Annotated in this window: 55 protein-coding genes, 1 tRNA gene and 1 pseudogene (2 of these 57 cut by a window edge); 31 read left to right on the forward strand and 26 right to left on the reverse strand. The window is 69.8% G+C overall.

The genetic code is table 11. The annotated features are described in order from the left end of the window. The 9 genes from DEJ51_RS15905 to DEJ51_RS15945 all read right to left on the reverse strand — a co-directional run. On the reverse strand, positions 1-1,270 hold the 5' portion of the coding sequence (locus DEJ51_RS15905; RefSeq protein ID WP_150258152.1) for a long-chain fatty acid--CoA ligase. Its footprint begins 380 nt before the window's first position; 1,270 of the gene's 1,650 nt are visible here — the first part of the coding sequence; its start codon is at positions 1,268-1,270; its stop codon lies off the left edge, out of view. Between the two features lie 162 nt (positions 1,271-1,432). After that, positions 1,433-1,966 (reverse strand): SigE family RNA polymerase sigma factor, encoded by a 534-nt coding sequence (locus DEJ51_RS15910; RefSeq protein ID WP_150258153.1) that lies wholly within the window; start codon positions 1,964-1,966, stop codon positions 1,433-1,435. 134 nt (positions 1,967-2,100) lie between these two features. Next, entirely contained in the window at positions 2,101-3,267 is a 1,167-nt protein-coding gene (locus DEJ51_RS15915; protein WP_150258154.1) for a lipid-transfer protein, read from the reverse strand. Further along, complete coding sequence (locus DEJ51_RS15920; protein ID WP_150258155.1) at positions 3,264-3,662, reverse strand: MaoC family dehydratase; 399 nt, start codon at positions 3,660-3,662, stop codon at positions 3,264-3,266. Before DEJ51_RS15920 ends, DEJ51_RS15915 begins: the two co-directional genes overlap by 4 nt. Beyond that, a complete protein-coding gene (locus DEJ51_RS15925; RefSeq protein ID WP_150258156.1) occupies positions 3,659-4,717 on the reverse strand; it encodes an acyl-CoA dehydrogenase family protein in 1,059 nt (352 codons plus the stop codon). Before DEJ51_RS15925 ends, DEJ51_RS15920 begins: the two co-directional genes overlap by 4 nt. Further along, positions 4,717-5,691: a bifunctional MaoC family dehydratase N-terminal/OB-fold nucleic acid binding domain-containing protein gene (locus DEJ51_RS15930; RefSeq protein ID WP_150258157.1), complete on the reverse strand. Its 975-nt coding sequence runs from the start codon at positions 5,689-5,691 to the stop codon at positions 4,717-4,719. The genes DEJ51_RS15925 and DEJ51_RS15930 overlap by 1 nt, the downstream gene beginning before the upstream one ends. Further along, a complete protein-coding gene (locus tag DEJ51_RS15935) occupies positions 5,688-6,839 on the reverse strand; it encodes an acyl-CoA dehydrogenase family protein (protein WP_150258158.1) in 1,152 nt (383 codons plus the stop codon). The genes DEJ51_RS15930 and DEJ51_RS15935 overlap by 4 nt, the downstream gene beginning before the upstream one ends. A gap of 164 nt (positions 6,840-7,003) precedes the next feature. Further along, positions 7,004-7,315, reverse strand: a complete 312-nt coding sequence (locus tag DEJ51_RS15940; protein ID WP_150258159.1) for a hypothetical protein — start codon at positions 7,313-7,315, stop codon at positions 7,004-7,006. A gap of 600 nt (positions 7,316-7,915) precedes the next feature. Then, entirely contained in the window at positions 7,916-8,380 is a 465-nt protein-coding gene (locus DEJ51_RS15945; RefSeq protein ID WP_190620411.1) for a DUF6344 domain-containing protein, read from the reverse strand. A gap of 767 nt (positions 8,381-9,147) precedes the next feature. Between DEJ51_RS15945 and DEJ51_RS15950 the strand changes: the two genes are divergently transcribed. The 3 genes from DEJ51_RS15950 (at position 9,148) to DEJ51_RS15960 (ending at position 11,042) form a co-directional block, all read left to right on the forward strand. After that, the gene (locus DEJ51_RS15950; RefSeq protein WP_150258160.1) at positions 9,148-9,678 is read left to right on the forward strand and encodes a Pycsar system effector family protein; all 531 of its coding nucleotides are present in this window, start codon (positions 9,148-9,150) and stop codon (positions 9,676-9,678) included. A gap of 14 nt (positions 9,679-9,692) precedes the next feature. Then, a complete protein-coding gene (locus DEJ51_RS15955; protein WP_150258161.1) occupies positions 9,693-10,421 on the forward strand; it encodes an adenylate/guanylate cyclase domain-containing protein in 729 nt (242 codons plus the stop codon). Positions 10,422-10,508: 87 nt separating this feature from the next. Continuing rightward, positions 10,509-11,042, forward strand: a complete 534-nt coding sequence (locus DEJ51_RS15960) for an NUDIX hydrolase (protein ID WP_150258162.1) — start codon at positions 10,509-10,511, stop codon at positions 11,040-11,042. Here DEJ51_RS15960 and DEJ51_RS15965 read toward each other — a convergent pair. Continuing rightward, complete coding sequence (locus DEJ51_RS15965; protein WP_150258163.1) at positions 11,012-12,370, reverse strand: helix-turn-helix domain-containing protein; 1,359 nt, start codon at positions 12,368-12,370, stop codon at positions 11,012-11,014. The genes DEJ51_RS15960 and DEJ51_RS15965 overlap by 31 nt on opposite strands. A gap of 672 nt (positions 12,371-13,042) precedes the next feature. Between DEJ51_RS15965 and DEJ51_RS35545 the strand changes: the two genes are divergently transcribed. From DEJ51_RS35545 to DEJ51_RS15985, 4 genes are read left to right on the forward strand one after another with little or no spacing between them, the layout of a single operon-like run. Continuing rightward, positions 13,043-13,174 carry a hypothetical protein gene (locus DEJ51_RS35545; protein ID WP_008740613.1) on the forward strand — a complete coding sequence of 44 codons (132 nt, stop codon included), beginning with the start codon at positions 13,043-13,045 and terminating at the stop codon, positions 13,172-13,174. 19 nt (positions 13,175-13,193) lie between these two features. Continuing rightward, a complete protein-coding gene (locus DEJ51_RS15975; protein WP_150258164.1) occupies positions 13,194-14,378 on the forward strand; it encodes a cupin domain-containing protein in 1,185 nt (394 codons plus the stop codon). After that, positions 14,375-15,268: an aldo/keto reductase gene (locus DEJ51_RS15980; protein WP_150258165.1), complete on the forward strand. Its 894-nt coding sequence runs from the start codon at positions 14,375-14,377 to the stop codon at positions 15,266-15,268. Before DEJ51_RS15975 ends, DEJ51_RS15980 begins: the two co-directional genes overlap by 4 nt. Then, positions 15,249-16,106 (forward strand): hypothetical protein, encoded by an 858-nt coding sequence (locus DEJ51_RS15985; RefSeq protein WP_150258166.1) that lies wholly within the window; start codon positions 15,249-15,251, stop codon positions 16,104-16,106. Before DEJ51_RS15980 ends, DEJ51_RS15985 begins: the two co-directional genes overlap by 20 nt. A 1,768-nt stretch (positions 16,107-17,874) precedes the next feature. Here DEJ51_RS15985 and DEJ51_RS15990 read toward each other — a convergent pair. Then, a complete protein-coding gene (locus DEJ51_RS15990; RefSeq protein ID WP_150258167.1) occupies positions 17,875-18,315 on the reverse strand; it encodes a GntR family transcriptional regulator in 441 nt (146 codons plus the stop codon). 157 nt (positions 18,316-18,472) lie between these two features. On the opposite strand from DEJ51_RS15990, the gene DEJ51_RS15995 reads away from it, so the two are divergent. The 8 genes from DEJ51_RS15995 (at position 18,473) to DEJ51_RS16030 (ending at position 25,515) form a co-directional block, all read left to right on the forward strand. Then, positions 18,473-18,886, forward strand: a complete 414-nt coding sequence (locus tag DEJ51_RS15995; protein WP_150258168.1) for a hypothetical protein — start codon at positions 18,473-18,475, stop codon at positions 18,884-18,886. Further along, positions 18,886-19,131, forward strand: coding sequence for a hypothetical protein (locus tag DEJ51_RS16000; protein ID WP_150258169.1), 246 nt, complete (start codon positions 18,886-18,888; stop codon positions 19,129-19,131). The genes DEJ51_RS15995 and DEJ51_RS16000 overlap by 1 nt, the downstream gene beginning before the upstream one ends. Continuing rightward, positions 19,128-20,534, forward strand: a complete 1,407-nt coding sequence (locus DEJ51_RS16005) for an FtsK/SpoIIIE domain-containing protein (protein WP_150258170.1) — start codon at positions 19,128-19,130, stop codon at positions 20,532-20,534. Before DEJ51_RS16000 ends, DEJ51_RS16005 begins: the two co-directional genes overlap by 4 nt. A gap of 54 nt (positions 20,535-20,588) precedes the next feature. Then, complete coding sequence (locus DEJ51_RS16010; RefSeq protein WP_150258171.1) at positions 20,589-21,323, forward strand: DUF2637 domain-containing protein; 735 nt, start codon at positions 20,589-20,591, stop codon at positions 21,321-21,323. A gap of 128 nt (positions 21,324-21,451) precedes the next feature. Continuing rightward, positions 21,452-22,921, forward strand: a complete 1,470-nt coding sequence (locus DEJ51_RS16015) for a replication initiator (protein WP_150258172.1) — start codon at positions 21,452-21,454, stop codon at positions 22,919-22,921. A gap of 20 nt (positions 22,922-22,941) precedes the next feature. Further along, positions 22,942-23,115 carry a helix-turn-helix transcriptional regulator gene (locus DEJ51_RS16020; protein WP_150261958.1) on the forward strand — a complete coding sequence of 58 codons (174 nt, stop codon included), beginning with the start codon at positions 22,942-22,944 and terminating at the stop codon, positions 23,113-23,115. Continuing rightward, complete coding sequence (locus DEJ51_RS16025; RefSeq protein WP_150258173.1) at positions 23,109-24,503, forward strand: tyrosine-type recombinase/integrase; 1,395 nt, start codon at positions 23,109-23,111, stop codon at positions 24,501-24,503. Before DEJ51_RS16020 ends, DEJ51_RS16025 begins: the two co-directional genes overlap by 7 nt. Positions 24,504-24,582: 79 nt before the next feature. Next, positions 24,583-25,515: a Shedu anti-phage system protein SduA domain-containing protein gene (locus tag DEJ51_RS16030; RefSeq protein ID WP_150258174.1), complete on the forward strand. Its 933-nt coding sequence runs from the start codon at positions 24,583-24,585 to the stop codon at positions 25,513-25,515. Between the two features lie 113 nt (positions 25,516-25,628). On the opposite strand, the gene DEJ51_RS16035 is transcribed toward DEJ51_RS16030, so the two are convergent. The 7 genes from DEJ51_RS16035 to DEJ51_RS16065 all read right to left on the reverse strand — a co-directional run bounded on the left by DEJ51_RS16035 (position 25,629) and on the right by DEJ51_RS16065 (position 32,085). Beyond that, positions 25,629-26,354, reverse strand: coding sequence for a hypothetical protein (locus DEJ51_RS16035; RefSeq protein ID WP_150258175.1), 726 nt, complete (start codon positions 26,352-26,354; stop codon positions 25,629-25,631). Between the two features lie 235 nt (positions 26,355-26,589). Continuing rightward, positions 26,590-26,677 (reverse strand) — tRNA-Ser (locus tag DEJ51_RS16040). Positions 26,678-26,729: 52 nt separating this feature from the next. Further along, entirely contained in the window at positions 26,730-27,677 is a 948-nt protein-coding gene (locus tag DEJ51_RS16045) for a trypsin-like serine peptidase (protein ID WP_150258176.1), read from the reverse strand. 238 nt (positions 27,678-27,915) lie between these two features. Beyond that, positions 27,916-28,962, reverse strand: coding sequence for a YeiH family protein (locus DEJ51_RS16050; protein WP_150258177.1), 1,047 nt, complete (start codon positions 28,960-28,962; stop codon positions 27,916-27,918). Continuing rightward, positions 28,962-29,510 carry a cysteine dioxygenase family protein gene (locus DEJ51_RS16055; RefSeq protein WP_150258178.1) on the reverse strand — a complete coding sequence of 183 codons (549 nt, stop codon included), beginning with the start codon at positions 29,508-29,510 and terminating at the stop codon, positions 28,962-28,964. Before DEJ51_RS16055 ends, DEJ51_RS16050 begins: the two co-directional genes overlap by 1 nt. A 79-nt stretch (positions 29,511-29,589) precedes the next feature. Then, positions 29,590-30,495, reverse strand: coding sequence for a LysR family transcriptional regulator (locus DEJ51_RS16060; protein WP_150258179.1), 906 nt, complete (start codon positions 30,493-30,495; stop codon positions 29,590-29,592). A gap of 99 nt (positions 30,496-30,594) precedes the next feature. Further along, positions 30,595-32,085 (reverse strand): S1C family serine protease, encoded by a 1,491-nt coding sequence (locus tag DEJ51_RS16065; protein ID WP_150258180.1) that lies wholly within the window; start codon positions 32,083-32,085, stop codon positions 30,595-30,597. 239 nt (positions 32,086-32,324) lie between these two features. Here DEJ51_RS16065 and DEJ51_RS16070 point away from each other — a divergent pair, with 239 nt between their 5' ends. From DEJ51_RS16070 to DEJ51_RS16080, 3 genes and pseudogenes are all read left to right on the forward strand, one after another. Next, the gene (locus DEJ51_RS16070) at positions 32,325-33,113 is read left to right on the forward strand and encodes a glycerophosphodiester phosphodiesterase (RefSeq protein ID WP_190620929.1); all 789 of its coding nucleotides are present in this window, start codon (positions 32,325-32,327) and stop codon (positions 33,111-33,113) included. A 59-nt stretch (positions 33,114-33,172) separates the two neighbouring features. After that, a pseudogene (locus DEJ51_RS16075) lies at positions 33,173-33,810 on the forward strand (ATP-binding protein). A 181-nt stretch (positions 33,811-33,991) separates the two neighbouring features. After that, complete coding sequence (locus tag DEJ51_RS16080; RefSeq protein ID WP_150258183.1) at positions 33,992-34,966, forward strand: DUF5926 family protein; 975 nt, start codon at positions 33,992-33,994, stop codon at positions 34,964-34,966. 180 nt (positions 34,967-35,146) lie between these two features. Here the strand turns inward: DEJ51_RS16080 and DEJ51_RS16085 are convergent, their stop codons facing one another. Further along, on the reverse strand, positions 35,147-35,710 hold the full coding sequence (locus tag DEJ51_RS16085; RefSeq protein WP_190620413.1) for a hypothetical protein: 564 nt from the start codon (positions 35,708-35,710) through the stop codon (positions 35,147-35,149). A 108-nt stretch (positions 35,711-35,818) separates the two neighbouring features. Next, the gene (locus DEJ51_RS16090) at positions 35,819-36,601 is read right to left on the reverse strand and encodes a bifunctional DNA primase/polymerase (RefSeq protein ID WP_150258185.1); all 783 of its coding nucleotides are present in this window, start codon (positions 36,599-36,601) and stop codon (positions 35,819-35,821) included. A gap of 399 nt (positions 36,602-37,000) precedes the next feature. Between DEJ51_RS16090 and DEJ51_RS16095 the strand changes: the two genes are divergently transcribed. Further along, complete coding sequence (locus DEJ51_RS16095) at positions 37,001-38,557, forward strand: PP2C family protein-serine/threonine phosphatase (protein ID WP_150258186.1); 1,557 nt, start codon at positions 37,001-37,003, stop codon at positions 38,555-38,557. Between the two features lie 143 nt (positions 38,558-38,700). Continuing rightward, complete coding sequence (locus tag DEJ51_RS16100; protein WP_150258187.1) at positions 38,701-40,167, forward strand: aminopeptidase P family protein; 1,467 nt, start codon at positions 38,701-38,703, stop codon at positions 40,165-40,167. Between the two features lie 125 nt (positions 40,168-40,292). Here DEJ51_RS16100 and DEJ51_RS16105 read toward each other — a convergent pair whose 3' ends face one another. Next, positions 40,293-40,736: an ATP-binding protein gene (locus tag DEJ51_RS16105; RefSeq protein ID WP_109779343.1), complete on the reverse strand. Its 444-nt coding sequence runs from the start codon at positions 40,734-40,736 to the stop codon at positions 40,293-40,295. 200 nt (positions 40,737-40,936) lie between these two features. Here DEJ51_RS16105 and DEJ51_RS16110 point away from each other — a divergent pair, with 200 nt between their 5' ends. The 9 genes from DEJ51_RS16110 to DEJ51_RS16150 all read left to right on the forward strand — a co-directional run bounded on the left by DEJ51_RS16110 (position 40,937) and on the right by DEJ51_RS16150 (position 50,798). Further along, entirely contained in the window at positions 40,937-41,776 is an 840-nt protein-coding gene (locus DEJ51_RS16110) for a hypothetical protein (protein ID WP_150258188.1), read from the forward strand. Positions 41,777-41,883: 107 nt separating this feature from the next. Next, positions 41,884-42,609 carry a YcnI family protein gene (locus DEJ51_RS16115; RefSeq protein ID WP_150258189.1) on the forward strand — a complete coding sequence of 242 codons (726 nt, stop codon included), beginning with the start codon at positions 41,884-41,886 and terminating at the stop codon, positions 42,607-42,609. A gap of 69 nt (positions 42,610-42,678) precedes the next feature. Next, positions 42,679-43,335, forward strand: a complete 657-nt coding sequence (locus DEJ51_RS16120) for an SCO family protein (protein ID WP_150258190.1) — start codon at positions 42,679-42,681, stop codon at positions 43,333-43,335. Then, on the forward strand, positions 43,332-43,811 hold the full coding sequence (locus DEJ51_RS16125) for a copper chaperone PCu(A)C (protein ID WP_150258191.1): 480 nt from the start codon (positions 43,332-43,334) through the stop codon (positions 43,809-43,811). Before DEJ51_RS16120 ends, DEJ51_RS16125 begins: the two co-directional genes overlap by 4 nt. Positions 43,812-43,833: 22 nt before the next feature. Continuing rightward, positions 43,834-45,924: a copper resistance CopC/CopD family protein gene (locus tag DEJ51_RS16130; RefSeq protein ID WP_150258192.1), complete on the forward strand. Its 2,091-nt coding sequence runs from the start codon at positions 43,834-43,836 to the stop codon at positions 45,922-45,924. Then, positions 45,849-47,207 carry an iron uptake transporter deferrochelatase/peroxidase subunit gene (efeB, locus tag DEJ51_RS16135; protein WP_150258193.1) on the forward strand — a complete coding sequence of 453 codons (1,359 nt, stop codon included), beginning with the start codon at positions 45,849-45,851 and terminating at the stop codon, positions 47,205-47,207. The genes DEJ51_RS16130 and efeB overlap by 76 nt, the downstream gene beginning before the upstream one ends. A gap of 42 nt (positions 47,208-47,249) precedes the next feature. Continuing rightward, complete coding sequence (gene pheA / locus DEJ51_RS16140) at positions 47,250-48,185, forward strand: prephenate dehydratase (protein ID WP_030713748.1); 936 nt, start codon at positions 47,250-47,252, stop codon at positions 48,183-48,185. A gap of 526 nt (positions 48,186-48,711) precedes the next feature. Beyond that, complete coding sequence (gene serS / locus DEJ51_RS16145) at positions 48,712-49,989, forward strand: serine--tRNA ligase (protein ID WP_150258194.1); 1,278 nt, start codon at positions 48,712-48,714, stop codon at positions 49,987-49,989. Beyond that, on the forward strand, positions 49,986-50,798 hold the full coding sequence (locus tag DEJ51_RS16150; protein ID WP_150258195.1) for an HAD family hydrolase: 813 nt from the start codon (positions 49,986-49,988) through the stop codon (positions 50,796-50,798). The genes serS and DEJ51_RS16150 overlap by 4 nt, the downstream gene beginning before the upstream one ends. A 139-nt stretch (positions 50,799-50,937) precedes the next feature. Here DEJ51_RS16150 and DEJ51_RS16155 read toward each other — a convergent pair whose 3' ends face one another. Next, entirely contained in the window at positions 50,938-51,480 is a 543-nt protein-coding gene (locus DEJ51_RS16155) for a hypothetical protein (protein ID WP_150258196.1), read from the reverse strand. A 164-nt stretch (positions 51,481-51,644) separates the two neighbouring features. On the opposite strand from DEJ51_RS16155, the gene DEJ51_RS16160 reads away from it, so the two are divergent. Further along, entirely contained in the window at positions 51,645-52,640 is a 996-nt protein-coding gene (locus DEJ51_RS16160) for a sensor histidine kinase (RefSeq protein WP_150258197.1), read from the forward strand. Between the two features lie 10 nt (positions 52,641-52,650). Next, entirely contained in the window at positions 52,651-53,307 is a 657-nt protein-coding gene (locus DEJ51_RS16165) for a response regulator (protein ID WP_150258198.1), read from the forward strand. Positions 53,308-53,314: 7 nt separating this feature from the next. Here DEJ51_RS16165 and DEJ51_RS16170 read toward each other — a convergent pair whose 3' ends face one another. The 4 genes from DEJ51_RS16170 to DEJ51_RS16185 form a co-directional block, all read right to left on the reverse strand. Next, positions 53,315-53,950 carry a rhomboid-like protein gene (locus DEJ51_RS16170; protein WP_150258199.1) on the reverse strand — a complete coding sequence of 212 codons (636 nt, stop codon included), beginning with the start codon at positions 53,948-53,950 and terminating at the stop codon, positions 53,315-53,317. Between the two features lie 82 nt (positions 53,951-54,032). Next, positions 54,033-54,752 (reverse strand): ABC transporter permease, encoded by a 720-nt coding sequence (locus DEJ51_RS16175; RefSeq protein WP_150258200.1) that lies wholly within the window; start codon positions 54,750-54,752, stop codon positions 54,033-54,035. Between the two features lie 15 nt (positions 54,753-54,767). Next, positions 54,768-55,679, reverse strand: a complete 912-nt coding sequence (locus DEJ51_RS16180) for an ABC transporter ATP-binding protein (protein ID WP_150258201.1) — start codon at positions 55,677-55,679, stop codon at positions 54,768-54,770. Continuing rightward, positions 55,676-56,494: the 3' portion of an ABC transporter permease gene (locus tag DEJ51_RS16185; RefSeq protein ID WP_150258202.1), read on the reverse strand. Its footprint extends 69 nt past the window's final position; 819 of the gene's 888 nt are visible here — the last part of the coding sequence; its start codon lies beyond the right edge, outside the window; the stop codon is at positions 55,676-55,678. Before DEJ51_RS16185 ends, DEJ51_RS16180 begins: the two co-directional genes overlap by 4 nt.

A 56,494-nucleotide genomic window follows, 5' to 3' on the forward strand; every position in this document is an offset into this window, starting at 1 on the left:
CGACATCGCCGGTCTTGAGCCAGCCGTCGGCGCTGAACTTGTCCTCGGGCCGGAAGGGTTCGCCGGACGCGCCGCCGTAGTACGCGCTGGCGATCCAGTTGCCGCGGACCTCCAGCTCGCCCGCCGACTGTCCGTCCCAAGGCAGGAGGTCGCCTGACGGGCCGATCAGGCGGGCCTCGACGCCCGCCGGGAAACGGCCCTGGGTGATCCGGTAGGGCCACTGCTCCTCGGCGCTCAGGCCGGACGGCGGGTGCGCCATCGTGCCCAGTGGCGAGGTCTCGGTCATGCCCCAGGCGTGACAGACGCGCACCCCGAGTTTGTCGTACGCCTCCATCAGGGAGGGGGGACAGGCAGAGCCGCCGATGGTGACCTGCTTCATCGAGCTGAGGTCGCGTGGGTGGGCGGTGACCTCGGCCAGGAGTCCCTGCCAGATGGTGGGGACTGCTGCGGCGTGCGTGGGCTTCTCCCGCTCGATCATCTCGGCGAGCGGGGCGGGCTGCAGGAAACGGTCCGGCATCAGCATGTTGATCCCGGTCATGAAGGTCGCGTGCGGCAGCCCCCAGGCGTTGACGTGGAACTGCGGGACCACGACGAGGGTCGTGTCCCTGTCGGTCAGCCCCATCGACTCGGCCATGTTGACCTGCATCGAGTGCAGGTAGAGCGAGCGGTGGGAGTAGACGACGCCCTTGGGGTCCCCGGTGGTGCCGGAGGTGTAGCACATCGCGGCTGCCTGGCGCTCGTCGAGCTCGGGCCACTCGTAGCTGTCGGAGGCGCCCGCGAGCAGCTCCTCGTATTCGTGCACCCGCACGTTCAGGCCTTCGAGCGCGGAGCGGTCGCCGATGCCGCTGACCACCACGTGCTCGATGGTCGGCAGGTGCGGCAGCAGCGGTACGAGCAGGGGCAGCAGCGTGCCGTTGACCAGCACCACCCGGTCGGCGGCGTGGTTGACGATGAAGATCAGCTGCTCGGGAGGGAGCCGCAGGTTGAGGGTGTGCAGGACCGCGCCCATGGAGGGGATCGCGAAGTACGCCTCGACGTGCTCGGCGTTGTTCCACATGAGGGTGGCGACACGCTCGTCCTGCTGCACTCCGAGCTCGTCGCGCAGGGCGCCGGCGAGACGGGTGGCGCGGTTGCCGATCTCGGCGAAGCTGCGGCGGTGCGGCTCGGCCTCCCCGGTCCAGGTCGTGACCTGGGACTTCCCGTGGATCGTCATCCCGTGTCGGAGTATGCGGGTGACGAGGAGCGGTACGTCCTGCATGGTGCTGAGCAAAGCGTCCTCCCGGTGAGCGCTGCGGCGCTGCGGCGGCTACGGATGCTGCCGATTCTGCGCACGTACCGGTCGGCATGTCACTACCCGGGAGTAGAAACCAGGGCGTGTTTCACGTGAAACATCCCCGGACGTCCTCACGTTTCACGTGAAACACCGGCCGTCTCACCGGACCGGCAGGAGCTCCGGGTCCTCGCGGAGCTTGCCGAGCGCACGGGAGACCGCGCTCTTGACCGTGCCGACCGAGACCCCGAGCAGCTCCGCCGTCTGCGCCTCGCTCAGATCCTCGTAGTACCGCAGGACGACCATGGCCCGCTGCCGGTCGGGCAGCCGGGTCACCGCGCGCCACATCGCGTCCCGCAGGGCCTGCGCCTCGGCGGGGTCGCAGGCCGGTACCGCCTCGGTCTCCGGAAGCTCGTCGCATACGAACTCGTCGACCTTGCGCTTGCGCCACTGGGAGGTACGGGTGTTGACGAGGGTCCGACGGACATAGCCGTCCAGGGCGCGGTGGTCCTCGATCCGGTCCCAGGCCACGTACGTCTTCGCGAGGGCCGTCTGGAGCAGGTCCTCCGCGTCGCACGAGTTGGCGGTGAGGGAGCGCGCGGTGCGCATCAGGACCGTGCCGCGGGTCCGTACGTACGCCGAGAACGACGGGTACGGCGTCGGATTCGAGGCGAGCGTGCACACAGGCGTGGTCATGTCTCCACGCTAGGAGCGCCCACTCCCCGTGGGATCGGCCGCAGGTGCCGAAGGTGGATCCACCTCAGGTTGTAGAAACGGGTCTTCCTCTACCCCCTGAAGGTGGAGGGGGCGGGGGCGGGGAGTCCCGGATCTCAGCCGTCGGCGCCGAGGATCAGACCAGAGGTCGGAACCCCGGTACCGGCCGTGACGAGAGCATGCGCCGCCCCCGCGACCTGGTTGACGGAGGTACCGCGCAGCTGGCGGACGGCCTCGGCGATGCCGTTCATCCCGTGCAGGTACGCCTCCCCGAGCTGGCCGCCGTGGGTGTTGAGCGGCAGCGCGTCCGCGGCCACGAAATCCGCGGCCTCGCCCGGCCCGCAGAAACCGAACTCCTCCAGTTGCATCAGCACGAAGGGGGTGAAGTGGTCGTAGAGGATGCCGACGTCGATGTCCGAGGGCCGCAGTCCACTGGTCCGCCACAGCTGGCGGGCGACGACGTCCATCTCCGGCAGCCCGGTGAGGTCGTCACGGTAGAAGGAGGTCATGCCCTCCTGGCGTCGCCCGGCGCCCTGCGCCGCCGCGGTGATCACGGCGGGTGTGTGTCTCAGGCTCCGGGCGCGCTCGGTCGTGGTGACGACGACGGCCTGCCCGCCGTCCGTCTCCTGGCAGCAGTCCAGCAGCCGCAGCGGCTCCACGATCCAGCGCGAGGCGGCGTGGTCGGCGAGGGTGATGGGCTTGCCGTGGAAGTAGGCGGCGGGGTTGTTCGCGGCGTGCCGGCGGTCGGTGACCGCCACGTGGCCGAACGCCTCGGGGGTGAGGTTGTAGGTGTGCAGGTAGCGCTGGGCGGTCATGGCCACCCAGGAGGCGGGGGTCAGCAGCCCCCAGGGAAGCGACCAGCCGAGCGCCGCCCCCTCCGCCGAGGGCTCCCGCTGCTGGACCCCGGATCCGAAGCGGCGCCCGGAGCGCTCGTTGAAGGCCCGGTAGCAGACGACGACCTCCGCGACCCCGGTGGCCACGGCGAGGGCCGCCTGCTGGACGGTGGCGCAGGCCGCGCCCCCGCCGTAGTGGATACGGGAGAAGAAGGACAGGTCACCGATGCCCGCCGCCTGGGCGACGGTGATCTCTGGACTGGTGTCCATGGTGAAGGTGACCATGCCGTCGACATCGGCGGGGGTGAGTCCGGCGTCGTCGAGGGCGGCGTGCACGGCCTCGACGGCGAGCTTGAGCTCGCTGCGGCCGGAGTCCTTGGAGAACTCGGTCGCTCCGATGCCTGCGATGGCGGCACGGCCGCCGAGCTCGTCGCGGGTGCGGACGCTCATGCCGGCACCTCCGCGGTGACCGTTCCGGTGACGTGGTGGCCGATGCCGTTGGCGCCGACGACCCGGATCTCGATGGTGGTCGCGGCGGCGACGGCCCCGGAGACCGCGGTGACGGTGCCGGTGAGGGTCATCGTGTCGCCCGGATGGTTGGGGGCGCCGAGGCGGATGGCCACCTTGCGCAGGACGGCCCGCGGGCCGAGGTGGTCGGTGACGTACCGGCCGACCAGGCCGTTCGTCGTCAGGATGTTCATGAAGATGTCCGGGGAGCCCTTCTCCTGCGCGAGGGCCGCGTCATGGTGCACGTCCTGGTAGTCGCGGGAGGCGATGGCCCCCGCGACGATCAGCGTGCGGGTCACCGGTATCTCCAGCGGTGGCAGCGTGTCGCCGACGTTCATGCCTGTTCTCCCTCGGCCGTCGAAGCGAATGCGGGTGAGGCGGCGATGGTGGCCCCCAGCTCGGCCAACAGCTCGCTGCCGCAGCCCAGATAGGCGTCCAGTTGGCGTCCCCACAGGAAGTGCCGGTGGACGGGGTGGTCCAGGTCGGCGCCCATGCCGCCGTGCAGGTGCTGGCCCGCGTGCACGACCCGCTTGCCTGCCTCCGAAGCCCACCAGGCGGCCGTCAGCGCGTGCTCGTGGGCCGGAAGGCCCTGGTCGATGCGCCAGGCCGCCTCGTACGTGGTGACCCGGATCGCCTCGGTGTCCATGTACGCGTCGGCAGCGCGCAGCATGACCCCCTGGTTGGTGGAGAGCGGCCGGCCGAACTGCTCCCGGGTGGAGGTGTACTCCACCGCGCGGGCGAGAGAGCCCGCGCAGACGCCTGCCTGGAGTCCGGCGAAGGCGGTGCGGGCGGCGGCGAGTGTGTCCTCGTAGGCACCGTCGGAGCCAAGGCGTTCTCCCTCGGCCGCGGTCAGCGTCAGCCGACCCGCCGCCCAGGGGGCGGTGGTCTCCACCGGGGAGGCCAGCACACCGGGCGCGTCGGTCCGTACGAGCCACAGCGCCCGGTCCGCGTCCGGGACCAGTACGTGCGTGGCGTCGCGCAGCCACGGCACGGCGGGTGCGGTCCCGGTGAGGCGGCCGCCCTCGGCGGTCATCCGGCCGCGCGCCGGGAACGCGCCGGTGGCGACCGCCTCGCCCGTGCCGAGGGCGGGCAGCAGGCGGGCGCGCTGCTCGGGGCTGCCGTGCGCGGCGACGGGCAGGACTCCGTACACGCAGGTGGCGGCGTAGGGGACCTGGGCGGTGGCGCGGCCCTGTTCCTCCAGCAGCAGGACCAGCCCGAGCAGGCCGACCTCCTCGACCGCGGTGGTGAGTCCGGCCGTGGTCAGGGCCTTCCACAGCTCGGCGTCGCTGCCGGCGCCGGCTTCGGCGAGGCGTTCGTGGGTGGCGAGATCGGAGAAGATGCGGGCGGCGAGACCGGCCGCGGCGGCCTGCTCCTCGGTGGGGTGGAAGTCCATCAGCCCTCGCTCCCGCAGAAGACGGGGAGTTCGAGGCCGGCGTCGACGCGCAGGAACTCCAGCTGGACGGGGAGGCCGATGCGCACCTTGTCGTAGGGCACCCCGGTGATGTTGCTGATCATCCGGACTCCTTCGGCGAGCTCGACGAGTGCGACCGCGTAGGGCGGGTCGAAGGCCGGGAAGGGCGGGTGGTGCATGACGACGTAGCTGAACACCGTGCCGGCGCCGGAGGCCTCGACCGTGTCCCAGTCAGGGCTCGCGCAGGCGTTGCAGCCGGGGAGCCACGGGAAGCGGAGGGCGGCGCAGGAGGTGCAGCGCTGGATGAGCAGCTTGTGGTCGCGCACCCCGTCCCAGAATCCCTGGTTGTCGCGGTTGACCACCGGACGGGGGCGCTGGGAGGGGGGCCGCTGCGCGGACGGCCGCTTCGCCGGCTTGGCAGGGGGCGCGTACTTGAGGATGCGGAAGCGGTGGGTGCCGGCGAGCTCTCCGTCCGCCCGGACGTCCATGCGGGTGGTCACGAAGTGGCCGGTGCCCAGTCTGGTCGTCTTGCGGGGCGACACGGTCTCGATGACGGCGTCGAAGGTGATCGCGGCTCCGGGGCGCAGGGGGCGTTGGTACTCCTGCTCGCAGTCGGTGGCGACCACGGAGGTGAAGCCGGCGCCGTCGAGGAGCGTGAGGAGCTCGTCGTAGGCGGAGGAGCGGTCCGTGTGGCCGGAGAGACCGCCCATGGTCCAGGCCTGGAGCATGGTGGGCGGCGCGACGGCGTCCGGGCCGGTGTAGGCGGGGTTGGTGTCGCCCATCGCCTCGCACCAGTGGCGGATCATCGACTCGTTGACGAGGTCCTTGCCCCGGCCCGCGGTGGCGGCGGGCTGCCCCTCGAAGGCCGCCAGCAGCGTGTGGAACCGGGCTGCCTCCTCGGCTCCGGCACCCCCCGCGTTCACGTCGTCCACGTGCGCGTCCGCATCCGCCGTCATCGCTTCCTCCCCTTCATGCCGAGCCGCATCATGGCGACGATCTCCCTCTGGACCTCGCTGACCCCGCCGCCGAAGGTGTTGATCTGGGCGGCCCGGTTCATCCGTTCGAGCTCGCCGCACGCGAAGGCCCCCGGCCCGCGGATCAGGGCCTCCTCGCCCACCACCTCCTGGCACATCCGGTACACCTCGACGGCGGACTCGGTGCCGAGGAACTTCACGCCGCTCGCGTCACCGGGGGCTAGGGAGCCGCTGCCCACGTCTTGGACGAGACGCCAGTTGAGGAGGCGTACGGCGGCCAGGCGTGCGTGTGCCTCGGCGAGGCGGGACTGCACCCAGGGGAGATCGGCGGGCCGGTCGCCGGTGACCGGGTCGGGGGTGCGGGCGTGGTCGAGCGCGTAGGTGTAGAAGTCCTCGGCCTGCATCCCTATGGCGGCGAGGGCGACCCGCTCGTGGTTGAGCTGGTTGGTGATCAGACCCCAGCCGCCGTGCTCGGGACCGACGAGGTGGCCGGTGGGCACCCGGACGGAGTCGTAGTACGTCGCCGTGGTGGTGAGCCCGCCGACGGTGTCGATCGGGGTCCAGGAAAAGCCCGGGGTGTCGGTGGGCACCAGGATGATCGAGATGCCCTTGTGCTTGGGGGCTTCGGGGTCCGTACGGCAGGCGAGCCAGATCCAGTCCGCGTTCTGGGCATTGGAGGTGAAGATCTTCTGCCCGTCGATCAACCAGTCGGATCCTTCGCGGACCGCGCGGGTGCGCAGGGCGGCGAGGTCGGTGCCGGCCTCGGGCTCGGAGTAGCCGATGGCGAAGACGATGTCGCCCGTGAGGATCCGGGGGAGGAAGAAGTCCTTCTGCTCCTCCGTCCCGTACTTCATCAGGGTCGGGCCGACGGTGTTGAGCGTGACCATGGAGACCGGTGCACCGGCCCGGTAGGCCTCGTCGAAGAAGACGAACTGCTCGTCGGCGCCGCGACCCTGGCCTCCGTATGCGACGGGCCAGCCGAGGCCGAGGAGTCCGTCGGCGCCGATGCGGCGCAGGAGTTCGCGCTGGTGGGCCGGATCGTCGGGGAGGCCGTCCGGCAGCAGGTCCTTGAAGTAGGCGCGCAGTTCGGCACGGAGGCGCAACTGGCCTTGGGTCGGGGCGAGGTGCACGGCGCTGGCCTCCCGGCATCACATCATCGAGGAAACCTGACTGTCCGTCAGATATACCTGTGGTGTCAAGGTCGGGGGACACGCGCGAGGGCGCCCGCGCTACCGGACCCCAGCCGGTCCGGTCGCACGGGCGCCCTCAGGAATCGGGGCGGCTCAGGCCGCGATTACCACCAAGGGACGAAATTGACCGCGACGGTCGAGTTGGACTGGTTGATCGCGGTGAAGGCGGAGCCGTTCACCTGAGCGGTGCTGTTCTGGTTGGACGCACCGGAGCCGGTGGCCACCTGCTGCGACGTGGACGAGTTGCCGTTGTTGTCGCCGCCCACGCCGCTGCCGATGACGCTGGCGACGCTCGCATTCGATCCGTCGTTCGCGAAGGAGCCGTTGTCTGCCGACGCCACCCCGCCGAAGAGAGCGGCGGCGAGGGGGAGCGCGGCGACGGCGGCGATGACGCGGGCGGTACGGATGCTTGCCATGTCTTGATCCTCCAGAAAACCGAAGTGGGACTCTTTCCAAGGCAGTTGGCCGACCGCCTCGGACGTTCGTTCCATGTGGTGACGACGTCGCGAGACCAGAGTTGCCCACCGAATCCCCGGCGAACCACCCCGGAGTCCCCGATTCCCCCGCAAGTATGACCAACATCGGATAAACCTGATTCACGCCCCCGAAGCCCCAGATCAGCGCCCTGGAAGCAGCTGAACCCCACGCCACACAAGGGATGAAGCGTTCCGTCAGACTGCCTGTCCCGGACATGCCGAAGAGGCCGCACCGTCCGGGAACCCCACCGTCTCCCGGGCCTGCGGCCCTGCAATGCCAAGCTTCACGCCCCCTGCGCGCCCCGGCGCGAGCCGGGGTGATCCATCCGTGCCCCGCCCTGGGGCACCCACGTAGCGCGATCCACGGTCACGACCGACCGGGCTCCAGCGCCTTCTACCGGGCCTGCTGTTGCTGCTCTCGTGCGTGCTGCGGTGTCTGCTCTCGTTCTTGCTCCTGCCCGGCGGCTACGTGCACACCTGCGGGCCGGGTCCTGCGACTGCCCTGCGCTCTCATGGACTGCCTGTACGGGACCTGCGGAGCTACGCGGCGAGCGCGAGCGCGTCCCGGACACCACCGGCGGCGACCGCGGGTCCTGCGGCTTCGGCGCCGGGCGCCGCGGCGGCGGCAGGTACTGCGGCGGGCGCTGCGGACGAGGTCCGGGCGTGGGAGGCGGTCGTGGCACCAGCACCGGCACCAGCACCGGCACCCATGGCCGCGGCGGTGGTGGAACGTCGTACCGAAGGGGTCTTGCCGTGCGCCTCGGCGTGGATGCGCTGCTTGATGGTCGGCGGCAGCGAACCTCCCCGCATCATCGCCCGCCAGGTCCGCCGGGCCGCGACGGCCGGCCGGCGCACGGCGGTGGCCGCGGCGCCTTCGGCGGCGGGGGCAGGGGCGGGGGCGGCCGCCGCAGCGGGCTTCACCGTGATACCGAAGCCGGAGAGGATGGCCACCAGGGCGGCGAGGACGGAAGTCCAGATCGACGTGAGGATGCTGCGCTGGGTCATGACGAGGTGCCTCGATTCACGATGTTCGGACGGGCGGATCTGAATACATTCGTCATGATGTGGCCGCAACCGCACCAGCCCCACGACCCGCGCCGATCTTCCGACAAACACCACCCGGACAGCCCAAGGACGTCACTCAGGCCTCCGTCCGCCTGCCCGGAACCCGTCGGAAAACCTGCCCCGGAACCCGCCCTGACCTGGGCATTCACGCCAGCACGCAGCCAACGGACCGGCAAGCCGGGAATCCCGGCACCGGCCTTGCCCCGCCGGAGTAGGCACGTACCGGAGGCCTGCTGCGGGAAAGGGGGGGGCGAACTCACGGCGCGGAGAGCAGAACGGCCCCTGACCAGAGATCGTGGTCAGGGGCCGTTCAACTGCGGTGGGTGTGGGATTTGAACCCACGGTGACTCGCGCCACGACGGTTTTCAAGACCGTTCACCTCGGCTACGCGGCCAAGTCCGCCCTCCCCCGCCCCACCTGCGGCGGAGCCGTTAACGCCTTCTGATCGCGATCCTGACGCGGGAGCCATGGTCCACGTAGGGTCCACTGGCTGCTGCCTGCCCGCTCCCAAGAGAATCTTCTGATCCGAAGGCTCGGGCACAGCCCCACGGGAGGCTCCACCAGCCTCGTGTCTCGTTCGCTCACGCCAGCGGTCACGCGCCTCTGCGCGCTGTCGCTGCCGTCGATCGTCAGACCAACCAGGCATTCTTCATGCAGACTTCGGCGACTCAGGACGCATTGTCAGTAGCGCGGTGGATGATGGCCCTGTGACGGAAACACCCCCTACTCCCGACCCTGCCCAACCCCCCAATGCAGACCACGCCTGGAAGGCGCTGGGCCTGGTCATAGATTGGATCAAGCACGCCGAAGCCAAAGCAGCTGCCACCCTTGCTGCCACGGGCGTCACCGGTGGCGTGCTCTACAACCTCGTGAAGGATGTATCCAGTCCTTCCACATGGTTGATCTTGAGCTCCATGCTGTGCGCGCTCGCAGTCGTGGGTGCCGGCGCGTGCGCCAGCTTGGTGCTGTGGCCTCGCCTCAACATGAAGGAAGAGCCGACAAGCCTGTTGTACTTCCACCACATCGCTCGCGGGCACACAGCCAGCGATAGTTATGCCGCTTCGCTAATCGCCCTAACTCAGGACGCCGAGTCCCTCGTTGCGGAGATCGCCAAGCAGGGTTGGGCCAACGCAAAGGTCGCCCGCAAGAAGTACATGTGGGGCGGCATAGCCGTCTACATTCTCCTATTCGCCCTTACCACTCTCTCCATCACCGCCGCCCTCCGAGTCATCGACTAAACCTGGAGGAACCCTTGGACAGTAACTACAAGGCATACAACCACGTCGACAGCGCCCGAAGAATCAAAGAATACCTAACCGGAACGACGCAAACGTTTGAAGAAGTCGACTCGCTGCCCGACAGGGATAAGCTCACCTTCTCAAACGGGTTCTACGCTTACTGTTCGGCGATCTTCGTGGACATCCGAGAGTCGTCGAAGCTGCCCAGTCATTACAAGCGCCCACGACTCGCCCGTATCTACCGAGCGTACCTTTCCGAACTAGTTGCCATCTTCAACGGCGACCCGAACGCTCGCGAGATCAACATCGCCGGTGATGCAGCGTGGGCAGTCATCAACACCCCGTACACGCGCGACATCAACTCAGTCTTCGCCCTCGGAGCCAAAGCAAACTCCATGGCGAAAGTGCTTAACTATGAAATGAAAAAGGCTTCCTACGGGCACCCGATTGAGATCGGAATCGGAATGTCTTATGGACGAGCCTTGATGATTAAGGCCGGATATAACGGAAGCAAGATTAACGACGTCGTCTACATGGGAGACGTGGTCAACGAAGCCGCAAAACTCGCAAACTACGGGAACAGTAGTTGGAATGTTCCCGCATTGGTTACGTCCGAGACCTTCTACGGCAACCTCAACGAACACAACCAGGGGCTGCTGAAACACGACTACTCACGCAGTTGCTACACGGGGGAGGTAATCAGCACCGAGATGCAGGAGTGGTTCGACGAGAACTGTAAATAGGACGCCTTGGAGGCGGCTCAGACTGAACGTACGTCCCCCGCTGGCTCGGTCTGAGACCCTAGAGGCCGATCGAGAGGGGCCGCAGCGATGCAGTGGAAGATCCACGGGGAACGTCCGATCTACGAGAACAAGTGGGTGAACCTGTGGCTCACCGACGTGGAGACGCCGGACGGGAACCGCTGGGAACACCACGTCGTCAAGCTCCGCCACCTGGCCGTGGCCGCCGTGGTCAACGACCGGCAAGAGGTCCTGATGATGTGGCGCCACCGCTTCATCACGGACGCGTGGGCCTGGGAGCTGCCCATGGGCCTGGTCGAAGCCGACGAAACGCCCGGCGAGGCTGCCGCCCGTGAAGTCCTAGAAGAGACCGGCTGGCGTCCGGGCCCCATGAAGCCACTCGTCTACGCCGAACCGGCGAACGGCATCACCGACTCCCAGCACCACCTGTTCCGGGCAGACGGCGCCACCTACGACGGGCCTCCGACCGAGAAGAACGAGTCGGACCGGATCGAGTGGATCCCGCTGGCGAATATCCGGGGCATGATCGACCGCCGCGAGATCGTCAGCAGTGGCTCCCTCGTCGGCCTCCTCTACGTCCTGATGGACGAAGGGGTCCGCTGACTCGGCGGGGGAAGCACCGCTCGTAGCCGGGCCTCGAAGGCAACCGCGGCCGGCACCTCGCGATACGGCGCAAGCTGCTCGTAGAACTCGCGAAGGTGTCCGGCCACCCGCTCAGACGACACCGCTGCGGCGGGTACCAGCGCCTCTATCGCCGTGTGGCACGCCTGGTCAAGCTTCCCGCGCTGGAGCTGCGTACGGGCCAACCAGAAGGCATGGAAGGCCCGGCCTCGCTGGTTCGCAGGGTCCTCCCTCTCCAGAGCGTCCGCGATCAACGGTTCAGCGATTGCGGCTTCACCGAGACGGCCATGCGCGATGCCGGTGTCCACGATGAGCTTCGGCTCATCGAAGTAGGTCACCCATGCCGGGTCCGGGTCGTCCACCTTGATCCGGCCGAACTGACTGTGGGCCTCGGAGATCGCAGTATGGGTCGCTGACCGGTCGCCCAAGGTCGCGTGGGCGAACGCCTCGCGCATGGCCAGCATCGCCCGGACTCTCGGCGTCGTGCCGACGGCCGCTCGGGCCTGGTCCTGGGCTGCGGACACCAGTGCCAGCGCGTCCGCCGGCTTGTCCTGGTAGGTCGCTTGCAGGCTCATGCAGGCCAGCACGTTGGCCATGAAGGGGTGGTCGTCAATCTCCCTGGCCAGTTGCAGAGCTTCCGAGAAGTAGGCGCGGGCCTGGTGGTACTGCCGGGCGTCGAAGTACGTCCACCCGGTCAGCCGCGCCAGCTCCGCCGCGATGCCGTACAGGCCGTTCTGTATCGGTGTCGGCCGCTGGTCCTTCAGCAGCCCCTCGACGTACCGCAGCTGGCCGACTACGGCCGGCCTCAGGGTCTCGCCCCCGTGCTCGTCGTCCCGGCGCCAGTAGTCCTCGATCGAGGACCGTAAGGCGTGCAGCGTGGACGGGCTCGGATTCGTCCCTGCGGCCAGGGCCAGGATGCTGTCCACCTCCACGCCCGGTAGCGCGCTGAGCGGCTTCGGCCCTGCGGTGTCGCTGACGGCCTCGGACGGTTCCCGCTGGGCCACGATCAAGGCGGGTGGCGTCTCCCACCCGCGTCGGGCAAGCCCGAGCATGTGGCCGGGGATGCGCAGGCCATCGGCAATCCGCTCGATCACGTCCATGTGGACTAGCTGCCGCCGGCCCGCGATGACTTCACCGACGCGGCTCGGGGTCAGCTCGCATTGCCGGGCGATCATTGACGGATAGATGCCTGCCCGCGTCTTGACCAGCCGGAACACCCGTGTGAAGTCGCGGACCCGGCAGGCATCGATCATCTGGGGATCGGTGAGCAGGCTGGGCGGGAGTTCCTTCGTGCGACGTGGCTCGGGCATGGGTCACGCTCCGGAGGAAGACTACGGATCGCGGCAGGGTCTCAACCGAACGTGATGTTACCCAAGTTGGGTAATCCGCTGGACCTTTCTGGCCACTGCCCCCGCTGGCGAAGCTTCTGCACATGGCGAAGCGACAGAGGACGACCGCCTTGGAGACACACGGTGGCACTCCTGACTCACAGCGAACGGCCCTCCGGGCGGCCTCGGACCTGGGCACCGAACCCCGCGTCTTGATGAGCCTGCGGGTGTCACGGGATTCGGGCCGGACGTGGTCGCCGAGCACGCGGGTGCTGCAAGGCGACCCGTTCGACATCCTCTCGAACCCCAGCAGCTACCCGCCGTGCGAGTGCCCGCGCTGCGGCGGCCAGCCGGTATCCGCCCGTGCCCTGCGCCCGGTGGCGGTCAAGCCGGGGGCCGCGTAGTGGACGCCTTACCTCAAGCCCGACTGAGAATGCGCGACCCCTGGGGCTGGCGCCAACAGCTCGCCGTCCTCCTGTACGTCGCCGTCGTCAGCGTCCTGGTGGTCGCCCTGGCCCTCGCCGGGGATCCCGGCCGCTGACCCACAGATCTCCGCCCTGCACTTCCTGAGCACGTCCCGGGGCGGATGCACCACCCGCAAGATCCCTCGCCGGAACCCCGGTGGGGCCCATCAAGGCCAGGAAGGAGTACGGGATGAACGAGAACGCTCCCACCGAGCAGAACAGCGGTCTGCTGATCGGTGTCCGCCGCATCGCCGCGGCCCGCTCGCGTGCCGAGGAAGCCTCGGACAACACGGGCGGCAAGTCGGACATGAACGACACCTGATCGACCGAGGAGACCCACGGTGATTGATTCCGCATCGTGGGCGGAGCGTCTGGGCGGGGATACGTTCCTCGCCCAGACGTGCTTCCGTGCCCACAAAGTGATCCGCTCCAACGGCACCACCTTTCCCGCGCCGCTGACCTGGGACGACCTCAACGAGATCGTGGCCGCTCACCGGCTCGAACCGCCCCGGATGCGGCTCTCCCGCGCCGGGGAAGCCGTCCCCGCCACGGCGTACTCCATCCTCCGTACGAACCGTCGCGGGGTGTCCTGGTACCAGCCCCAGCCTGCCGAGTTCCACGCCCGGCTCGCTGAGGGCTCGTCCCTGGTCATCGACGCGATCGACCAGATCCACCCGCCCGTCCGAGAAGCCGCGGCCGGCCTCGAACGGTTCTTCCGCACCCCCGTGCAGGTCAACGCGTACGCCTCGTGGACCGCCGAGGAGGGCTTCGGCACGCACTGGGATGACCACGACGTGGTGGTGCTCCAGCTCGAAGGCTCCAAGCGGTGGAAGATCTACGGCCCCACCCGGCAGGCGCCCGCCTGGCGCGACGTGGAAGCCCCCGAGGCGCCGACGGGTGAGCCGATCGCGGACATCGTCCTGACGCCCGGCGACGTGCTCTATCTGCCGCGCGGTTGGTGGCACGCCGTCAGCGCCGACCAGGGCACCGCGTCCCTCCACCTCACCTTCGGGCTCGCCACGCAGACCGGCGCCGAGTTCCTGGGTTGGCTGTGCGACGATCTCCGGGCGAGCGTGACTGTCCGGGCGGACGTACCGCGTTTCGGCACTCCGGAGGAGCGGGCGGACTACCTGGCTGCCGTACGGAAGGACGTACTGGCCGCCCTGGACGACCCTGCGGTTCTGGACCGCTGGGAAAGGTCTCTGGACGCGACGCACCCCGGGCGCCCCCGCCTGTCACTGCCACACCTCACCGCCGTGCCTGCCGAACCGGGCATCACGGTGCAGGCCACGGTGCCCCGTGCCCGGATCGACCAGGACGACCAGGCCGTGACCTTCGCCGGGGCGGGGAACGAGTGGACCTTCGCCCTCCCCGTCGCCCCGGTCCTCCGCCTCCTCGTTGGTGGACCGCCGACCACCCTCGCGGACCTGGCCGCCGAGTCCGATCTCACCCTCGCCCAGGTGGCGGAGGTCGTCTCCGCGCTCGTTGCCGGTCAGGCCGTCGCCGTGGTCGGGGGCTCCTCGTGACCGCTTCTCTGGGACTGGGAACGTACCGGGTGCGCGCCGTTGAACAGGCGGCTCGCACCGCGTGCGCTGACGGGCTCGTGTGGATCGACACCGCCCCCAACTACGGCAGCGCCCACCAAGCGCTCGGCCCCGTCATCGCTGACCACCCGCGCGCCATGGTGGCGACGAAGACAGGCTTCTTCGGCCCGGATGAAGGCGCGGCTGCTCTTCGAGCCGGACAGCTCACCGCCGCCCAAGTACGGTCCGGACACAGCCTCGACCCCGGCTTCGTCCGCTGGCAGACGGAAAGGTCCCTGGCCGCTCTCGGCCGGATCGACCTCGTGTTCGTTCACAACCCGGAGCGCGCCGGCCTCTGTCCCTCGGAGCTTCATCCGGCACTTCGTGACGTGTTCGCGGTGCTGGAGGAGTTCGCTGCCGAAGGCAGGATCGGCGGGTACGGCGTGGCCACCTGGTCGGGGTTCCTCCACGACGCCTTCTCCGTGTCCGAACTCCTGGGCCTGGCCATCGAAGCCGCTGGTTCGGGTGAACATCACCTCCGGGCCATCCAACAGCCGGTGAGCCTCGTCATGGCAAGGCCGATCGCCCTCGCCCTCGATGGCCGGGGCCCTCTCGTCCTGGCCCGTGCGGCTGGCCTGATCACCTTCGGCTCCTCGCCTCTGCACGGTGGCGAACTGCCCGGCCTCGTCACGCCCGAACTCGCCGAGTTCATCCGCCCGGGGGCCTCGCCGGGCACCGCCTGTCTCCTCGCTGCGGCCTCCTGCCCGAGCCTGGACGTGGTACTGCTTTCTGCTGGCACCGCCCCCCATTGGGCCGCTGCCAAGGCCACCGTTGCCGCCCCGCTCGATCCGGGCCACCTCAGGAAGGTCACCGATGTACTCGCCCAAGGATGAGACCACCAGGGCACGCATGGAGGACGCCCTGGCCCACGCCGCTGCCCACCTCTCCACCATGACGGCGGGGGCGCCGGCCTGGGGCTGGCTCGGCCGCACCATCGGCAGTCGCACCGGGGGCGGCCACTGGCTCCGCGTCCACTGCGGCGAGGCAGCCAAGACCCCCGCCACCCGGAACGAGGGGATCGCCCTCGCCGAGGAACGGGTGTCCGACAAGGTGTCCCGCCCTCACCTCCACGACCTGTACCGCTGGGACGGCGGCGAGTACGTCTTCGAAGCGGAGCTGATCGACTACATCGCCCAGCCCGTCATCTCGCCGGAGACGCCCGACCTCACCGAGGATCCGGGCCTGCCGGACTCCTGGTGGACGACCCTGCGGGAGAGCCTGGACGCCCTCAGCACCGCCGAACCGCCCCGCGAGACCATCCGCCAGTCCTGGGCCGACCGCGTCTTCCCCGAGTTCCTGGGCATCCCTGCCCCGCCCATCACCGAACGCGTCACTGGGCACGCCGACCTTCAGTGGGCCAACCTCACCCACGACCCGCTCGTCATCCTGGACTGGGAGCGCTGGGGCGCCGTACCCGTCGGCTACGACCCCGCGATGCTCTACGTGAACAGCCTCCGCGTCCCCGCCGTCGCCGACCGCATCCGTACCGAGTTCGCCCACGTCCTCGACACCCCCGCCGGCCGGATCGGCGAACAGATCGCCCTCGCCGAGATGCTCCAGGCCGTGGGCCGTGGTTGGTACGTCGAGCTGGCCCCGCTCCTGCGCCGACGCGCGGAGGACCTGACGGGGGTCCGTCCTCCGGCTCCGTCCCCCGCCCATCCAACCGCCTGATCGGCGCCTCCTGCACGAGCCCCAGCGCACCCCTCCGCGCTGGGGCTCGCGTGCGTCAACTCCCGCCCTGTCTTTGGCGTTTGACAATGACTGCTGCACCTGGCATCGCGGTCGGCCGGAGCGGCTTTGGCCGGTGTCCTGTTCGGGTTGGGGTCGGGCATGTTCAGGGGGCCGTACGCTGGCCCGGCAACTCGGGCAGGCTTTGATCCTGCCCGGAATTTGAACGAGTGGCCCCCTGGACTTGCCCGACGCGGGCCCCGGCCCGAACAGGTGGGTAAAGCCGTGGAGGCCGGCCGCCCCGGCCACATCTGGGTGAAGAGCAATCCGCGGTGACCCGCGCGGGCCTGGCGTACATCCCGCTGCTGTCGGCCGCGTTCTCCGTGAGGCGGCTGGCGGGGTTCTTCACGGGTTCTGACTGCCCGCTCCTCGGGCTCTTGCGGCGCGAGTGGGCGGGGGCCGTCGCGGGCGGTGGCGGAGACATGGAGCCAGCGGCGGCCTGGGGCCGCCGCGCCGCGCGGCCCGCGCCAGCGGGCCGCCTTGATCCAGTAAAGAAACTTTGGACAGCTCACCCCTTCGGCCGCTTCGGCCGGCAGGGAATGGGCTGTTTCGCCCTTCAATGCCGGATCTATTCGCAGAATAGTCACTTCCTCGGTTCTAGGCCGGTCTGTTCGCGGAATCGCGTTCCCTTATCCACAGGCTTGCCGTGGTTGCCTGCTCTTCGCATGGAGTTGTCCACAGGCGGGAGGGGTGCGACATGGCCGTTCGGAAGGGGTGTCCGCTTTCGGTGATTGCATGCGGGCCGCGCCGGAAAGTCCGGGGCATGCAGCAGCGGAAAGCGGAGACTGTGATGCGGGTCACCTCGGGTGGGGGTAACACGGAGGCGGCTGTCGGCACCTCTATGGGCGATCCGGAAATCCGGCTGACGTTTAGCACGACATCCCCGGTTAGCCAAACCGGGGATTCTCCGGATCCTTGCGACTGTCGCCCGGAACGCCTGGAGGTGAAGGAGAGCGTGATGCAGGTCCATGAGGTCCCGTGGCGGGGCGTTCCGACACCTACGCGGGTGGCCTGGGAGCGGCGAAATATAGCCGCCGATGCCCGGTTTCGGAAACCGGGGATTCTCCGGAGTCTTGTCGATGCCACCCGGAACGCCCAGGGTCGCGAGGGAAGTGAATGTGACGCATGACACAGGGGTCGAGTGATACACCGTCGGCCGTTTCGACACCTGTAGCAGGTGACAGGCCGGGGCTCGCCTCGGCGGCATCTATCAGGGGAACCGTGAATTCCGAATTCCCGGTTTCTCCGGACGCTTACGACAGGACGGGTGAACGAGTGGAGGCGGCAGCGGTGGTCACAGAGGGGGATCTGCCCAGTTCGGGGGCCTTGGCGGCTGCCCGTGGGGCGGGCCGTGGTCCCGGGTCTGCGGGGCGTGGGGCGGGAAAGTCGGGGCCGCCTTCCCGTGGTGCGGGAGATCCCGGATCTGGGGCTCGACGTATGCGCGGGGGTCCGTCAGGGTGCGTCGTGGCCACCGGTTCGAGGCGATCTGCCAGCGGAGTGGCCACGGCCGGTGTGGATCGGTCTCGGGCGTCGCCTGGGGGCCAGGGTGGCGGATTTGGCGGCGGGGTACGGGAGAACGGCACGACGATGGGCGGGGACCTGATGGGTGAGTCGGAGATAGCGGCTCTGGATGCGGAGGTAACGAACCTCGCGGTGGAAGTTGCTGAGCTGGCGGCGCTCATGCAGCAGGTGGCGCGAGAGGCCCGATCCTTTATCCGTCGGTCGGGTTCTCCGACGCCCGCAGCATTTCGAGAACTCCCGTCAGGGTCTCGCGGATAGCCGCGACGTCGGCCCGAAGGTCCGCGACTTCCTGAGAGAGCTGGACGTATCGGGCGTCAGTGGTGGGGCTGGGGGACGTATCGGAGGACGATGCGTCCCCTGCCTGCTGTCCGGCTTCCGATGCGTCGAGTTCGGGGGCGGGCCGGCGGACGAAGCTGCCCCGCCCCTGGACGCTGTAGATCAGCCCCTCGTTCTTGAGCAGCCGAAAGGCGTTCTGAATGGTGGCGCTGGCCAGTCCGAACTTCTCTTGCAGGTCGCGAGAGGACGGGACCTTGTCTCCGGGGGCCAGCTCGCCCGTGTCGACCTGACGGCGGAGGTACTCGGCGACCTGGACGTACGGGGGCCGGCTGTCGTCTTCGAGGGGCAGTGTCATGCCCGCAGGATACGTCCGCGAGCCCTGCCCCACCTACGGAACGCATGGGTAGCAGAGAACGTCCAACACCCAGGTGTTGCAGTACACCCGGGTGTTGTGGTTTCCTTTGATTGTGGCCGCACAAGTGGTCGCACCAAACGAAAGGGTGTATTTCGCCATGGCTCGTATCCCGGTCCTCGTCAAGCAGACCGACAGCTTCGTCACCGGCACGGGTGGCACCGTGAAGATCAAGAACCCGGAGACGGGGGAGATCGCGACCGACCGCGACACGGGGGAGACCCTCTACACGGTCACGGTCATGCAGATGGCGGACGGCCGCGCCGAGATCCTCAAGATCACCGTGCCGGAGTCCGGTCTCCCGGTGGGTCTGACGCCGGGCGTCATGGTCCGTCCGGTGGAGCTGATCGCCACCCCCTGGGCCCGCATCTTCAACGGCAGCCTCTCCGACGGCATCGCCTACCGGGTCACGCGTCTGGAACTGGCCGCCCCGGCCATGGCCGCGCCCCCTGCTCCGGCCGCGACGGTCTCCGAGTCGGCCGATTCGGCCGCTGCGGTCAAGAAGGCCGCGTAATGGGTGCCACTGCCGGGCGGGGTTCCATCACTCCGCCCGGCGGCGGCAAGGGGGCCTCGTCTCTGCGCGATGCCGTGCTGGCCGTCTTCGCCGCCCACGGCATCGAGCTGGACCCGATCGCCCGGATGCACGTCTCCGACGCGGTCTTTCAGGCCCGGATGTCGGTCTACGGATACGGCATCTGCGCGCAAGTCAGCCGGTCCATCGAGGACATGAAGAAGAAGGGGATGGGGAGGGCTCGATGAACGTGGAACAGGTCTTCGACTGGGCGCCTGTGGTGCTGGTGGTCTGCACCGGACTGCTGGCGGTGTGGGCCGTGGTCAAGACGGTCCGCTATGTGCGGGCGGACAAGGAGACGCGCCGGAGCATCCGCCAGGCCGTGAAGATCCGGATGACATGGGCGCGGCTGGCGAAGATGGCCGGGCTGTCGGTCACCGACCGCACCCCGCCCTGGCTGTCCTTCCTCAACACGAGCAAGGGCGCCCCGGACCCCAAGCCGCGCGAACTCGTCCCGATGATCAAGACCCGGCCGGACCGGTACGGGGTGATCGTGCACGTCAAGCTGCTGCCGAAGGTCGGGATCAAGGAACTCCAGGACAAGGCCCGGTTCCTGGCCGATGCCTGGGGCTGCGTCCGGGTCGCCGTCGAGGCGGGCAAGCCCGGCCACGCGGTCCTGCGGGCGATCCGCACCGACCCGCTGACCGGTCACACCGAGTACGTGCCGACCGGGAAGCCGCCCACTGACCTGACGGTGTGGCCGGTCGGCCGGGATGAGTACGGCGCCCTGGTCCACGTCGAGCTCAAGAACAAGTCGGGGGCGGTGGTCGCGGGCGGTGTCGGCGGCGGCAAGTCCAACCAGCTCACCGCGCTGATCACCTACTTCGGGCCGTCCCCGGCCGTGCAGTTCGCGGTGATCGACGGCAAGGTGTCCAACGCCGCCCACGGTGACTACGCGGACGTACTGCCCCGGGTGTTCGCGCACGCCGGAAACGACCTGCGCGAGGCCAACGCGGTGCTGCGGCGACTGGTCAAGCTGCTGCACGACCGCGCCACGATGGCTAGGTCGGTACTGGGCACATCGAACATGTGGAACGTCGGCCCCAGTGAACAGTGGCCGCTGGTGTTCGCCATCATCGACGAGTCCCACACCTTCTTCCACGACCACAAGGGCAGCGACAAGGAGACCCGCGAACTCGCTGCCCTCGCGGCGGAGAACGTCCGCCTGACGGGGCTGCTCGTCAAGGGCGGCCGGTCGGTCGGGATCTTCACGGTGCCGGCCACCCAGAAGGCAACCGGCGACGCCATCCCCACCTCGATCCGGGACGTGTGCAGCGCCGCCCTCTCCTTCTACCAGCGCACCACCGAAGCATCCGTCGCCGCGCTCGGGGATGACATCCGCAACTGGCCGGACATGGACCCGATCAACCTCCAGGGCTCCCAGTACGTAGGCGTCGCGTCCATGGCCGCCGAAGGACGGCCCGGCTTCGTCCGCGTCCGCACCCCCTACCTCGACCCGGCCAACGCCGCAACCGTCGCCGACGCCACCGCCCACCTCACCCAGGACCCCACCACGCTCCTGGCCAACCTCACCGTGCCCAGCCTGCGCAAGCCCAAGCCGCCGCAGGACGACACCGCTGCCGCAGCCTGACCCCCTGCCCTCGTGCCCACACCCAACTCCCGTGGAAGGGAGGTGAAATCCCTCATGTCAGAAGACCGGATGACACAGCGCACCGTGACCGTGGTCATGGCGATCATCGCCGCTCTCGCCTTCGTGTTCTCCTTCGGCAACGTCTGGAGCTTGGCCCTGCGCCTGGGCGTCCCGGCCCCGGTGGCTCCGCTGATCGCCCCGATGGTGGACCTGTCCGTCGTCGGCCTCCTCGTCGCCCTGCGCTACCTGTCCCTGCGAGGCGTCCCGGCCGGTGACCTCAAAGCGGCCACGCGCCTCATGCACGCCTCCGGCTTCTTCACACTCGCCCTCAACATCGCCGAACCCATCATCGCGGGGCACTACGGCCGCGCCTGCGTGGACGCCGTCGCACCCCTGCTCCTCCTCGGCTGGGGCGCTGTCGGCCCCGCCCTCCTCAGGCACTTCCACGCCGTCACCATCCCCGCCCCCGCTACGGCCCCGGTGATCGTCCCCGAGTCGCTCACGGAACCCGCCCCGGCCGTACCCGAACCGGCACCTGTCGCGGCCCCGGCCCCGGTGGCTCCTGTCGCCCCGGCCCCGGTTCCGGTCCTCCCCGCCCCGGCTCCGGCTCCGGCTCCGGTGACGGTTCCGGCGGTCAAGGTGCCTCCGGCTCTGCTGGACGCGGCCCGCAACATTGCCGCATCCCACCTGGCCGCACACGGTGAACCCATCACCCCAGTTCAGCTCCGGACCCGGCTCGGCATCGCCCTGCCGCTCGCCACCGCCGCGCACGCCGCGCTGACGGCCTGACCTCCCGCCGGCCTTCCGGCTCTCCTCCTGGCCCCCTGGGCCTGGCCCGTCATGCCCTCGGGCAGCACCCCACCCCTACCTCGGTGCTGCCCGGGGCCCTTCCACCAGCGGAAAGGATCTTCCTGCCGATGCCCCGCAACCTCGACCTGCGGCACGTGATCAGCCCCGCTGTCCGGGACCTGATCGAACTGGCCAACCTCGACGGCTTCGACCGCACCCGCGAACAGGTCACCCGCCTGCGCGGCTGCACCCGCCCCGTCAACCTCGTCGGCCACACCCACACCCGCAACGCCGCCACCGGAGAAACGATTCGCTCGTACTCCACCACCGACGAACCCACCGGACGGCTCCTGACCACCTGCGGCAACCGCCGCGCCTCCCGCTGCCCCGCCTGCTCTCGCACCTACGCCGCCGACACCTTCCACCTCGTCCGCGCCGGACTCTGCGGCGGCAAGGACGTCCCCGAGACCGTCCGCACCCACCCCCGCGTCTTCCTCACCCTCACCGCCCCCTCCTTCGGCCCCGTCCACAACCGCCCCACCAACAAGGACGGCAAGCCCCGCGCCTGCCGCTGCGGCGACCACCACCCCGAGGGCGCCCCCGAACTCGGCACACCCCTGGCCCCCAAGACGTACAACTACACCGGCGCCGTGCTGTGGAACGCCCACGCCGGAGCCCTCTGGGCACGCTTCACCCTCAACCTCCGCCGCGCCCTGGCCGCCCACTTCGGCATCACGCAGAAGGACATGAAGCAGGTCCTGCGCGTGTCCTTCGCCAAGGTCGCCGAGTACCAAAAGCGCGGCCTGGTCCACTTCCACGCCGTCGTCCGCATCGACGGATCCGACGGCCACACCAGCGCCCCGCCGGCCTGGGCGACCGTGGACGACCTCACCCACGCCATCCATACCGCCGTCCCCCGCACCGCCCTCACCGTCTCCTCCGACACCGTCGGAGACCACGAGATCCGCTGGGGCTCCATGCTCGACGTACGGGAGATCACCGCGCTGGGAGACGGCGAACTCACCGACGCGGCCGTGGCCGGGTACGTCGCCAAGTACGCCACCAAGAGCGCCGAGGACTCCGGCACCGTGGACCGCTCCTTGGTCTGCCGGACCTGTTCCGGTCGGGGGACTGTCGGGGGCCGCGTCAAGGACCTCTGCCCCGACTGCGAAGGCACCCGCCAGGCCGAACCCCTCCGGGAACTGCCCGTGCACCGGCACGTCCGGCAGATGATCCGCACCGCCTGGGACCTCGGCGGCCTGCCCGAATTCGCAGACCTCAAGCTCTGCAAGTGGGCCCACATGCTCGGATTCCGCGGCCACTTCTCCACCAAGTCCCGCGCCTACTCCACCACCCTCGGAGCCCTCCGCGACGTACGCCGCGCCTGGCGCCTCGCCCAGGCAGACGCCGCCCGCGCCCGCGCCGGCCACCCCGCGCCCGGCCCGCACACCGTGCTCGTCACCGAGTCCTCCTGGGCCTACCTCGCCTCTGGCTACCGCCCCGGCGAAGAACTCCTCGCCGCCCAGACCCGCCACGACATCAACCAGATCCGCGCCGACAAGGAACGGGCCAAGACCGAAGGGGAGGTTTGGCAGTGACCGCCGCACCGACCACCCGCATGCTGACCATGGTCGAAGCACTGGCCGAGCTGCGCATGTCGCGGGCCGCCTTCTACCGGCTCCGCGCTCGCGGGAACGCGCCCCGCTGCCTCAAGCTCCCCAACGGGCAGATCCGCATCCGCCGGGCCGACCTCGACGCGTGGTTCGAGGGCTGCGAGGTGCCCGCGTGCTGACGTACGACGTGCAGATCTGGGGCATCCGCAAGCGCCCCGACCGCGCTGCGGCCTACCAACTCCGCTGGCGGGTCGGCGTTCAGCCGTTCTCGAAGAGCTACAAGATCAAGGCTCAGGCGGACGGCCGGCGCTCCGAGCTGCTGGCCGCGCTCCGCAAGCGCGAACAGTTCGACACCGAAACCGGCCTTCCGGCCTCGGAGGTGCAGGCGGCCCAGTCCCCCACCTGGTTCGCACACGCCCGGGAGTACGTGGCGATGAAGTGGCCGAACGCCTCGGCCAAGCACCGCGCGAGCATCGCGGACGCCCTCGCCACGGTCACCCCGCGCCTGGTGAAGGACAACCGCGGCGCCCCTGCTCCCCGGGTTCTGCGGACCGCCCTCTACTCCTGGGCCTTCCGCCTCGTCCTCGATCAGGACGGCGAACTCGTGGCCCGGATCGACGCCGAGGAAGCACCCGAAGCCATCGTGGCGGCCCTCGACTGGATCGGCCGTAAGTCCGTGGATGTCTCGGCCCTGAACACGCCGACGGTCGTGCGGTCCGCCCTGGACGCACTCGCCCGCAAGATGGACGGGACCGCTGCGGCGGACAACACGGTGAACCGCAAGGTGCCCGTGTTCAGCAACTGCCTGCGCTACGCCGTCGAGCTGGACCGCCTGCCCTCCCTGCCCCTGACCAAGGTGGACTGGACGCCGCCCGAGACGGACGACGAGATCGACTTCCGGTACGTCCCCGGCCCGGCCCTGGCCCGCAAGCTGATCGACGCCGTGGGCGAGCAGAACGACCGTGGTCGGCACCTCATGGCGTTCTTCGGGTGCCTCTACTACGCGGCCACCCGCCCCGGCGAAGCCGTGGGCCTCCGCGAGTCGGACTTCACCCTGCCCGAGGAAGGCTGGGGCCAAGTCATCCTGTCGTCCAGCTCCCCGCGCGTCGGCTCGGGCTGGACCGACTCCGGGGAGTCCTACGACTCCCGTGGCCTCAAGAAGCGCGCCCGAAAGGCCACCCGCGAGGTACCGATCCCGCCGGTCCTGGTCCGCCTGATCCGCGACCACATCGCGGAGTTCGGCACCGCCGAGGACGGCCGCCTCTTCCGCGCCGCTCGCGGCGGCGGCCTCCTGAGCAAGGAGTACGGCGACATCTGGAAGGCTGCTCGCCGGGCCGTCCTCACCAAGCAGGAAGTGAAGACCCCCCTGGCTGAGGTCCCCTATGGACTCCGCGCCGCGTGCGTCTCCCTCTGGCTGGAGTCCGGCGTCTCCCCGGCCGAGGTCGCCCGCCGCGCCGGCCACAGCATCGCCGTGCTGTTCCGCTTCTACGCCAAGGCCATCCGTCGCAACCAGCACCACGCAAACCAGCAGATCGAGCGGGCCCTAGCCACCGACAACGACCAGTAGGCAACGGCCGATTGGGCCCCAAGGACTCCGGATCCACCAAGGGCCAACAAACCGTGCGCCTCGTCAGTATTCTGATCACGTGGAAAGCGCAAGTTCAGCCGGGAGACAGTTTCGCACAATAGGGCCGGACACCGACCCCTCACGACCCACGCCTCTCCCATGGGAGCAATATTCGGACAAGGTACTGGCACAGTGGTACACACTTCTCAGCGAAGACCCCGAGGAAGACGCCATCCAGACCTTTCTGGAATTGCATCCGTCTATGATCCCAGGAGGAAGCGGGGACGTCGGCCCTGGAGGTCATCACGGATCCGACATGGGCGCAGTTTTCCGCCGCCCGAAGCTGGAGGGAGCTGGTCGCTCATTCGAACCGGACTTCATGTGGATTACACGGTCATCCGGACTCGTCACACCCATCCTAATTGAGATAGAGAAGCCCTCAAAGCGCTGGTTTAAACAGAACGGTCGACCAACCAGCGAGTTTACCGAGGCTCGGGACCAACTCAACGACTGGCGCTCTTGGTTCGCACGCGAAGGGAACCAAGCACTATTTCGCGATAAGTTCCTTTTCCTCGGGGATCGCTACCTCGATCGACCGCTGGAGCCACAGTACGTGTTGGTCTACGGGCGCGAGTCAGAGTTCAAGGTGGGCGGAGGTCACGGGAACCCAAACGCCTTGAGGTACAAACGGGATCAACAGCGAGGCAGCAACGAAACGTTCATGACGTTCGACGCCCTGCGCCCCCGCTACGACCATTCCAGGTCAATGACCCTGACCATGACGTCGCAGGGGCCTGAACTTTTTGCCTTCTCACCTATCTACGGGACGAGTGCTTTCGTCGGCGCGGGGGCCTTGCTACTGGGAGACCCTGACCCCGCTCTGGCACGGTCCACCATGATGAGCGAAGCGCGGCGCACATACCTTTCAAAGCGCTGGCGCTACTGGCAGGATCACACGAGAAAGTCGACCGATCCTAACGAGCGCTATGTGCGCAGCATAGGCGTCGAATAAAGGAGCGTAGAATCACTGCCCCTTTTAAATAAAGAGACGTTCTACAGTGAAAGTCGCCTACCATCCCTCACGGACGGTAGGCGACTTTCGTTTCCAAAAGGTGTCTCTTCCCCTCAGGCAAGAACGCCGGCCGGATATTTATCTATCGATCGAGCTTCACGATTCCAAACCCACACGTCACTCTCGCGCCACATCTCCGGAAGTTCCGTCACGGGGATAGCGGCGGGATCGTTGGGGTACGCCTGTTCACCGGTGTACCCGTTTCGGAATCCCGTCGTGATGGGCGTAGGGCGCCAGTTCGGGTCTCCAATGAGAATCGCGTGTGCCCTGGTCATCGAGAAGCAGTTGTACTGCTTGATCTTTCCGTCGATGTCCTCACACAACGGCGCTCGCCACTCGCGCTCGTGCATCCACTGGGAGTTCTCACGTATGGGTACGGCCCAGTGCCCAAGACCAGCACCAACGAACCGCTTGTACACGTCATCCGTTACATAGGCGACGGCTCCACCGTCGTGGCTGAGTACGCCAGCCCGGGTGACAACTACGCCCCAGGGGCCGAACCCTCGATCGGCGATTAGATGGGCAAGATGATCTTGCGGGCTCTCAGAGAAACAGACGCACGCCTGCTGCGCGCCAAACGGCGGATAGCCATAGAGCTGGCCTGAGCCGAGGATGGAGTCCAGCCGCTCCTGGGCCGTCATCTGACGGAACTTCTCAGGCACCTTAGGCGTGAAGCTTGCGTTCTCACCGCGGCTGGTGAAGTGGACCAGCGTGTCGCTCTGCGCCGGGCCCGCGCCCTGAAGCACAAACCCCTTGTCATCCTTCTTGGCTCCGCCCACTCCACGCTCCCCCGCTGATGCTTGCTCGTTGAGCCTTCATACCGGGTCGGCGCGTGGGTCACGAGGTCTTTCTGCTGCCTGACCGCTTTGTCGCAGGCTGCTTGCTTGGTCCACGCCTGGTCCACACATCATGATCCAAAGCGGTACACGGGTGGGTCAGGGTGAGACGGGACCACACGACGAAGGGGTGCCCCTGGTAGGGACACCCCTTCTGATCAGCACATCGTCTGACCTGTGGCGGTGGGTGTGGGATTTGAACCCACGGTGACTTGCGCCACGACGGTTTTCAAGACCGTTCCCTTAGGCCGCTCGGGCAACCCACCTGGCCGGTACAGAGTACCGGCCAGGTGGGGGTGACGGGAGCGGCTGGAGAGGTCAGGACGTCTGGGCCTTGTCGTAGGCCGCCTTCGCCTCGTTGCCGAAGTACGGGCCGTACATGCGGTTCGGCAGGAAGACGTAGCCGAAGCTGTTCACCGAGACCTGGGTGCCCAGGCCCGTGGCCTCGTTGAAGTCCTGGAACCAGGGGCCGCCGCTGGAGCCGCCGGTCATGTTGCAGCCGAGGCCGTGGTCCTTGGTCAGCAGGAAGTCCTTGCCGCTGTTGCCGCTGCAGTAGACCAGCTTGGTGCCGTCGTACGGGGCCGCCGCCGGGAAGCCGAAGGAGTACATCTTCTTGTTGTAGCCGCCGTTGAAGGCGATGCCCTGGGCCCCGACAGCCTGGCTGAGGGTCTGCCCGTTCAGCGGGGCGACGACGGCGAGGCCGACGTCCATGTTCATGTCCTCGCTCGCGGCCCACTGGTCGGTGGCGAAGGTCTTGGTGGCCGACCACTGGCCATAGGGAGCGGAGCCGTTGTTGTAGGCGGGGACGAAGACCCAGTTCGTGTGCCAGGCTCCCTGGTACTTCACGCAGTGACCGGCCGTGATGACCGTGCTGCCGTTGGCGCTGGTGACCGAGTCGCCGGAACAGGATGCGGTCCGGTCGCCCATCGTGAAGAAGACCCGCCCCGAGGTCTTCACCACGGCGCCGCCGCCCGTCCAGGCCCCGCCCGCCTGCGGGAACGCCGTGGGGGAAGCCGCCGCCGTCGGGGCGATGGTCGTGGGGGTCGCCGATGTGGCGACCGGGGTGCGGGCCGCCCCGGGAACCGCCGTCACGTCGAGCGGCGCAGCGCTGCGCATCCGCTCGGCGGTCCAGAAGCCTTGGGTGTGCTGTTGCCGGAACGACGCGGGGGCATCCGCGGCGGTCGAGGGGGTGGCCGCCGTCAGGGCTCCGGCGACCAGGGCGCCGGCCGCGAGCAGGACGGACAAGGCCGTGCGATGACGATTCACGCATGACTCCTTCTGCCGTGCCCGGGCCGGGTGGCGAAGCCGGGCAGGGTGGGGGTGAAGTGCGGTCGGTGCGGATCGGCTGTGCGCGGTTCGTGGTGCGTCGTGCGTCGTGCGTCGTGCGTCGTGCGTCGTGCGGAATACCGGGCAGGGTGACACGGGTGCGTCGCAATGTCAGCGGGCAGTCAGAACGGTCGGTCGGTTCCGGCCAGGAAATGGCCAACTCGCCTCCGTTGCGCGGTCATACGGTGAGCATCACGCCCGCGTACGCAACTCCTGCCACGACGATCCACGCCCCCAGTCCCAGTGCCGCGGCCCGCCCGCCGGTCCGGGCCAGCGTCGGCAGGTGCACCGCGCTCCCCAGGCCGAACAGGGCCGCGGCCAGCAGGGCCTCCTGCGCGGTGTGCGCCCACTCCAGTGCTACGTCGGGCAGTACTCCGGTGGCGCGCAGCGCCGCCGCGGCCAGGAACCCGAGGACGAACAGCGGCACCGGTGCCGGCCTGCGGCCCGAGGCGGTGCGCACCCCGCGGCGCCGGGCCCGTACGGAGAAGGCCACGGCGGCCACCAGCGGGGCGAGCAGCGCCACGCGCATCAGCTTGACCAGGACCGCCTCGCCCAGGGCGGCGGGGCCCGCGGTCTGCGCGGTGGCCACGACCTGGCCGACGTCATGGACCCCGGCACCGACCCACCGCCCGAAAGCGGGGTCGGAGAGCCCCAGCGGCCCCTGGAGGAGCGGGAGCACTCCTATGGCGAGCGTCCCGCAGAGCGTGACGAGTGCCACCGAGGCGGCCACGTCCTCCTCGTCGCTGCCGGACACCTCGCTCACCGCGCCGATCGCCGAGGCACCGCAGATCGAGTACCCGGTGGCGATCAGCAGCGGCTGGTCACCCGGGAGTCCCAGCCGTCGGCCCAGCCAGAGGGTGCCGAAGAAGGTGGCCACGACCACGCCGACCACCATGGCCACGGTGGCCCAGCCCAGCCGGAGCACCTGGTCCAGCCCCAGGCCGAGGCCCAGCAGGACGATGCCCATCCGCATGAGCCGACGGCCTGCGAGGGAGAGTCCGGGGCGCGCGGTCGCGCGTACGAACGTCCGCAGGACCGGAACGTGCGCCACGGCGATGCCCAGCACCACCGATGCGGTCAGCATCGGCACGGCGGGAACGAGGCGGTGGACGCACCAGGCCGTCAGCGCACCACCCGCAGCCATCGCCAACCCGGGCCACGGAGTGGGTGTTTCACGTGAAACATGCCCGATGGCCGTGCCCTGAGGGCGGTGGAGGAGGGCCATCAGTCGACGGGGAGCGTGTAGACGCGGCGGATGCTGGTGCCCAGCCGGGAGACGTCGGCGCCGTACACGTGCACCGATATCGCCTTGTTCGTACAGGAGTTGCGCACCTTGTGGATGTCGCCGGGCGGGGCGAACCCGCAGACGTCGCCCTGGGCGTTGACCACGTCCTCGGTGGCCACCAGCCGGGCGGGACCGGCTCCCGGCGCGAGCCGGAAGCGGCGTTCGCTCTCCTCACCCTGATGCACCCCGGCCACGCACCAGGACACGTGGTCGTGGATGCAGGTCTCCTGCCCGGGCAGCCACACCAGTGCCACCACCGAGAAGCTGCCGTCGGACTCGGCGTGCAGGATGTGCTGCCGGTATCGCTCCGGGTCGCCTACCTGCTGCGCCGGAGTCAGCAGGTCGGGCGCGCCCAGGTGCGGGGCGAGCCGTTCGCCCACCAGGTACGCGGTGAGGTCGGGAGCCAGCCCCCGCTCCACGACCGTGCGGATCTCACTGACGAGGGCGGCCATCCTCGTGGTGGTACGGGCCGGCGTGGTGGTGGTCATATCGGCAGCGTGCTGCCGACGTTCCATCACGTCCAACGACAGTTGTGACCTGAAATCCCAAGCACAGCTTATGGGTTGGTCAGCAGCCGACCCGGTTGGCCGCCACCTGTCTGAGCGCGTCGAGCACCACGGACGTCGCCGGGATCCGCAGATGGTCCCGGTAGACGTACGCGGCGATGTGGCGGCGGGCGGCAGGCTGGAGGGGCCGCCCGCAGACACGGCTCAGCGAGAGGGAGGGGAGCACCAGCGCGGGCATCATGGCCACGCCCAGCCCCTGTGCGACCAGACTCTGTACGACGAGGTTGTCGTCGGTGGCGAACCGTATGTCCGGCACGAAACCCAGCTCGGCGCACTCGTGCAGCAGGTTCGCCCGGCAGCGCGGGCAGCCCGCGATCCACCGTTCCTCGGCGAGGTCGGCGAGGTGCACGGCGCGACGGCGGGCCAGCGGGTGCCCGGTCGGGAGCAGCACCGTCAGCTGGTCCTCCAGCAGCCTGACCTCGGCGACCTCCTCCGGGATCTCCTCGTGCAGGCCGGGATAGGTGAAGGCCAGCGTGATGTCGCACTCTCCGCGCTCCAGCCGGCGCAGCGACTCGGGGGGCTCGCCTTCCAGCAGCTCCACCTGTATGCCCGGATGGTCCTTGGCGAGGCTGCTCAGGGCCTCGGGGACGAGGGTGACATTGGCGCTGGGGAAGCCGCACAGCCTGACCCGGCCCGTGCGCAGCCGGGCGTAGGCCCTCAGCTGGGCCTCGGCGGCGGAGAGGTTGCCGAGGATGGTCTCGGCGTGCCGGGACAGGGACGCACCGGCCTCGGTGAGCTGCATCTTGCGGCCGACGCGGGTGAACAGCGGGGTGCCGACGGCGCGTTCGAGCGCCTTCATCTGCTGGGTGATGGCGGGCTGGGTGTACCCCAGCACGCGGGCGGCGGCCGAGTACGAGCCGGAGGCCACCACCGTGTGAAAGGTCCGTATGTGCCGAGAATCGAACACGAGCGAAGCATAAGCGGACGTTGGAGGGGCCGTAGGCGGAATTCCGCCTACGGCCCCTCCTCATCGGGCCGCCGCCGCGACCGGTGGTGTTCGGGTTCGCTACTTGTCGCCGACCCGCGAGCCGAGCGTGATATCGACCGTGGTCGGCTTGCCGCCGCGCAGGTAGGTCAGCTTCACGGTGTCGCCGGGCTTGTACGTCCAGATCATGCTGATCAGGGTCGGGCCGCTGTCGACCGGCTTGCCACCGAACTCGGTGATGACGTCGCCGGGCTTGAGGCCCGCCTTGCCGGCGGGGCCGTTCGGGTCGACGAGCTCGTTGGGTGCCCCGCCCTGCTCGGAGATCTTGGCGCCCTCGGACTTGGCCTGGAGGTCGACCGAGACCAGGATCACCGGATAGACCGGCTTGCCCGTCTTGATCAGCGATTCGGCGACGTTCTTGGCCTGGTTGATCGGAATGGCGAAGCCGAGGCCGATGGAGCCGGCCTGGCCGCCGCCGAAGCCGCCGTTGCCCGCCGACTGGATCGCGGAGTTGATGCCGATGACCGCGCCGCGTCCGTCGAGCAGCGGGCCGCCCGAGTTGCCCGGGTTGATCGAGGCGTCCGTCTGGAGAGCGCTCATGTACGAGTTCTTGCTGCCGGAGCCGTCCCCGGATGCGACCGGGCGGTTCTTGGCGCTCACGATGCCGGTGGTGACCGTGTTGGACAGGCCGAACGGGGCGCCGATCGCGATGGTCGAGTCGCCGACGGCGACCTTGTCGGAGTCACCGAGGGGCAGCGGCTTGAGACCGGCCGGCGGGGTCTTCAGCTTGAGGACGGCGACGTCGTAGCCCTGGGCACGGCCCACGACCTCGGCGTCGTACCGCTTGCCGTCGGAGAAGATCGCGAAGAGCTTGCCGCCGTTCGCGGCAGAGGCGACGACGTGGTTGTTGGTGAGGATGTGGCCCTGCTGGTCGTAGACGAACCCGGTGCCGGTGCCGCCCTCGCCATCGCCGGCCGAGGCCTCGATGGTGACCACGCTGGGCAGGGCGCCCGCGGCCAGACCCGCGATGGAGCCGGCTTCGCGCTTCAGGTCCTTGGGGGTGTTCGCGGCGCTGATCGTGGTGGAGCCGCTGCCGTCGTTGCCGCGCTGGGCGGCCCAGTAGCCGACACCACCGCCGATGCCGCCGGCGAGGAGGGCCGCCACGAGCACGCCCGCGATCAGGCCTCCCCTGCCCTTCGGCTTGGGGGCGGGGAAACCGTCGGTGGCCGGGGGAGCGCCCCAGGCGCCGCCGCCGTGACCGCCCGCTCCGTACGCCGGCACCGTGGGCGGCGGGGGCGGCCAGCCCTCGGCTCCGTGCGCGGCCTGCGCGGGGGCCTGGCCGTACGCCGGAGGCACCTGCGGCGCCTGGCCGTAGGCCGGGGGCTCCTGTGCGGGCGGGATCTGCTGGGTGGGCTCGGTACCGGGTGCCGGGGTCGGCGGCAGCTGCTGGGTCACCGGCTCGCCGACAGCGGGCGCGGGGGCCGCATCCTGCGTCGCGGAGGCCGGAGCAGGGGGTACGGACGGGGCCGCGGGGGGTGTCGGGGCCGCGGTGCCCTCGTTCTCGGTGCTCACAGCGCTCTCTCCTCGTCACACACGGCTTCAGAATTCTCTGGCGATATCGGTCCGACTGAACGTTCGACGTGCCGCGCAAGTTCCTGGGCAAAGCCTTTCCCATGCCCCGTCAGAGCACTGTAAGCCGGACCTGTGCATCTCTCCCCATTCTTTATATCCGACATTTCGGATGCCCTCGCGGGGGTCGGCCCCGACGCCCGCGGCCCTGTCGGTGGCACCATGACCCGGTGACCCACGCAATGCCGCGCACCATCCAGGTCGTCGCCCACCGCGGCGCCTCGGAGGATGCCCCCGAGCACACCCTGGCCGCCTACCGCAAGGCCATCGAGGACGGCGCCGACGGCCTCGAATGCGATGTCCGGCTGACCGCGGACGGTCATCTGGTCCTGGTCCACGACCGCCGGGTGAACCGTACGTCGAACGGCCGCGGCGCCGTCTCCGCGCTGGAGCTGGCCGATCTCGCCGCCCTCGACTTCGGCTCCTGGAAGGACCGCGAGGAATCTCCCGACTGGGACGCGGACCCGGAGCGCACCTCCGTCCTCACCCTGGAGCGCCTGCTGGAGCTGGTCTCCGACGCCGGACGGCCGGTACAGCTCGCGATCGAGACGAAGCATCCGACGCGTTGGGCCGGACAGGTGGAGGAGCGCCTCCTCGTCCTCCTCAAGCGCTTCGGTCTGGACGCCCCGCCCGCCGAGGGTCCGCACCCCGTGCGGATCATGAGCTTCTCCGCGCGCTCCCTGCACCGGATCCGGGCATCCGCGCCGACGATCCCGACCGTGTACCTGATGCAGTTCATCTCGCCGCGGATGCGGGACGGGCGACTGCCGGCCGGCGTGACGATCGCCGGCCCCGGGATGCGGATCGTGCGGAACCACCCCGCCTTCATCCACAAGCTCCAGGGCGCGGGTCACTCCGTGCACGTATGGACAGTGAACGAACCGGAAGACGTTCAGCTCTGCGCTGATCTGGGCGTGGAAGCAATCATCACGAACAGACCGCGCCAAGTTCTGTCCCAACTCGGCCGCTGAAGTCCCTTTTTGCACACTCGCCACCCTCAACTCGTTCGTTACGGGGTGTGCTCCGGCGCATCCGCTCCGCATTCGGTCGCCGTGAATGCGTCAGAGGGGTCCGCTTCGGGCTCCTTCGGCGGTTTCCGGTCCAGGCCATTGGGGCATCCAGACCATGCGTGGGGCTAAGGAGGTTCCGGGGGTGGCGTTGGTGGTGGCACAAGAAGTGCCCACGTCGTCGTGCATGGACGTACGCCATGGTCCTGCTGGCGTGGGCGAGGCGAGACACCGGATGCGCGAGCAACTGCGCATCGGTGGAGTGCCCGAATCGGTCGTGGACGACGCCGTACTGATTCTTTCCGAACTGCTCAGCAACGCCTGCCGGCATGGCAGGCCGCTCGGCTCTCGGGAGGTCGGGGACGGGGAGATACGCGCCGCCTGGCGCGTCGACAGAGCGGGACGACTGACGGTCGAGGTCACGGACGGAGGCGGGCCCACCCGCCCGGTTCCTGCCACGCCCTCGGTCACCGCACGGGGCGGCCGGGGGCTGAACATCATCAGCGCCCTGGCCCAGGACTGGGGTGTCCGGGACGGAGCGGCGGGTGAGGTCACCGTGTGGGTGATCGTTGCCTGTGGGCCCCGGCACGAGGATTTCGCTACGCGCGTTGCGCCCCCGGCGATCGACTTCAGTACGGCCTTCGACGACCTCGATCCCTGATCCGGGATCCCTGCGGCACAGGACCACAACAGCACAGCAGTACCGGTCATCCGCACAGGCGGCCGTCCGGGAGCGCACGCCGACCGTGCTCCCGGCCGCACCCAACCGGTTCCGGCGGTACGAACGGCTAGGCTCGCGCCCAGACACGACGCCGTACCGCCGCAACCGGGAGACACGCACGATGGCCAAGAAGCGCCCCGCAGCCAAGACTGCAAAGCCGCAGCTCAACAACGGTGAGATCCCCGTCGTGGGCGCCCGCGAGCCCTGCCCCTGCGGATCCGGCCGCCGCTACAAGGCCTGCCACGGCGCAGCCGCCGCGCACGCCGTCACCGAGCACGTGCGGCGTCCCTTCGAGGGACTGCCGGGCGAGTGCGACTGGGTCGCGCTGCGCGAACTGGTGCCCGCGGCCACCGTCCCGCTGTCCCTCAAGGGCGGCCTGCCCGAGGGCGTCCCCTCCGTCACGCTGGTGACCGTACTGCCCATGGCGTGGCCGGCGCTGCGCCGTGAGGACGGGTCCGTCCTCCTCGGCCTGCAGAACGACTCCTCCTCCGGGGACCTCGGCCGCGACATGGCCGACACACTGGAGCGCGCCCTCGTGGCGGAACCCGGTACGCCGGTCGCCGCCCGCCGGGTCCCCGCCGAGGGTCCCCGACTTCAGGATCTCCTGGACGCCGACGGCGGTTTCGAGCCGGTTGTGCACACCGGGTTCGAATTCTGGATTCCGGAATCCGAGAGCGCCCAGAACTCCTCGCCGGAGATCGCCGCCTCGCTGGAGCGCGCCAACGCGGCCGCCATTCCCACCGTCAAGCTGACCGGCGTGGACGCCGCCTACTGGTGCGAGACGCCGGACAAGAACCACCTGCGCTGGGTCATGCCGCACCCCGAGGAGAAGCTGCTCGACGCCCTCGCGCGGCTGCACGCGGCCGGCGCGACCTCGCTCGGCGAGGGCACGAAGCTCGTCGGCTCCTTCCGCGCCCACGGCCTGATGGTCCCGGTCTGGGACCTGCCCACCGGGGTCACGGCCGACGACGTGGAGAAGCCCGCGGCGGAGTTCGCCGAGCGGCTCGCCGGGGCTCTGGCCACGGACGCCCCGCTGTCCACGGAGGAGCGCCGGGCCCGCGGCGGACTCACCAACCGCCAGGTGACGCTCAGCTGACCGGAGCCCCGTGCGGAACCGGTGACCGGAGTCACAACTCCCGCTAATCGTCTGCAAATCGGTGTCTGAATATCGGAGATCGAATTTGCGAACAGGCGATCTCTTGTTACCGTTCTTGTAGCCCGGTCGCTGGTGCATCCCCCGTCGCCAGCGACCGGGCCCTTGATTTTCAGGGTGCGATCAACCGTCACCCGGTGCCGGTGAGTTGCTCCCGGACCTCAAGAGCAGTTCCCCTTCATCATCCGGAACTGCAAATTCCGCTACGGCCGAGTAACTGTCCGGATCTCCCGCCGAAGCCTCCTTCGGCGTCTCGCACAAGCCCGGTTCGTCGCCCGCTCCCACCGCGCACCGGATCTGGACCGTGCGGCCGGCCGGACCCATCACCGTCAGCACCGCGTCCAGCGCCCGACCACTCGTGTTCCGGTAGTAACTCCGGCCCCACGTCTGGCCTTCACCGACCAGTACGCAGGTCTGCGCCTCCACCCCGTGCGGCGAGGACAGTTCGGGACCGCAGCGCGAATCCGTCCGGGGCTGCTCCGCCGGACCGGGCTGCTGCGGGCCGGCCGACGACGCCGAGCGCGCGGGGGCTGTGCGGGAAGAGTCCGAAAGCCCGAGCACGGAGAACAGGCCGCCGCCTTTTCCGTCGTCCTGACCGGCAAAATCCGGCCCGGCGATCGCCCCGGCGAGCGGGAGCGACAAGATGACCAACACACCGGCGCCGATACCGATCAGGCGGAGATTCATTCGCCGAAGATAGCGAGGCGGGAACGGGGCGCGGAGATCCCCGCGCCCAATTCCCTTGCAAACTCGCCCCGCCGACACCCGTACGAGTGATCCCCACAGGCCCGGCGGTCAGTACGCGAGCCGGCTCCCGCCGCCGGGCGCACCGCTGCTGGCCTCGACCAGCGCGTCCACGACCGCCTCGATCTCGGGCAGCCAGAGATCTCCCGGCTGCGCCTGCAGCGGCTGCGGCGACCCCGTGTGCGCCTGCGCCTGCGCGGACCGTCCCCGCGGCTGCTGCACCGCCGACCGCGAACGCGGCTCCCGTTCCCAGCGCACCTGGCCGCCGCTGCTCGCGGCGGAGGGCGGCAGCAACAGGTAGCCGCCCTCGCCGTGGAAGCGCAGGGAGGAGGGCACATGGTCCTTCGCGTACAGGAGTTCGCCGAGCCGCTCCAGCGAGTAGGGCGCCACGAGCAGCGCCCAGCGGGTGGGGGTCGCCACGACCGGACCGAGCCGCATGCCCTGCGCGTCCAGTCGCGCGAGGGCACGTGCGGCCGCACCGGCCGGCAGGCTCACCGCGCACGGGGCGGTTCCGCCGGTGGCCATCAGGACGGGGGCGGTGGGCCGGTTGGTCCACCACCAGGTCACCATGCGGGGGTCGGTGGTGGCGGCGAGCAGTCCGGGGTCGAAGGGATGTGCGCCGGGGACGGCGCAGTCGGGTTCGGGGCAGGCGCATCGCTTGGCGTCGGTGCCGGACCGGCCGACACCGGGCAGGACGGGCCACTGCCAGGTGGTGGCGCAGACGAGCGCCGCGTCGAGGAGAGCGGACGTGCCGCCGCTCTGTCCCGGGTCGGAGCGCAGGGATTGAAAGCGATCGCGGAGCCGCTGGAGACGCCTTCCGAGGATCTCGCGCATGTGCGCTCGTTCCTTTCCGTTGAACGCCGAGGGCCACATCACACCATGTAACCGGTGTCTCACCACACGTACAGGTTTCGCGTCACTGTCCGCCAGAAGCGGGTTCACACGGTTCGTCGTGCAGTTTCTTACAGGTCCATCAAACGTCCCGCGGGGGTGGAGCGCGACCCGCGCCGGCCACCGGAACCGGCGGCCGCCGCTAAGGACGAAGGCCCGTGCCGGGTGGTTCCCGGTGGCGCCAACTGGCGCCGCACATCACCGAGTACGTACCCGGGGCCCCTGCGGAGCCCGCTCAGTCGATCGCAAAAACCGATTGCTTCCCGCTTTTTCCGGCCAAGTTCTAGCCTTGGCTCGACCGTGAGTTGCGGTCCCACGGACACCAGGATTCCCAGCTGGGCAATGCTGGACATGCATCCATGTGTGCGTGTAGATGTGGATTCCTTGATGGCGGCGCAGCACGATCTGGGGGTTTGCGATGCTATTTGGCGAATCGCACCAGGTGGAAAGGCGGACGCCATGAGCGCCCCGCATCTGCCGAAAGTGGCTGGAATCGATCCAGCGGCAACCGCGTCGCCGCACACTGCGGCGCCCGCACCCGCCCGGACCACCCCCGCACCTGCCTCTCCGGCCGACGGCCCGGGCAGTGTCATCCAGGACCGGCTGGCGGGCATGGTCTCGGACCTCACCACCCTGCACGAGCTCACCGAGCGCCTCGCCCGCGCCAGTGACCTCGACACTTCGCTGCGCGAATTCCTGCGCGCCGGAGCCATGCTGGTCGGCGCCCGGCGCGGCCTGATCGTGCTGGAGCCCTCCGACGGACTCGGCCCGACCACCACGATCGGCCTGGGGCTCGGCCACGCGGAGCTCGGGCACATCGAGACCGTGCCGCGCAGTGCCACCCCCTACGGGCGGATCCTCGACGGTCTGCCCGACGCCCAGGGCGGCTCCGAGTTCCTTCCCGAACCGGGCGCGCCCCCCGGAACAGGTGGCTTCACCGCCCCCGTGGACCCGCGCCAGCGTGAGGTCGCCGCCCGTCTCGGGTTCGCCGCGAGCTACTCGCTCCCCCTCACCGCCGAGGCCACCGGCCGGCTCGGCGCAGCCGTATGGCTCTACGACGAGCAGGCCGAGCCGAGCGACCGCCAGCGCGACCTCGCCGGGCTGTACGTGCGGCACGCCGCCGAACACCTGGCCCGGATGCTGGAGGTGGAGCGCTCCCGTACGCACCTGGCCACCGTCTCCGAGGAGCTGCTGCCGAGCCGGCTCCCCCGTATCCCCGGCGTACAGCTCGCGGCCCGCCACCACACGGGGCCGCTCGGCGGGGGCGACTGGTACGACGCCCTGCCGCTGCCCGAGGGCGCCCTGGGACTGGCCGTCGGCTCGGTCACCGGATCCGGGCCGAGCGCCGTCGCCGCGATGGGGCGGCTGCGCGCGTCGCTGCGCGCCTACGCCGTCATGGAGGGCGAGGACCCCGTGGCGGTCCTGTCCGACCTGGAGCTGCTGCTGCGGCTCACCGAGCCCGCCCGCGCCGCCACCGCGCTCTTCGCCTACTGCGAACCCGTCGGGGGCCCGAACTCCGAAGGCCAGGGCAACAAGATCATTCTGGCCGGTGCCGGGCACACCCCGCCCCTGCTGATCGGCGAGCACCGCACGGAGTACGTGGAGACCTCGCTCTCCGCGCCCCTGGGCATGCTGTCCTGCTGGGAGGCGCCGAGCGTGGAGATCGAACCCGCACCCGGAGAAACGGTGCTTCTCTATACCGACGGGCTTCTGCACCACACGGGCGACCCGATGGACCGGGCCTACGCCCGGCTGCACGCAGCGGCCGCGGGGGTCCCCCGCAGCGTCCGCGAGGACCCGGCGGCCCTGTGCGAGCACATCCTGCGGACCGTACTGCCCGGCGGCGAGCCGACCGACGCCCCCGAGGACATCGTGCTGCTCGCGGCCCGGTTCGACTAGACGCGGAGCCTGCTCCGCGTCGTGACCGCGGAGCAGGCTCCGAATCGTGACGGACGGCACGATTCGGACCGGCACTCTCCGCACACGCATACGATGGATATGGTCCACACCCAGGTCCGTACCGTCGTAGCTGAGGAGAAGACGTGGCTGACGAGCTCACCCCGGAGACCCCGGAAGAAGAGCAGCCCAAGAAGACGCACAAGCAGCGCAAGAACGGTCTGTACCCGGGCGTCAGCGACGAACTCGCGGAGAACATGCGCAGCGGCTGGGCCGACACCGAGCTGCACGGACTGGAGCCCATCGCCCAGGCCGCGCACACCCTCGCCCGCCGCGACGCGCTGTCCCGCCGCTTCCCGGGCGAGCGCCTCGTGATCCCCGCCGGCCGCCTGAAGACCCGCTCGAACGACACCGAGTACCCCTTCCGGGCCTCGACCGAGTACGCGTACCTCACCGGTGACCAGACCGAGAACGGCGTCCTGGTCCTGGAGCCCACCGGGTCGACCGGCCACACCGCGACCGTCTACCTGCTGCCGCGCTCCGACCGGGAGAACGGCGAGTTCTGGCTGTCCGGCCAGGGCGAGCTGTGGGTCGGCCGCCGCCACTCCCTCACCGAGGCCGAGCAGCTCCTGGGCATCCCCGCGAAGGACGTCCGCCAGCTCGCCGAGGCCCTCACCGAGGCCGAGGGCCCGGTCCGCGCCGTGCGCGGCCACGACTCCGTGATCGAGTCCGCCCTCACCGACAAGGTGACCAAGGAGCGCGACGAGGAACTGCGCGTCTACCTCTCCGAGGCCCGCGCCGTGAAGGACTCGTTCGAGATCGGCGAGCTGCAGAAGGCCGTCGACTCCACCGTCCGCGGTTTCGAGGACGTGGTGAAGGTCCTCGACAAGGCCGAGGCCACTTCCGAGCGCTACATCGAGGGCACCTTCTTCCTTCGCGCCCGCGTCGAGGGCAACGACGTCGGCTACGGCTCCATCTGCGCCGCCGGCCCCCACGCCACCACCCTGCACTGGGTCCGCAACGACGGCGACGTCCGCTCCGGCGACCTGCTGCTCCTCGACGCCGGCGTGGAGACCCACTCCCTCTACACCGCCGACGTCACCCGCACCCTGCCGATCAACGGCAGCTACACCGACATCCAACGCAAGATCTACGACGCGGTCTACGAGTCCCAGGAAGCCGGCATCGCCGCGGTGAAGCCGGGCGCGAAGTTCCGCGACTTCCACGACGCCTCCCAGCACGTGCTGGCCGAGAAGCTCGTCGAGTGGGGCCTGCTGGAGGGCCCGGTCGAGCGGGTCCTGGAGCTGGGCCTGCAGCGCCGCTGGACCCTGCACGGCACCGGCCACATGCTCGGCATGGACGTCCACGACTGCGCCGCCGCCCGCACCGAGGCCTATGTCGAGGGCACCCTGGAGCCCGGCATGTGCCTCACCGTCGAGCCCGGTCTGTACTTCCAGGCCGACGACCTGACCGTGCCCGAGGAGTACCGCGGCATCGGCGTCCGGATCGAGGACGACATCCTCGTCACCGAGGACGGCAACCGGAACCTGTCCGCGGGGCTGCCCCGCACCTCGACCGACGTCGAGGCCTGGATGGCGCGCCTGAAGGGCTGACGCCTACGCCGTGCGCTCCGGTGGGCGGGAATCCTGTACGGGGTCCCGCCCATCGGCGTTCCCAGGACACCTGGACGCCAGGACACCTGGACGCCGCCGCGTGCGGCGCCTGCGACAGACACCGCCTACGACACCTTCAGCAGCGCGTCGTCGCGCCACTTCAGCATCTTGTCGAAGCTCACCACCGCGCCGCGTCCCGGCCGGTTGCGGAAGCGGACGTGGTCGGCGAGTTCGGCGATCAGGTGCAGGCCCCGGCCGTGTTCGGCCAGGGAGGGTCTGCGGCGAGCCACCGTCGCGGGCGGGAACCCCGGACCGGAATCGGTCACCTCGATGCGGCAGCAATCCCCGTCCAGATAGGCCGTGACGTGGTACGCCTCGGTGTCGTCCGGGATTTCGCCGCCCCCGCCGTGCTCCACCGCGTTCGCACACGCCTCGCTCAGCGCCACCGAGAGATCGAAGGAGATGTCCGGGTCCACCCCCGCGGTCTCCATCGTCCCCAGCAGCAGTCGCCTGGCGAGCGGCACGCTCGCGGCTTCGCGCCTCAAGTGGAGAGACCACCAGATGCTCATACGGTTACGTATTGCCGCGCGCGAGGGGGCGTAAGCGCCCTGCGGCCGTCCGAGACCTCAATACGCCCGTTCGGCCGATGCGGCTCTCCCGGGGAGAGGTGTATGCGGCGGGCCCGGCCGGTCCTCGCACAGAGGACTCATGCGGACCTTCCGGACCTGCCGTATGAAGGGCCCGGGCGCAGTGCGATGATGGCCCGGCCATGTCCGACCCCCATGCGACGCACACCGGAGCCGACCTCCGGCTGATCCGGGCCGCGGTGTTCACCGCGGTCTGTGTCGTGCTGTCCGCGACCGGGCACGCCCTGGCTTCCTGTGCCACCGTGCCCTGGTGGTCCCTCGGCCTCGGCTTCCTCGCCGTCTTCGCCGTCGCCGCCCCACTGGCGGGCCGACAGCGGACGCTGCCCGGTATCGCCGCCGGGCTCACCGCCGGACAGCTCGGCCTGCACGCGCTGTTCGGCCTCGGCCAGCACGGTACAGCCGCGCAGGCACCGGCCGGCACCGCCGACACCTCGCTCGCCGAGCTCGCCGCACGGCTGGTGTGCGGGGGCAACTCCATACCGCTCAGCCCGGCCGACGCCCGGCGGATCCTGGAGGCCGCAGGCCTGGACCCGGCCGCTCTCGCCGAGCAGTCGGCACAGGTCGCGCAGGCCGGGCAGGTCGTGGCGCAGGGGCACGGAGCGCACGCGCACGTGGCCCAGGCCGTCACCGCGGGCCCCGTGACGGGCCTGTTCAGCCCGGCGATGCTGGCCGGCCACCTGCTGGCGGCAGTCGCCGCGGGCTGGCTGCTCGGTCGCGGCGACGCCGCGGTCCTGCGGCTGGTCGAGCTGTCCCGGCGCTCCGCCGAAGCCGCCCCGATCCGTCCGCTGCGTGCCGCACTGGCCTTCGTACGCGCCCTCGGCATCGGGCTCGCAGGTTCGGCCGCCCGTACCCCGCAGGGCCCCCGGACCGGGTCCGACCCCGCCCTCTGCACCGGGCGGGAAGCACTCCAGCACACGGTGATCCGGCGCGGCCCACCCGTGGCACTCGCCCTCGCAGCCTGACGCGGCACCTCTTTCCCGGACACAGCGCGGGATACCGGTGCCGCGAACTCCGCGCGCGCCCGTGCGCGGAGCCATCGCCACCACTGCTTCCGTGGAGTGTTCCTGAAATGAAGACCTCTCGCGTCTCCTTCGCCGCCGCCGTCGCCGCCGGTTCCGTCCTCCTCCTCTCCGGCCCTGCCTTCGCCCACGTCGGCGTGCAGCCCGTCGGAGAGGCCGCCAAGGGTGGCTACGCGACGCTCAACTTCAAGGTCCCCAACGAGCGCGACAACGCGGCGACCACTCAGCTGGAGGTCAACTTCCCGGTCGACCAGCCTCTGACGTCCGTCATGCCGCAGGACATCCCCGGCTGGACGTCCACCGTCGAGAAGACGAAGCTCGACAAGCCGCTGACCGTGCACGGCAAGCAGGTCAACGAGGTCGTCACCAAGGTGACCTGGACCGGCGGCAAGATCGAGGCCGGGAAGTTCCAGCAGTTCCCGGTCTCCGTCGGCAAGCTGCCCGAGAACGCCGAGCAGATGGTCTTCAAGTCCATCCAGACCTACGACAACGGCGAGGTCGTCCGCTGGATCGAGGAAGCCAAGGAAGGCGCCGCGGAGCCGCAGACCCCCGCGCCCGTCCTGAAGCTGACCGCCCCGAAGGGTGACGACCACCACGACAGCGGCGCCAAGGCCGACGAGTCGAAGAACGCCGACAAGGACGCGGACCACGGCCACAACAAGGCCTCGGCCGACCACGGCACCGACACCACCGCGCGCGCCCTCGGCATCGCTGGCATCGTCATCGGGCTCGGCGGCGTCGCCTTCGGCGTCGTCTCGCGCCGCCGCTCCGCCTGACCTGCCGCGCCCCTCGGCGCTGCCGTTCCGAAACGTCCGTAGCATCCCCGATCCCAGGGACATTCCTTCATGCGCACCACACGTGTGACGGTCGCCGCGCTGCTCGCGGCGGCCGCACTCACCCTCACCGCTTGCGGTGGTGAGCCCGTCAAGAAGACCGGCGGAGTCACCCAGATCGCCGGCGGTCAGAGCAACACCAAGGCCGGGACCCTCCTGGACCGCCCCTTCAACAAGCCGGAGCTCGTCCTCACGGACACCACCGGCAACCCGTGGAACCTGCGTGAGCAGACCAAGGGCAAGCCGACCCTCATCTACTTCGGCTACACCAACTGCCCCGACGTGTGCCCGCTGACGATGAGCAACATCGCGGTCGCCAAGAAGGCCCTCCCCAAGGCCGACCAGGACAACCTCCGGGTCGTCTTCGTCACCACCGACCCCGAAAGGGACACGCCCGAGTCCCTGGCCGCCTGGCTCAAGTCGCAGGACCCGTCCTTCATCGGACTCACCGGGGACTTCGCGACCATCCAGGCCGCCGCGCGCACCCTCGGCATCGGCATCGATCCCGCGACGAAGGACGCCAACGGCGACGTCGTCTCCATGCATGGCGCGCAGGTCATCGCGTTCTCGCCCAAGACCGACGAGGGCTACGTCCTCTACGGCGAGGGCACCACCGTCGACGACTACACCAAGGACCTGCCGAAGCTCATCAAGGGGGAGAACCCGTGAACGCCCGCACCACCCGCATCCTCGCCGCGGCCCTCTCTCTGACGGCAGCGCTCGCCATATCCGGCTGCTCCGGAGAGGCCGAGCCGAAGATCACCGTCAGCGGCGCCTTCATGCCCCAGCCCGTGAACGACAAGATGGCCGGCGGCTTCCTGGTCATCAAGAACGGTTCCGGGACCGCCGACAAGCTCACCGGCGCCACCTCCTCGCTCTCCGACGATCTCCAGATCCACGAGACCAAGGACCAGAAGATGCAGCAGGTCCAGTCGATGGACGTGCCGGCGAACGGTGAGCTCCGGCTGGAGCGCGGCGGCAACCACATCATGTTCATGGGGCTCAAGAGCACACCCAAGATCGGCGACAAGGTCACCGTCGAGCTGCGCTTCGAGAAGGCCGCTCCGGTCAAGGTCGAGCTGGACGTGAAGGACCGGACGTACAACGCCCAGACTCCGACAGATACGTCCGGCAACGCCCACTGACGGACCGAGGAGCTGACACGCCATGACGGCCACCGCCCCCGCCCCCTCCACGGCCCACGCCCGTGCCACGGCACTCCTGCCGCGGCTCGCGCTGGTCCTCGCAGCGCTGCTGGCAACCCTGTTCACCGCGGCCTCTCCGGCCACGGCGCACGCCGCACTCACCGCGAGCGACCCCGCGGACGGGGCGGTGGTCGCCACGGCCCCCGCCCAGGTCACGCTCTCCTTCTCGGAGCAGGTCGCCCTGGGCGACGACTCCATCCGCGTCCTCGACCCCCAGGGCAGGCGCGTGGACACGGGCGAGCTGCGCGACATGTGCAGCGGGAACACCGTCCGCTACGGCACCGCACTGCACACCGGTCTGCCGAACGGCACCTACACCGTCGCCTGGCAGGCCGTCTCGGCCGACAGCCATCCGATCTCCGGCGCTTTCACCTTCTCCATCGGCGCGCCCTCGGCCACCGATGTCTCCCTGCCCACCGCGCAGGCCGGCGGCGGACCCGTCGGCATCGCCTACGGGATCGCCCGCTACGCCGCCTACGCCGGGTTCACCGTCCTCGTGGGCGGCGCCGCGTTCATCCTGCTGTGCTGGCGCCGGGGCGCCGCCGAACGGCCGCTCCAGAAGCTCGTCGTGCGTGCCTGGGTCACCCTGACCGCCGCCACCCTCACCATGCTGGTGCTGCGGACGCCGTACACAGGCTCCGGCGACTTCTCCGACGTGTTCGATCTCAACGGACTCCGTGCCGTCCTGGAGACCAAGACCGGGGCCTCTCTCGTCTCCAGGCTGCTCCTGCTGGGGGCCGCCGCCCTCTTCGTCGCGGTCCTCTTCGGCGTCTACGCACGCCGCGTGACGGACCTCGGACCCGCTGAGGCGGACCGCGCCGAGGGGGAGGACGACGGGACCGACCGGGCCGCCGGCTCCGATGATGACGAGGGGGCCGATCAGGCGGCCGAGGGGCCGGACGACACCAGCGATCTCACCTTCGGGCTGGCCATCGGCGGCGCCGTCGTGTCCGGCGGTATCGCCGCCACCTGGGCCCTCTCGGAGCACGCCTCCACCGGGATCCAGCCCGGCATCGCCATGCCCGTCGACATCTTGCACCTGATGGCCGTCGCCACGTGGCTCGGCGGTCTCGCCGCGCTGCTCGTCGCCCTCCACAAGGTCCCCGGGATCGAGCGCGCGGCCGTCCGGCGCTTCTCCCGGGTCGCCTTCGTCAGTGTCCTGGTGCTCGCCGTCACCGGCGTCTACCAGTCCTGGCGCCAGCTCGGAAGCTGGTCCGCCCTCACCGGCACCGACTACGGGCAGCTGCTGCTCCTGAAGGTCGGCCTGGTCGCGGTCCTCCTCGCTGTCGCCCTCGTGTCCCGCAAGTGGACCGGGCGGCTCGCCGACGCCCCGGCGGACGCCGCGACCTCCGGAGCCACCGTCGCCGTTGCCGCCGGGAAGAGCGCGGACGGTGTTTCACGTGAAACGAAGGCCGTCGCCGCCGACTCGGAAGGCACCGATGTTTCACGTGAAACAGAGCCGGCGGCCATCCCCACGGACCCGAAACGAGCCGCCCAGCTCGCCCGGCAGCAGGCCGCTCGCGAAAGCGCGCGGGAGAAGCGGGTTCGGGATTCCGACCCGGACCGTGCCGGCCTGCGCCGCTCCGTCCTCGCCGAAGCGGCCATCGCCGTGATCCTGCTCGCCGTCACCACCGTGCTCACCAGCACCGAGCCCGGGCGGACCGTGGAGCGGGAGGCGGGCCGCGGTTCCACCGCCACCGCCGTCCCCGACCGCGCAGTCAAGATCACCCTGCCGTTCGACACCGGCGGCCCGAACGGCAAGGGCACCGTCCGTCTCGAACTCGACCCGGGCCGGGTCGGCGCGAACACCCTGCACCTCTGGTCCGAGTCCGCCGACGGCACCCCCTTCGATCTCCCCGAGATCAAGATCGCCTTCACCCTTCCCGCCAAGGACATCGGACCCCTGCCGCTCGTCCCCGAGCGGGCGGCCCCGGGCCACTGGACCGCATCCGGTGTCCAGCTGCCGCTCGCTGGCGAATGGCGTATCGACGTCACCGTCCGCACCTCCGACATCGACCAGACCACCGTCCAGAAGACCGTGAAGATCGGCTGACCAGCGTGACCGAGAGCAACCCCGACATCGAGATCTCCCGGCGCAGGCTGCTGGGTACCGTCGGCGCCGCAGGCGCCGTCGGGATCGCCCTCGGAGCCACGGGCGGCGCCCTGGCGCACTCCGCCATGGACGGCTCCGGGAACGGCTCCTCCCCCGGCAAAGCCGGGGGCCCGGCCTCCCTGGGCGCCACCCAGGTGGCCTTCCACGGAGACCACCAGGCCGGCATCACCACCCCGCTGCAGGCCAAGGGGCACCTCGTCGCTTTCGACCTCACCGCCGGAGCGGGCCGTACGGAGGCCGCCGCGCTGCTGCGTCGCTGGTCCGACACCGCCCGGCGGCTGATGGCGGGCGAGCCTGCTTCGACCTCCGACAGCGGGATCGCCCTGGACGCCGGACCGTCCTCCCTCACCGTCACTTTCGGCTTCGGCCACTCCTTCTTCGATCGGACCGGCCTTACCGCCCGCCGCCCCGCTGCGCTCGACCCGCTGCCGGACTTCTCGTCGGACCGGCTGGACGCCCAGCGCAGCAACGGCGACCTGTGGGTACAGATCGGTGCCGACGACGGCCTCGTCGCCTTCCACGCCCTGCGCGCACTGCAGAAGGACGCCGGGGAGGCCGCTCGCGTCCGCTGGCAGATGAACGGCTTCAACCGGTCCCCAGGCGCCACCGGCACCCCGATGACCACCCGCAACCTGATGGGCCAGGTCGACGGCACCGGGAATCCGAAGCCCTCGGAACCCGACTTCGACAAGCGGATCTTCGTTCCCGGCGCGGGCCCCGGGCCCGCCGAGCACGCCTGGATGGCCGGGGGCTCGTACGCCGTCGTCCGGCGTATCCGCATGCTCCTCGACGACTGGGACAAGCAGTCCCTCGTCCAGCAGGAGCAGGTCATCGGCCGCACGAAGGCCAACGGCGCCCCGCTCACCGGTGGCGGCGAAACCACCGAGATGGCACTCGACAAGATCGGCCCCGACGGGAAGCCCGTCATCCCGTCCAACGCTCACGCCCGGATTTCCGCCCCCGAGCAGAACGGCGGGGCCGCCATGCTGCGGCGCCCCTTCTCCTTCCACGACGGGATCGGCCCGGACGGCGCTCCCGACGCGGGACTCCTCTTCATCTGCTGGCAGGCCGATCCGCTGCGCGGATTCGTACCCGTACAGCGCAAGCTCGACCGGGGCGACGCGCTGTCGGCGTTCATCCGGCACGAGTCCAGCGGGTTGTACGCGGTTCCGCCCGGCCCCCGCAGCGGCGAGTACGTGGGGCAGCAGCTGCTCGAAGGATGAACAGCAACCCGGCGGGCGGCGGCCCGGCATTAGGCTGATCGCATGTCAGCCACCCGCTTCACGTATCTCGGTCCCGAGGGCACCTTCACCGAGGCCGCCCTGCGCACCCTGCCGGAAGCCGCGACCCGCGAACTCGTCCCGATGGTGTCGGTCCCGGCCGCCCTGGACGCCGTGCGAAACGGTGAGGCGGCCGCCGCCCTCGTCCCGATCGAGAACTCGGTGGAGGGCGGGGTCACCGCCACCCTCGACGAGCTGGCCTCGGGCGAACCACTGATGATCTACCGCGAGGTGCTGCTGCCCATCACCTTCGCGCTGCTCGTGCGCCCCGGTACCGCCCTGTCGGACGTCAAGACCGTCACCGGGCACCCGGTCGCCCAGCCTCAGGTGCGCAACTGGCTGCGGGCGAACCTGCCCGACGCGGTGTGGGAGTCGGCCGCGTCGAACGCCGACGGCGCCCGGCTGGTCCAGGAGGGCCGCTTCGACGCCGCCTTCGCGGGCGAGTTCGCCGCCGCCACCTACGGGCTCGTCCCGCTGGTCACCGAGATCCACGACGCGGAGAACGCCGAGACCCGGTTCGTTCTGGTGGGGCGCCCCGCCCGGCCGGCCGCGCCGACCGGAGCGGACAAGACCTCCGTCGTGCTGTGGCTCGGCGACGACCACCCCGGTGCGCTGCTGGAGCTCCTTCAGGAGTTCGCGGTCCGCGGGGTGAACCTCATGCTGATCCAGTCCCGTCCGACCGGACAGGGGATCGGCAACTACTGCTTCGCCGTGGACGCCGAGGGGCACATCTCCGACCGCCGGGTCAGCGAGGCGCTCATGGGCCTCAAGCGGACCTGCCCCCAGGTCCGCTTCCTCGGGTCCTATCCGCGCGCCGGTGTCGCTCAGAGTGATGTACGGGCTCCTCGGCCCGGGACCTCCGACGGTGACTTCACGGCCGCTTCCGACTGGCTCGGGCGTTGCCTCGACGGGCGTGCGTAGAGCCTCGTCCACTGTCCACAGAGTTATCCACAGGCGGAGATGGGGACCTGGGGACAAGTCGACAGAGCGGCATGACAAGGTCGACAAATCGCCCGCCGGCCCAGGTTTCGCTCCGGGAAGCGGAAGGTGAACGCTGTCACCTCCGCATCACCGATCAACTCTTTGGGGCGAGCCTTTCCCACCCGAATGAGTGTGTGAGGGTGGTTTGAACCCTGATTCGTCCCGGCCATCCACCGATCAGGAATGATCTATTCCTGTGTCCACAGAGACGGCGCACAGCCTGTGGATAAGGTCGCCATCACGGCATTTCCTGTGGACAAGAAGGCCTTCCCGACCTGCTCAGGGCCTGCCGAGCCGTCGCAGCTCTGCCCCTTTTCAGGGAATGGGACCGGTTTTATTGACGCTCCGAGAACCTCCACTTCCGGTCAGTCGACAAGACTTATCCATTCTGTTGCAATTGGGACATAGCGACACGCAGCGTGATATCGGTGTGATCCAAGGAAGCCCAGCCCGGTAGCCTGGAGGGGTGATTGACCTCCGGCTGCTCCGTGAAGACCCTGACCGTGTCCGCGCCTCGCAGCGCGCCCGTGGAGAGGACGTCGAACTCGTCGACGCGTTGCTCTCCGCCGACGAGCGCCGCAGGTCCTCCGGCGTGCGCTTCGACGACCTCCGCAATGAGCAGAAGTCCCTCGGCAAGCTCATCCCCAAGGCCTCCCCGGAGGAGCGGGCCGAGCTGCTGAAGAAGGCCGAGCAGCTGAAGCAGGACGTCAAGGCCGCCGAGGCCGAGCAGAACGAGGCCGACGAAGCCGCCAAGCAGCTTCTCCTCCAGCTCGGCAACATCGTCCACGAGGACGTCCCGGTCGGCGGCGAGGAGGACTTCGCCGTCCTGGAGACGCACGGCACCATCCGCGACTTCGCCGCCGAGGGCTTCGAGCCCAAGGACCACCTGGAGCTCGGCGAGCTGCTGGGCGCCATCGACGTCGAGCGGGGCGCCAAGGTCTCCGGCTCGCGCTTCTACTACCTCACCGGCGTGGGCGCCCTGCTGGAGCTGGCGCTGGTCAACGCGGCCATCGCCCAGGCGACCGAGGCCGGCTTCATCCCGATGCTGACCCCGGCGCTGGTCCGTCCGCGCGCCATGGAGGGCACCGGCTTCCTCGGTCAGGCCGCCGAGAACGTCTACCACCTGGAGAAGGACGACTACTACCTGGTCGGCACCTCCGAGGTCCCCCTGGCCGCGTACCACATGGACGAGATCATCGACGTCGAGAAGCTGCCGCTGCGGTACGCCGGCTTCTCCCCGTGCTTCCGCCGCGAGGCCGGTACGTACGGCAAGGACACCCGCGGCATCTTCCGCGTCCACCAGTTCGACAAGGTCGAGATGTTCTCGTACGTCGCGCCGGAGGACGCCGAGGCCGAGCACCGGCGTCTGCTGGAATGGGAGAAGCAGTGGCTGACCGGCCTGGAGCTGCCGTTCCAGGTGATCGACGTCGCCACCGGTGACCTGGGCTCCTCCGCCTCGCGCAAGTTCGACTGCGAGGCATGGATCCCCACCCAGGGCAAGTACCGCGAGCTGACCTCCGCCTCGAACTGCGACAGCTTCCAGGCCCGCCGCCTGTCGGTCCGCTACCGCGACGGCAAGAAGACCCAGCCGCTGTCCACGCTGAACGGCACGCTGTGCGCCGTACCGCGCACGATCGTCGCGATCCTCGAGAACCACCAGCAGGCAGACGGTTCGGTACGAGTGCCCGAGGTGCTCCGTCCCTACCTCGGCGGCCGCGAGGTCCTGGAGCCGATCACCAAGTGAGCCCGGCCCCGTTCCCGTACAAGCTCGTCGCGACCGATCTCGACGGCACGCTGCTGCGTGGCGACGACACCGTCTCGGAACGCACCCGTGAAGCGCTCGTCGCGGCCACCGCGGCGGGCGCGGCGCACATCGTCGTCACCGGCCGGGCCGTGCCCTGGACCCGGCACATACTGGACGATCTCGGCTACAAGGGGATCGCTGTCTGCGGCCAGGGTGCACAGGTCTACGACGCGGGTGCGCACCGGCTGCTGACCTCGGTGACGCTGGACCGGCAGCTCGCCGGTCTGGCGCTGTCGAAGCTGGAGGCCGAGATCGGCCCGCTGGCCCTGGCGGCCAGCCGGGACGGGGTGGACGGCGAGGTCCTGTTCGGGCCCGGGTACCAGGTGCAGGAAGGCCTCCCGGCCATATACCTGGACGACACCAAGGCCCTCTGGGCGGCTCCGCTGAACAAGCTCTACGTCCAGCACCCGGAGCTGGACGACGACGCGCTCGTCAAGGTGGCCCGGGAGACCGTGGGCAATCTGGTCGACATCGTCATGGCGGGTCCCGGCATCGTCGAGATCCTGCCGCTGGGTCTGACCAAGGCCACGGGTCTGTCGCTGGCCGCGCGCCGGCTGAAGGTGAAGGCGGCGGAGACGATCGCCTTCGGTGACATGCCCAACGACATCCCGATGTTCGGCTGGGCCGCGCACGGGGTGGCGATGGCCAACGCCCATGCCGAGCTCAGGGCGGTGGCCGACGAGGTGACGGCCTCCAACGAGGAGGACGGCATCGCGGTGGTGCTGGAGCGTCTGCTGGGCGCCGCGTAACGCGCACGGCGTACGAAGGAGGTCCGGGACAGCCCGCGCCGCAAGGCGCGCTCGAAGTGGCTGCCCCGGACCTTTTGTTGCTCCCCGCACGACTCACTCTGCACCGGGCCCAGGTCCCTTACCAGCGAATTTCCGTGCATCAGCCGTGAACCCGGCGACGGCGCCAGTAGGCCACGGTGAGCACGCCCAGCAGAGGACCCCAGAGCAGCAGGGGTACGTAGGACAGGTCGAAGATCCGCAGGGCGAGCCCGGTGGGCGCATCGGGATTCGCGGCGTTGACCTCGCTCCAGGTCCAGGCACCGAGGACCGTGATGGCGGTGACCGCCATCGCGCCGAGCCCCGCGGGAACCACCGCTGCCAGGGGGTGGATCGCCCGTCCGCCCAGCACGGGGATCCAGCGGGGCAGCTCCTCGCCCCAGCGCTGGACCAGACCGAGGCTCAACAGGCCCAGGCACTCCTGCAGGACGCAGACGAGGATGAGGACCAGGGAGCCGGAGCCCGGGTAGTACGAGTGGTGCATATCGCTGCCGGGGCCCCAGCCCATGGGAATGCCGACCGCGATCGCGAGCCGCCACAGGCAGCTGGGAAGCACGGTCAGCGAGGTGAGATGGGCGAGCCGCCGAAGCCATGGGGAGACTCCGGGCACGGTGTGCGAGGTGCGAACGGCGGCGTGCGGGGTCATCTGCCAAGTCCTTTTCAGTAGCTGCCGGTTGATGACTCCACCCTGGTCGGCCGAGATCTTCGCGACCATCCGCCGATCAGCGGGCCGGTGAACGCATGACGGTCGCCGAGGCTCTGCCGATCGGCAGATGGCCTGGCCCCCGGGTGCGCTCGTAGGGTCGGTGCATGTCCCTCAACCGCCGTGCCTCCTATGCACCGTTGCTCGCCCTTGCCGGCGTCCTCGGCCTCCTCGGGGGGTTTCTGGGGGCGCCCCCGTCGTGGTCGCTGGTCTGGGTGGGTCTGCTGCTGCCGCTGCTGGCCCTGGTCGCCCGCTGGGCCCCGATGCGTGCGGGAGCCTTCTCGGCGGTGCTGGGCGTGGCGGCCGTCGCGCTGTGGCCGGTCCCGCTGATGTGGCGGGAGGCGTCGTGGCTGGAGGTCTGCGGGGCGGCGGCGTTCTGGGCGGTGCCCGCGCTCGGGGCCCTGGCGGCCGGGGGATATCTGCGTCGGCAGGCGAGCCGGATGCGCCAGGCCGTCCGGGACGGCCGGCGGGATCAGCAGCTGGAACTGGCCCGGGATCTGCACGACTTCGTGGCGCACGACGTGAGCGCGATCGTGGTGCAGGCTCAGGCGGCCAGGTTCGTGGCGGACGAGGACCCCGAGCAGGCGGTCCGCGCACTGGAGCGGATCGAGGCGGCGGGGCTCGGTGCGCTCGCCTCGATGGACCGGACGGTGCACGCGCTGCGGGAGGCGGCCGGTGCGCGGTCCGCCTCGGTCCCGGGGACCTCGGAGCTGCCCGGCCTGGTGGAGCGGTTCGAGGGCGGGGTGCTGGACTCCGATCCGGCGGCGGTCCGGGAGTTGTCACGGGAGGCGGACACCACCGCGTACCGGGTGGCCGTGGAGGCCCTGACGAACGTACGCCGGCACGCGCCCGGGGCGGCGGTCGTACGGGTGCGCCTGCACCGGGCCGCGGAGGGGATCGAGCTGAGCGTGGCCAACTCCGCGCCGGCCCGGGGCGCGGGCGGACTACGGGGACTGGGGCTGCGGCGCCGGAGCGGAACGGGCCTGGCCGGCCTGCGGGGCAGGGTGGAGGCGGCGGGCGGGACGCTGCGAGCCGGTGCGAGCGCCGACGGAGGGTGGCGGGTTTGCGCCGTTTTCCCGGCCCGGGGGAGCACGCTCGGGTGATCATAGCGGCGTGACCACACGCATCCTGATAGCCGACGACCAAGATGACATCCGCAGTGGTTTCCGGCTGATCCTGGACTCACAGCCGGACATGACCGTAGTGGGGGAGGCTGCGGACGGGGAGAGCGCGGTGGCGTTGGCCCGGGAACTGCGGCCCGATGTGGTGCTCGCGGACATCCGGATGCCGCGGCTCGACGGGCTGGAGGTGACTCGGCTGCTGGCGCCGCAGACGCGGGTGGTGGTGGTGACCACCTTCGACCTGGACGAGTACGTGCACACCGCGCTGCGCAACGGCGCCTGTGGCTTTCTGCTGAAGCGGTCCGGACCGACGCTGCTGATCGAGGGGGTCCGTGCGGCAATGGCGGGAGACACGCTGATCAGTCCGCAGATCACGGTGCGGCTACTGAGCCGCTTGGCACAGGCGGGTCCGGTCGCCCGCCCCGCGGCGCATCCGCTGACGGAGCGGGAGGTGGAGATCGTGCGTCTGGTGGCGCGGGGGCTCACCAACGCCGAGATCGGCGCCGAGCTGTTCATCAGCGCGGGGACGGCCAAGACCCACATCGCGAACGTCCAGGCCAAGCTGGGGGCCCGCAACCGGGTGGGAATCGCCGCGTGGGCCTGGGAGCACGGTGTCGCCACAGCGGAGCCGCAGGCCGAGTCCGGCTAGATCGTCGTCATGTTTCACGTGAAACAACGTTGCGGGTGAGCGGCCAGGCGAGCAGTCCGACGGAGAGCGCGATGGCGTGGCCGAGGTCCGTGAAGGTGCCGCCGGTGATCAGGGGCATCCCGAAGAAGGCGACCGCTCCGGCCAGGTAGAGCCATCTCCAGGGGCTGGGCAGCCGATACGTGAGGACGCCGATGGAGGCCGCGAGCCCGTAGCTGACGCCGATGTCGACCACGTGGGTCATGCTGTGCGGGGCCCGGTGGTCCTGGATGGCCGTCAGGAGGATCTTCTGGCTCACCAGGGTGGCGACGACATGGGCGGTCGCGACGATCACGAGCCAGCGGAGGGTGCCGAGCCAGCGTTCGACGGGGGCGTGGAACAGCTCGAAGAGCACGGCGTAGAGGGCCAGAGAGGCCGGGTTCGCGATCCAGAAGGCGCTGCTGACGAGCGCCCGGACGGGGTATTTGACGAGCTGGTTGATGTTGCTGCTGTTGCGGTGGAGCAGGACGGTGTCGACCTGGTCGGGGGCTATCGCGACGATGATGCTGGTGATGGCGATGATCAGCAGCCAGATGTGCGTTCCGGGCGAGGAGCGTATCCAGGACCGCAGCGGCCTGGACGGCTCCGGCTCGGTGTGCGCGACCATGCACCGATGATGCCGCGCAAACCTGTGCCCCGCCCGGCCGGTGGGCCGGGCGGGGCACAGGGGGCGTGCGCCGTGTCAGGTCCTACTCCTCGCCCGCCAGGGTGAGGCGGCGGAGCTTCTGGCCCGCGTAGACGGTGGCGCCGATGGTGACCGCGCAGAGCAGGATGACGGCGGTGGGCAGGCCGACGGTGGCGTCGACGTACCCGTTCCCGGCGACCTTCTCGGCGACGGACAGGGCCCACTGCTGGACGCTGAGGGTCTTGGCTCCGGAGACCAGGCTGCCGAAGAGCGACTCCCAGATCAGGGCGTAGACCAGGCCGAAGACGACCGCGTGGCGGCTGACGGTGCCGAGCAGCAGGAACAGCGCGCTGTAGGCGATCGAGGCCACGAGTGCGGCGATCGTGTACGCGACGGCGATCTGCTGGCCGTTGCCGTTGAGGATGAATCCGGCGATCAGGGTGGGGATCGCGGAGAAGACCATCGTGACCGCGATCGCCACGGTCAGCTTGGTCATGATGATCGTCGGACGCTTCACCGGCTTGGCGAGCAGATAGACGATGGAGCCGTCGTCGATCTCGGGCCCGATGGCTCCGGTGCCGGCGATGACGCCGATCAGCGGGACCATGGTGGCGAGGGCGAAGCCCCCGAGGAGGTCGGCCGCGACCTTGTCGTCCACGCCGACGAAGGTACGGACGACGAGGGCGATCACGATCAGCAGGGCGGGCAGCGCGAAGAGGATCATCGCGCGGCGGCGGCCGAGCAGGGCCCGGTAGGTGAGCCGGGCAACGGTGGGTTCGTACATGGGTGCCAGCTCCTTTCAGGCCGCGACGAGGTAGGAGAAGACCGACTCGAGGGACTCGTCGGAGGGCGAGACCGTCAGCAGCCGGATGCCGTGCTCCCGGGCCACCCGGGGCAGCAGCTCGGTGAAGCGGCCGAAGTCGACGGCCTGGATGCGCAGCGCGCCTTCCTTGAGGTCGACCTCGATGCCGGCGGTGGAGGGGTCGGCGATCAGGGCCGCGGCGAGGGCCCGGTCGTCGGAGGAGCGGATGAGGTAGCGGTGCGGGCGGTCCGTCATCAGGCGGCGGATCCTGCGGAAGTCGCCCGAGGCGGCATGCCGGCCGGCCACGACCACCTCGATGTGCGAGGCGAGCTGCTCGACCTCCTCCAGGATGTGGGAGGAGAACAGGACGGTGCGTCCCTCGTCGCCCATGCGCCGCAGCAGGTCCATGAGCTGCATGCGCTGGCGCGGGTCCATGCCGTTGAACGGCTCGTCGAGGAGCAGTACGGACGGCTCGTGGACGAGGGCCGAGGCCATCTTCACGCGCTGGCGCATGCCCTTGGAGTACGTGGAGATCTTGCGGTCCTGGGCGTATTCCATCTCGACGGTGGCGAGCGCCCGCTGGGCGGCCGCGTCGTCGAGGCCGTGCAGTTCGGCGTTGGCGACGACGAACTCCCGGCCCGTGAGGAAGTCGTACATGGCCTCGCGCTCGGGCACGACGCCGATCTGCTTGTAGACCTGCTCGTTCTGCCAGATCGGTGCGCCGTCGAGGGTGACGGTGCCCGTGGAGGGGGCGAGGAAGCCGCCCATCATGTTGATGAGGGTGGACTTCCCGGCGCCGTTGGGACCGAGCAGCCCGGTGACGCCGGGGCCGATGCTCATGGTCACGTCGTTGACCGCGACGACGTTCCCGAACCAGCGGGAGGTGTGGTCGATGTCGATGGTGGTCACAGCCCGGCCTTCCGGTAGCGGGCCATCAGGGCGGCGTAGGAGCCGGCGATGAGGCCGAGGGCGACGATCAGGTAGACGACGCCGGTGCCGGCCGAGGGGCCCTCACCGCCGGGGAAGGCGGAGGTCGCGCCGAGGAACGCGGTCTGCACGCCGTCGATGAGGCTGATCGGGGAGAACAGGCCCATCCACTCGATGGCTCCGGTGTTCCCGGTGCTGGAGGCGATCCCCTGGACCGCGGTCACCGCACCGAACGGGATCAGGAGCACCGCGATGATCGCGGCGACACCGAACCCGCGGCGCGGGGTGAGCGCGGCCATGACCAGGCCGAGGCCCGCGAAGAGCAGCGAAAGAAGCAGAACCGACACGAGTCCCTGCCCGAATCCCTTGGTCTGGTGGGCGAAGTCGAACTTCGCGAGCAGCGAGCCGATCCACATGATCAGCAGCGGGGTCGCCGTGAGGATGAACAGGGCCGAGGCCATGGCCGCGTACTTGGCCACGACGTAGTCGACGCGTTCGATGGGCCGCGAGAAGTAGAGCGGCACCGTCTTGAAGCGCAGGTCCCGCGAGACCGACTGCGGCGCCTGGGACGCGAGGAAGAGGCCGATGATCACCTGCGTGGTCAGGGCGTACGTCGTGTACTTGATCGGCAGGTCGGTGGAGCCGGGCACGGCGATGGCGACCGCGACGATGATCAGCGCGGGTACGCACATCACCGCGAAGAGGATCATCGGGAGGACCTTGGACTTGGCTGAGCGGCCGAGCCCGTACGCGCCGCGCAGGGACTGCGAGAACAGCGACTTGCGGGCGTAGGAGCG

The sequence above is a fragment of the Streptomyces venezuelae genome, assembly GCF_008642275.1.
Taxonomy (GTDB): Bacteria; Actinomycetota; Actinomycetes; order Streptomycetales; family Streptomycetaceae; genus Streptomyces; species Streptomyces venezuelae_E.

Coding starts and splice junctions, on each gene's coding strand:
- DEJ51_RS15910 (WP_150258153.1), bottom strand. CDS start 1,966: ATGACCACGCCTGTGTGCACGCTCGCCTCGAATCCGACGCCGTACCCG.
- DEJ51_RS15915 (WP_150258154.1), bottom strand. CDS start 3,267: ATGAGCGTCCGCACCCGCGACGAGCTCGGCGGCCGTGCCGCCATCGCA.
- DEJ51_RS15920 (WP_150258155.1), bottom strand. CDS start 3,662: ATGAACGTCGGCGACACGCTGCCACCGCTGGAGATACCGGTGACCCGC.
- DEJ51_RS15925 (WP_150258156.1), bottom strand. CDS start 4,717: ATGGACTTCCACCCCACCGAGGAGCAGGCCGCCGCGGCCGGTCTCGCC.
- DEJ51_RS15930 (WP_150258157.1), bottom strand. CDS start 5,691: ATGACGGCGGATGCGGACGCGCACGTGGACGACGTGAACGCGGGGGGT.
- DEJ51_RS15940 (WP_150258159.1), bottom strand. CDS start 7,315: ATGGCAAGCATCCGTACCGCCCGCGTCATCGCCGCCGTCGCCGCGCTC.
- DEJ51_RS15945 (WP_190620411.1), bottom strand. CDS start 8,380: ATGACCCAGCGCAGCATCCTCACGTCGATCTGGACTTCCGTCCTCGCC.
- DEJ51_RS15960 (WP_150258162.1), top strand. CDS start 10,509: ATGCAGTGGAAGATCCACGGGGAACGTCCGATCTACGAGAACAAGTGG.
- DEJ51_RS15965 (WP_150258163.1), bottom strand. CDS start 12,370: ATGCCCGAGCCACGTCGCACGAAGGAACTCCCGCCCAGCCTGCTCACC.
- DEJ51_RS35545 (WP_008740613.1), top strand. CDS start 13,043: ATGAACGAGAACGCTCCCACCGAGCAGAACAGCGGTCTGCTGATCGGT.
- DEJ51_RS15985 (WP_150258166.1), top strand. CDS start 15,249: ATGTACTCGCCCAAGGATGAGACCACCAGGGCACGCATGGAGGACGCC.
- DEJ51_RS15990 (WP_150258167.1), bottom strand. CDS start 18,315: ATGACACTGCCCCTCGAAGACGACAGCCGGCCCCCGTACGTCCAGGTC.
- DEJ51_RS15995 (WP_150258168.1), top strand. CDS start 18,473: ATGGCTCGTATCCCGGTCCTCGTCAAGCAGACCGACAGCTTCGTCACC.
- DEJ51_RS16000 (WP_150258169.1), top strand. CDS start 18,886: ATGGGTGCCACTGCCGGGCGGGGTTCCATCACTCCGCCCGGCGGCGGC.
- DEJ51_RS16005 (WP_150258170.1), top strand. CDS start 19,128: ATGAACGTGGAACAGGTCTTCGACTGGGCGCCTGTGGTGCTGGTGGTC.
- DEJ51_RS16010 (WP_150258171.1), top strand. CDS start 20,589: ATGTCAGAAGACCGGATGACACAGCGCACCGTGACCGTGGTCATGGCG.
- DEJ51_RS16015 (WP_150258172.1), top strand. CDS start 21,452: ATGCCCCGCAACCTCGACCTGCGGCACGTGATCAGCCCCGCTGTCCGG.
- DEJ51_RS16020 (WP_150261958.1), top strand. CDS start 22,942: ATGCTGACCATGGTCGAAGCACTGGCCGAGCTGCGCATGTCGCGGGCC.
- DEJ51_RS16050 (WP_150258177.1), bottom strand. CDS start 28,962: ATGGCCCTCCTCCACCGCCCTCAGGGCACGGCCATCGGGCATGTTTCA.
- DEJ51_RS16055 (WP_150258178.1), bottom strand. CDS start 29,510: ATGACCACCACCACGCCGGCCCGTACCACCACGAGGATGGCCGCCCTC.
- DEJ51_RS16070 (WP_190620929.1), top strand. CDS start 32,325: ATGCCGCGCACCATCCAGGTCGTCGCCCACCGCGGCGCCTCGGAGGAT.
- DEJ51_RS16080 (WP_150258183.1), top strand. CDS start 33,992: ATGGCCAAGAAGCGCCCCGCAGCCAAGACTGCAAAGCCGCAGCTCAAC.
- DEJ51_RS16085 (WP_190620413.1), bottom strand. CDS start 35,710: ATGAATCTCCGCCTGATCGGTATCGGCGCCGGTGTGTTGGTCATCTTG.
- DEJ51_RS16090 (WP_150258185.1), bottom strand. CDS start 36,601: ATGCGCGAGATCCTCGGAAGGCGTCTCCAGCGGCTCCGCGATCGCTTT.
- DEJ51_RS16095 (WP_150258186.1), top strand. CDS start 37,001: ATGCTGGACATGCATCCATGTGTGCGTGTAGATGTGGATTCCTTGATG.
- DEJ51_RS16105 (WP_109779343.1), bottom strand. CDS start 40,736: ATGAGCATCTGGTGGTCTCTCCACTTGAGGCGCGAAGCCGCGAGCGTG.
- DEJ51_RS16110 (WP_150258188.1), top strand. CDS start 40,937: ATGTCCGACCCCCATGCGACGCACACCGGAGCCGACCTCCGGCTGATC.
- DEJ51_RS16115 (WP_150258189.1), top strand. CDS start 41,884: ATGAAGACCTCTCGCGTCTCCTTCGCCGCCGCCGTCGCCGCCGGTTCC.
- DEJ51_RS16120 (WP_150258190.1), top strand. CDS start 42,679: ATGCGCACCACACGTGTGACGGTCGCCGCGCTGCTCGCGGCGGCCGCA.
- DEJ51_RS16130 (WP_150258192.1), top strand. CDS start 43,834: ATGACGGCCACCGCCCCCGCCCCCTCCACGGCCCACGCCCGTGCCACG.
- efeB (WP_150258193.1), top strand. CDS start 45,849: ATGGCGTATCGACGTCACCGTCCGCACCTCCGACATCGACCAGACCAC.
- pheA (WP_030713748.1), top strand. CDS start 47,250: ATGTCAGCCACCCGCTTCACGTATCTCGGTCCCGAGGGCACCTTCACC.
- DEJ51_RS16155 (WP_150258196.1), bottom strand. CDS start 51,480: ATGACCCCGCACGCCGCCGTTCGCACCTCGCACACCGTGCCCGGAGTC.
- DEJ51_RS16160 (WP_150258197.1), top strand. CDS start 51,645: ATGTCCCTCAACCGCCGTGCCTCCTATGCACCGTTGCTCGCCCTTGCC.
- DEJ51_RS16170 (WP_150258199.1), bottom strand. CDS start 53,950: ATGGTCGCGCACACCGAGCCGGAGCCGTCCAGGCCGCTGCGGTCCTGG.
- DEJ51_RS16175 (WP_150258200.1), bottom strand. CDS start 54,752: ATGTACGAACCCACCGTTGCCCGGCTCACCTACCGGGCCCTGCTCGGC.